The 57671-nt window shown below is 34.3% G+C and carries 51 protein-coding genes and 5 pseudogenes (2 of these 56 running past the window's edge); 24 read left to right on the top strand and 32 right to left on the bottom strand.

The genetic code is table 11. From position 1 onward, the window contains the following. Window positions 1-397, bottom strand: the 5' portion of a protein-coding gene (locus B9T31_RS05400; RefSeq protein ID WP_086180934.1) for a GNAT family N-acetyltransferase. Its footprint begins 167 nt before the window's first position; only the first 397 of its 564 coding nucleotides appear in the window; it begins with the start codon at window positions 395-397; its stop codon lies off the left edge, out of view. A gap of 309 nt (window positions 398-706) precedes the next feature. On the opposite strand from B9T31_RS05400, the pseudogene B9T31_RS17980 reads away from it, so the two are divergent. Beyond that, window positions 707-1222: pseudogene (locus tag B9T31_RS17980) on the top strand (transposase); the annotation flags it as partial. Here the strand turns inward: B9T31_RS17980 and B9T31_RS18165 are convergent. The 4 genes and pseudogenes from B9T31_RS18165 to B9T31_RS05375 all read right to left on the bottom strand — a co-directional run. Continuing rightward, a pseudogene (locus tag B9T31_RS18165) lies at window positions 1210-1653 on the bottom strand (site-specific integrase); the annotation flags it as partial. The pseudogenes B9T31_RS17980 and B9T31_RS18165 sit on opposite strands and share 13 nt — an antisense overlap. A gap of 218 nt (window positions 1654-1871) precedes the next feature. Next, the gene (locus tag B9T31_RS05385; RefSeq protein WP_322853497.1) at window positions 1872-3026 is read right to left on the bottom strand and encodes a DcaP family trimeric outer membrane transporter; all 1155 of its coding nucleotides are present in this window, start codon (window positions 3024-3026) and stop codon (window positions 1872-1874) included. Between the two features lie 245 nt (window positions 3027-3271). Next, on the bottom strand, window positions 3272-4645 hold the full coding sequence (locus tag B9T31_RS05380; protein ID WP_086180931.1) for an MFS transporter: 1374 nt from the start codon (window positions 4643-4645) through the stop codon (window positions 3272-3274). Between the two features lie 184 nt (window positions 4646-4829). Further along, window positions 4830-5744, bottom strand: a complete 915-nt coding sequence (locus B9T31_RS05375; RefSeq protein WP_086180930.1) for a LysR family transcriptional regulator — start codon at window positions 5742-5744, stop codon at window positions 4830-4832. A gap of 284 nt (window positions 5745-6028) precedes the next feature. On the opposite strand from B9T31_RS05375, the gene catC reads away from it, so the two are divergent. The 6 genes from catC (at window position 6029) to benE (ending at window position 11588) form a co-directional block, all read left to right on the top strand. Then, window positions 6029-6319 carry a muconolactone Delta-isomerase gene (catC, locus tag B9T31_RS05370; protein ID WP_086180929.1) on the top strand — a complete coding sequence of 97 codons (291 nt, stop codon included), beginning with the start codon at window positions 6029-6031 and terminating at the stop codon, window positions 6317-6319. A gap of 178 nt (window positions 6320-6497) precedes the next feature. Continuing rightward, window positions 6498-7895, top strand: a complete 1398-nt coding sequence (benA, locus tag B9T31_RS05365; RefSeq protein WP_086180928.1) for a benzoate 1,2-dioxygenase large subunit — start codon at window positions 6498-6500, stop codon at window positions 7893-7895. After that, a complete protein-coding gene (gene benB, locus B9T31_RS05360; protein WP_086180927.1) occupies window positions 7892-8404 on the top strand; it encodes a benzoate 1,2-dioxygenase small subunit in 513 nt (170 codons plus the stop codon). Before benA ends, benB begins: the two co-directional genes overlap by 4 nt. 122 nt (window positions 8405-8526) lie before the next feature. Continuing rightward, a complete protein-coding gene (benC, locus tag B9T31_RS05355; RefSeq protein ID WP_086180926.1) occupies window positions 8527-9543 on the top strand; it encodes a benzoate 1,2-dioxygenase electron transfer component BenC in 1017 nt (338 codons plus the stop codon). Window positions 9544-9557: 14 nt separating this feature from the next. Further along, complete coding sequence (gene benD, locus B9T31_RS05350; protein ID WP_086180925.1) at window positions 9558-10343, top strand: benzoate diol dehydrogenase BenD; 786 nt, start codon at window positions 9558-9560, stop codon at window positions 10341-10343. 51 nt (window positions 10344-10394) lie between these two features. Then, window positions 10395-11588 carry a benzoate/H(+) symporter BenE gene (gene benE, locus B9T31_RS05345; RefSeq protein ID WP_086180924.1) on the top strand — a complete coding sequence of 398 codons (1194 nt, stop codon included), beginning with the start codon at window positions 10395-10397 and terminating at the stop codon, window positions 11586-11588. Between the two features lie 79 nt (window positions 11589-11667). Here the strand turns inward: benE and B9T31_RS05340 are convergent, their stop codons facing one another. From B9T31_RS05340 to B9T31_RS05310, 7 genes are all read right to left on the bottom strand, one after another. Further along, on the bottom strand, window positions 11668-12558 hold the full coding sequence (locus B9T31_RS05340) for a DMT family transporter (RefSeq protein ID WP_086180923.1): 891 nt from the start codon (window positions 12556-12558) through the stop codon (window positions 11668-11670). A gap of 134 nt (window positions 12559-12692) precedes the next feature. Continuing rightward, window positions 12693-13046, bottom strand: coding sequence for a hypothetical protein (locus B9T31_RS05335; RefSeq protein WP_086180922.1), 354 nt, complete (start codon window positions 13044-13046; stop codon window positions 12693-12695). Between the two features lie 92 nt (window positions 13047-13138). Beyond that, window positions 13139-13468 (bottom strand): pyrimidine/purine nucleoside phosphorylase, encoded by a 330-nt coding sequence (locus B9T31_RS05330; protein WP_086180921.1) that lies wholly within the window; start codon window positions 13466-13468, stop codon window positions 13139-13141. A 207-nt stretch (window positions 13469-13675) separates the two neighbouring features. After that, window positions 13676-14419 (bottom strand): SDR family oxidoreductase, encoded by a 744-nt coding sequence (locus tag B9T31_RS05325; RefSeq protein WP_086180920.1) that lies wholly within the window; start codon window positions 14417-14419, stop codon window positions 13676-13678. Window positions 14420-14447: 28 nt separating this feature from the next. Further along, on the bottom strand, window positions 14448-15146 hold the full coding sequence (locus B9T31_RS05320; RefSeq protein ID WP_086180919.1) for a histidine phosphatase family protein: 699 nt from the start codon (window positions 15144-15146) through the stop codon (window positions 14448-14450). A gap of 7 nt (window positions 15147-15153) precedes the next feature. Next, complete coding sequence (locus B9T31_RS05315) at window positions 15154-16278, bottom strand: phosphotransferase family protein (RefSeq protein ID WP_086180918.1); 1125 nt, start codon at window positions 16276-16278, stop codon at window positions 15154-15156. A gap of 78 nt (window positions 16279-16356) precedes the next feature. Beyond that, the gene (locus B9T31_RS05310) at window positions 16357-17613 is read right to left on the bottom strand and encodes an acyl-CoA dehydrogenase family protein (RefSeq protein WP_086180917.1); all 1257 of its coding nucleotides are present in this window, start codon (window positions 17611-17613) and stop codon (window positions 16357-16359) included. A gap of 90 nt (window positions 17614-17703) precedes the next feature. On the opposite strand from B9T31_RS05310, the gene B9T31_RS05305 reads away from it, so the two are divergent. The 5 genes from B9T31_RS05305 to B9T31_RS05285 all read left to right on the top strand — a co-directional run bounded on the left by B9T31_RS05305 (window position 17704) and on the right by B9T31_RS05285 (window position 23805). After that, the gene (locus B9T31_RS05305) at window positions 17704-18621 is read left to right on the top strand and encodes a LysR family transcriptional regulator (protein ID WP_086180916.1); all 918 of its coding nucleotides are present in this window, start codon (window positions 17704-17706) and stop codon (window positions 18619-18621) included. Between the two features lie 183 nt (window positions 18622-18804). Then, window positions 18805-19110: a hypothetical protein gene (locus B9T31_RS05300; RefSeq protein ID WP_086180915.1), complete on the top strand. Its 306-nt coding sequence runs from the start codon at window positions 18805-18807 to the stop codon at window positions 19108-19110. A 148-nt stretch (window positions 19111-19258) separates the two neighbouring features. Next, window positions 19259-20635, top strand: coding sequence for an ABC1 kinase family protein (locus B9T31_RS05295; protein WP_086180914.1), 1377 nt, complete (start codon window positions 19259-19261; stop codon window positions 20633-20635). Window positions 20636-20823: 188 nt separating this feature from the next. Further along, window positions 20824-21984 (top strand): cupin domain-containing protein, encoded by a 1161-nt coding sequence (locus tag B9T31_RS05290; protein WP_086180913.1) that lies wholly within the window; start codon window positions 20824-20826, stop codon window positions 21982-21984. A gap of 153 nt (window positions 21985-22137) precedes the next feature. Continuing rightward, window positions 22138-23805 carry an FMN-binding glutamate synthase family protein gene (locus B9T31_RS05285; RefSeq protein WP_086180912.1) on the top strand — a complete coding sequence of 556 codons (1668 nt, stop codon included), beginning with the start codon at window positions 22138-22140 and terminating at the stop codon, window positions 23803-23805. Between the two features lie 58 nt (window positions 23806-23863). Here B9T31_RS05285 and B9T31_RS05280 read toward each other — a convergent pair whose 3' ends face one another. From B9T31_RS05280 to B9T31_RS05255, 6 genes are all read right to left on the bottom strand, one after another. After that, window positions 23864-24916 (bottom strand): alpha/beta hydrolase, encoded by a 1053-nt coding sequence (locus B9T31_RS05280; protein ID WP_086180911.1) that lies wholly within the window; start codon window positions 24914-24916, stop codon window positions 23864-23866. Beyond that, window positions 24916-26037 carry a YdcF family protein gene (locus B9T31_RS05275; RefSeq protein WP_086180910.1) on the bottom strand — a complete coding sequence of 374 codons (1122 nt, stop codon included), beginning with the start codon at window positions 26035-26037 and terminating at the stop codon, window positions 24916-24918. Before B9T31_RS05275 ends, B9T31_RS05280 begins: the two co-directional genes overlap by 1 nt. Before the next feature lie 7 nt (window positions 26038-26044). Further along, the gene (gene murB, locus B9T31_RS05270; protein WP_086181081.1) at window positions 26045-27088 is read right to left on the bottom strand and encodes a UDP-N-acetylmuramate dehydrogenase; all 1044 of its coding nucleotides are present in this window, start codon (window positions 27086-27088) and stop codon (window positions 26045-26047) included. Window positions 27089-27105: 17 nt separating this feature from the next. Beyond that, a complete protein-coding gene (locus B9T31_RS05265) occupies window positions 27106-27612 on the bottom strand; it encodes a low molecular weight protein-tyrosine-phosphatase (RefSeq protein WP_086180909.1) in 507 nt (168 codons plus the stop codon). A gap of 168 nt (window positions 27613-27780) precedes the next feature. Beyond that, the gene (gene dnaX / locus B9T31_RS05260; RefSeq protein WP_086180908.1) at window positions 27781-29847 is read right to left on the bottom strand and encodes a DNA polymerase III subunit gamma/tau; all 2067 of its coding nucleotides are present in this window, start codon (window positions 29845-29847) and stop codon (window positions 27781-27783) included. A gap of 133 nt (window positions 29848-29980) precedes the next feature. Then, on the bottom strand, window positions 29981-30457 hold the full coding sequence (locus tag B9T31_RS05255; protein ID WP_086180907.1) for a copper resistance protein NlpE N-terminal domain-containing protein: 477 nt from the start codon (window positions 30455-30457) through the stop codon (window positions 29981-29983). Between the two features lie 200 nt (window positions 30458-30657). Between B9T31_RS05255 and B9T31_RS05250 the strand changes: the two genes are divergently transcribed. The 4 genes from B9T31_RS05250 (at window position 30658) to gcvH (ending at window position 34802) form a co-directional block, all read left to right on the top strand. Further along, the gene (locus B9T31_RS05250) at window positions 30658-31860 is read left to right on the top strand and encodes a mechanosensitive ion channel family protein (RefSeq protein ID WP_416202521.1); all 1203 of its coding nucleotides are present in this window, start codon (window positions 30658-30660) and stop codon (window positions 31858-31860) included. A gap of 143 nt (window positions 31861-32003) precedes the next feature. Further along, complete coding sequence (locus B9T31_RS05245) at window positions 32004-33827, top strand: ABC transporter ATP-binding protein (protein ID WP_086180906.1); 1824 nt, start codon at window positions 32004-32006, stop codon at window positions 33825-33827. Window positions 33828-33855: 28 nt separating this feature from the next. Continuing rightward, on the top strand, window positions 33856-34302 hold the full coding sequence (locus tag B9T31_RS05240) for a MaoC family dehydratase (RefSeq protein ID WP_086180905.1): 447 nt from the start codon (window positions 33856-33858) through the stop codon (window positions 34300-34302). Window positions 34303-34427: 125 nt separating this feature from the next. Further along, window positions 34428-34802, top strand: coding sequence for a glycine cleavage system protein GcvH (gene gcvH, locus B9T31_RS05235; RefSeq protein WP_086180904.1), 375 nt, complete (start codon window positions 34428-34430; stop codon window positions 34800-34802). 64 nt (window positions 34803-34866) lie between these two features. On the opposite strand, the gene B9T31_RS05230 is transcribed toward gcvH, so the two are convergent. Continuing rightward, complete coding sequence (locus B9T31_RS05230; protein ID WP_086180903.1) at window positions 34867-35922, bottom strand: 3-deoxy-7-phosphoheptulonate synthase; 1056 nt, start codon at window positions 35920-35922, stop codon at window positions 34867-34869. A gap of 661 nt (window positions 35923-36583) precedes the next feature. Between B9T31_RS05230 and B9T31_RS05225 the strand changes: the two genes are divergently transcribed. Next, window positions 36584-38059 (top strand): phospholipase D family protein, encoded by a 1476-nt coding sequence (locus tag B9T31_RS05225; RefSeq protein ID WP_086180902.1) that lies wholly within the window; start codon window positions 36584-36586, stop codon window positions 38057-38059. Between the two features lie 104 nt (window positions 38060-38163). Here the strand turns inward: B9T31_RS05225 and B9T31_RS05220 are convergent, their stop codons facing one another. The 6 genes from B9T31_RS05220 to B9T31_RS05195 form a co-directional block, all read right to left on the bottom strand. Further along, window positions 38164-38976, bottom strand: a complete 813-nt coding sequence (locus tag B9T31_RS05220) for a MetQ/NlpA family ABC transporter substrate-binding protein (RefSeq protein ID WP_086180901.1) — start codon at window positions 38974-38976, stop codon at window positions 38164-38166. 21 nt (window positions 38977-38997) lie between these two features. Next, window positions 38998-39678, bottom strand: coding sequence for a methionine ABC transporter permease (locus tag B9T31_RS05215; RefSeq protein WP_086180900.1), 681 nt, complete (start codon window positions 39676-39678; stop codon window positions 38998-39000). Then, the gene (locus B9T31_RS05210) at window positions 39679-40701 is read right to left on the bottom strand and encodes a methionine ABC transporter ATP-binding protein (protein WP_171264698.1); all 1023 of its coding nucleotides are present in this window, start codon (window positions 40699-40701) and stop codon (window positions 39679-39681) included. A gap of 339 nt (window positions 40702-41040) precedes the next feature. Continuing rightward, on the bottom strand, window positions 41041-42294 hold the full coding sequence (locus B9T31_RS05205; RefSeq protein ID WP_086180898.1) for an SfnB family sulfur acquisition oxidoreductase: 1254 nt from the start codon (window positions 42292-42294) through the stop codon (window positions 41041-41043). A gap of 146 nt (window positions 42295-42440) precedes the next feature. Next, complete coding sequence (locus B9T31_RS05200) at window positions 42441-43697, bottom strand: acyl-CoA dehydrogenase family protein (RefSeq protein ID WP_086181079.1); 1257 nt, start codon at window positions 43695-43697, stop codon at window positions 42441-42443. 15 nt (window positions 43698-43712) lie between these two features. Then, window positions 43713-44963 (bottom strand): SfnB family sulfur acquisition oxidoreductase, encoded by a 1251-nt coding sequence (locus B9T31_RS05195; RefSeq protein ID WP_086180897.1) that lies wholly within the window; start codon window positions 44961-44963, stop codon window positions 43713-43715. Between the two features lie 499 nt (window positions 44964-45462). On the opposite strand from B9T31_RS05195, the gene B9T31_RS05190 reads away from it, so the two are divergent. The 4 genes from B9T31_RS05190 (at window position 45463) to B9T31_RS05175 (ending at window position 51150) form a co-directional block, all read left to right on the top strand. Beyond that, entirely contained in the window at window positions 45463-46869 is a 1407-nt protein-coding gene (locus B9T31_RS05190; RefSeq protein WP_086180896.1) for an LLM class flavin-dependent oxidoreductase, read from the top strand. 496 nt (window positions 46870-47365) lie between these two features. Beyond that, window positions 47366-48694: an MFS transporter gene (locus B9T31_RS05185; RefSeq protein WP_086180895.1), complete on the top strand. Its 1329-nt coding sequence runs from the start codon at window positions 47366-47368 to the stop codon at window positions 48692-48694. Between the two features lie 4 nt (window positions 48695-48698). Continuing rightward, window positions 48699-50168, top strand: a complete 1470-nt coding sequence (locus tag B9T31_RS05180; protein WP_086180894.1) for an aldehyde dehydrogenase family protein — start codon at window positions 48699-48701, stop codon at window positions 50166-50168. A 193-nt stretch (window positions 50169-50361) separates the two neighbouring features. Continuing rightward, window positions 50362-51150: a hypothetical protein gene (locus B9T31_RS05175; RefSeq protein WP_086180893.1), complete on the top strand. Its 789-nt coding sequence runs from the start codon at window positions 50362-50364 to the stop codon at window positions 51148-51150. 131 nt (window positions 51151-51281) lie between these two features. On the opposite strand, the gene B9T31_RS17760 is transcribed toward B9T31_RS05175, so the two are convergent. From B9T31_RS17760 to B9T31_RS17975, 3 genes and pseudogenes are all read right to left on the bottom strand, one after another. After that, window positions 51282-51458 (bottom strand): hypothetical protein, encoded by a 177-nt coding sequence (locus B9T31_RS17760; protein ID WP_171264697.1) that lies wholly within the window; start codon window positions 51456-51458, stop codon window positions 51282-51284. Window positions 51459-51642: 184 nt separating this feature from the next. Beyond that, window positions 51643-52014, bottom strand: a complete 372-nt coding sequence (locus tag B9T31_RS05170) for an autotransporter outer membrane beta-barrel domain-containing protein (protein ID WP_086180892.1) — start codon at window positions 52012-52014, stop codon at window positions 51643-51645. An 836-nt stretch (window positions 52015-52850) separates the two neighbouring features. Then, a pseudogene (locus tag B9T31_RS17975) lies at window positions 52851-52995 on the bottom strand (IS982 family transposase); the annotation flags it as partial. Between the two features lie 335 nt (window positions 52996-53330). Here B9T31_RS17975 and B9T31_RS05160 point away from each other — a divergent pair. Both B9T31_RS05160 and B9T31_RS05155 read left to right on the top strand, forming a co-directional pair. Then, on the top strand, window positions 53331-54164 hold the full coding sequence (locus B9T31_RS05160) for a hypothetical protein (protein ID WP_213033222.1): 834 nt from the start codon (window positions 53331-53333) through the stop codon (window positions 54162-54164). 96 nt (window positions 54165-54260) lie between these two features. After that, window positions 54261-55469 (top strand): IS256-like element ISAba26 family transposase, encoded by a 1209-nt coding sequence (locus tag B9T31_RS05155; protein ID WP_086180889.1) that lies wholly within the window; start codon window positions 54261-54263, stop codon window positions 55467-55469. Between the two features lie 45 nt (window positions 55470-55514). Here the strand turns inward: B9T31_RS05155 and B9T31_RS05150 are convergent. From B9T31_RS05150 to B9T31_RS05130, 4 genes and pseudogenes are all read right to left on the bottom strand, one after another. Continuing rightward, window positions 55515-55641, bottom strand: a pseudogene (locus B9T31_RS05150) (IS256 family transposase); the annotation flags it as partial. Window positions 55642-55768: 127 nt separating this feature from the next. Further along, window positions 55769-56266: an Imm26 family immunity protein gene (locus B9T31_RS05145; protein WP_086180888.1), complete on the bottom strand. Its 498-nt coding sequence runs from the start codon at window positions 56264-56266 to the stop codon at window positions 55769-55771. A 52-nt stretch (window positions 56267-56318) separates the two neighbouring features. Beyond that, window positions 56319-56945, bottom strand: a pseudogene (locus B9T31_RS05140) (IS1 family transposase); the annotation flags it as partial. Between the two features lie 336 nt (window positions 56946-57281). Beyond that, window positions 57282-57515, bottom strand: a complete 234-nt coding sequence (locus B9T31_RS05130; RefSeq protein ID WP_086180887.1) for a thiamine pyrophosphate-binding protein — start codon at window positions 57513-57515, stop codon at window positions 57282-57284. 85 nt (window positions 57516-57600) lie between these two features. Here B9T31_RS05130 and B9T31_RS18215 point away from each other — a divergent pair, with 85 nt between their 5' ends. Next, window positions 57601-57671, top strand: the 5' portion of a protein-coding gene (locus B9T31_RS18215) for a LysR family transcriptional regulator (RefSeq protein WP_086180886.1). The gene runs 67 nt beyond the window's last position; 71 of the gene's 138 nt are visible here — the first part of the coding sequence; its start codon is at window positions 57601-57603; the stop codon falls past the right edge of the window.

Here is a 57671-nt window from a genome sequence, read left to right as displayed (position 1 = left end):
CTAAAGTTAGTAATTCAATATCTTTACAAAGACAATAAGATGCAATTTGATTTAAGGTTGTTTTTAAAAGAGATGAACCTCTATAATGAGGATCAATAATCCCTTTTTGCAAATCAGCAATATGCTTTGTAGTATTCTGGAGGGAGGTCTTAATCTGGCAGGTAGAAATGATTTTTTCTTCATCATTTCGGTCTATACCAACTACAATAACTAAAGTTTTATTTTTTAAATTCTGTCGTAAAGCTTCTAAGTAAGCTTCAATTTGGTTATTTTTCTCAAAATTTTCATCAAATCCTAAAATTGATTCATCTCCTATACTTTTACTTAAAAGACTAATCAGACGACTTTCATAAAGTTTAAACTTTTCTATATCTTCTATAAAATCAAAAGAATACATGTGATTTTCCGTGAATTTCTTACCTTTAAATTTTAAATTTTAAATTTTAAATTTTAGTCAAAAAAAAGACATACTTTGCATTGAAAAAAGACATTTAAACATCTTTTTATTGTTAATTGACCTAGTCATTGCATGTTCGAGAAAGAACATCAAATGGCATATGAATTGTGATTACACAATTTTTGAATGCATTTTTAATAATATAATTATTGAATGAAGACGCCAACACCTAGAATCTATCGCACAGCTGGACTGCCACCACTCTCCTAGACAAATTTCGTCTATTCTTTTTGCATAGGAGAGAACATTATGAGTGGACAACGATATACCCCAGAATTTAAAGATGAAGCTGTTAAATTGATTACCGAGCGTGGATATTCTGTCACAGATGTTGCAGAACGTTTAGGCGTATCACAACACAGCATTTATAAATGGCTAAAGGCCGTACAGCCTTTACGCAACAACCCTGATGAACATGAATTGCTTGAGGCAAAGAAAGAAATCCTTCGCCTTAAAAGTCAGCTCAAACAAATTGAAGAGGAACGGGATATTCTAAAAAAGGCCGCAAGGTACTTTGCCAGTTTGCCCGAGTGAAGTATCAGTTTATCCTAGAATACAGCCATCAATTTAAGATTAACGATGTGCCGGGTTCTTAAGATTGCTCGTGCTGGCTACTATGCTTGGTTGCATGAACCCGAATCAGGCAGGACTATTGAAGATAAGCGGTTATTACAGCTCATCCGTTCTTCTTATGATGCTAGTTATGGCATCTATGGCTATCGCCGCATTACGCTGGATCTTAAGGAGTTAGGTGAAAGTTGTGGCTGTGTTTGGATCGTCAAATAATCTTCTAATAAAAAATTATAAAACTTAAAAAATGCTCTAATTTTATTACTTATAGTTTGATAATCAATATTACTATTATTTCTTAACATTATAATATTATTAAGTTCATTGTTGTTTTCTAAGTAAATTAGAAAATTATCAATTTCATTTTGGATAATTTCAAAATTATAAGATGAAGAATAGAAAGACTCACAAAAAGAGGTTGAATATTTATCAAACCAAAACTTGTACCAGGATTTCAGTGCAGTCAAATCAGAGTACTGAGTAGATGGACTCTGAAAGCGTAATACTTTCATTGTATACAAGAGTGGATACAAGCATGGACAGCATGAGTCTGTATCAAACAATAAAATTATTTCTTTCTCATTAGAAACCTTTTTAGTTAATGAGATAGTCTTTAAAGCAAACATAGTAAAGTTTATGAAGTATTCTTAAGGTCAACATATCATATTTTATCGTTGAAATAGAAATTAGTTAAGTTATTGAATTATAGCTTAAGAAAGAAGGATATGAACTTATTGTTAGGTGTATCGTATTTAACATAATATACATTATACGAAATAAATTATACTGAATAAAATGAGACTTAATTATTTAAATTAAACCTCATTCTTATATAGATTAAATATTAGAAGTTATAAATCGCAATCACATTAAAGCGATTATCTATACCAGTATGGCTGCCTTGTGCATCTGCACCATATGCTTCTCGCTTACCATACACATATTCCAATCCAAAACTAATTGGTTTCACTGGTGTGTAAAATACATTTGCCCAAGCTTGCCATAAATCTTTATTAACTTGCGTTAAATTCTTCGAATAATCAATATATCGATTATTCTTTTCTGCTTTCATATAACCATAACCTACAGTACTTCTAATTTTTGAATTAAACTGCTGTGTAATGCCCACAGTAATTGAATTAAATTGATTGGTTGCGACAATATCTTGATCTGTGTTAACTAAAAATCCTGCATTTGTCCAAGATACAAAACTACTATCACCCTTAACATGATAATAATCGGCCTTTAAAACAGTATTTTCTAAAAGATCATATTTGGCCCCTAAACCAATACCCCATGCCGTTTCATGATCATTATTTGTACGTTTCTCATCAACCATACCACGCAAACTTATAGAAAAATCACTGGTAAATTGTTGATTTAAACGCATCGTCAAAGCAGGTAAACGCATTTTAGAGGATGTATCTTTGGGATCTTCCAGTGCTACAACAACACTCGATTGAGAGTTTATTTTTTTTGTATAACGTACTTGTGGATCTCTTTTTACAGATCCACCGACATAACCTAAAGCATCAATACTTTCAGGCATATAATCTGGTATTGCAAAGTTTGACCAAGTTTGTCCAATTAACCAATTATTATAAGTCAAATATGCATGACGTATTCTTAATGAATCATTTGCACCCAAAAAATCAACTTCTAATTTTCCACCTACACTTCCTGTACTAGTTGGGGTTTTAAAGTCTAAACCTAAGCGTGTTGCCGCAAGCGTTGATTTTAAAACATCAGATGCTGAAGATTCTCTAGAAAGTGGTACCGTACTAATTTGATTATACATTCGAGCTAAGCTGCCACCTTCGATTTGATATGTACCATCTAAACGTACATTTCCATAGAAGTTAAATTCGGCTCCACCTTTGGTTATTCCTAATGTGTTTTTTACATCTTTCGGAGCAGATATTAAATTTTTTTGAAATGTTTGAACTTTTTCTAAACTTTCCGATTGATTCTGTTGTTGAGCATTCATTTGCTGAACCAATTGTTTTAATGCTTGAAGTTCATGCTTTAGCTGTTCAATTTCAGTTTACGTTTCAGCAAATGTAGGTGTGCTCATGACGAGAGCTGCCATCCATATAAGTGGTTTTAACTTCGATTTTAAAACAGTTTTATGAGTATTCATCCTGACCTCATTTTCTCATTGCAGTACATTGTCATTACAATGTAAGTTTAAAATACAGTTCACCTTAAAATATTTTCAAGGTGAATTCTGAACAAAATTAATAATTAATGTGATGTACTATTGAGCCTATTCAAGCTTGAATTATCTTTTGCTTGAGCTTTTGATCCTTCAACTGAAGTTTTAAGATTAACCAAGAAAACGGCAAATGCTGCAATGAAACCAGGAACAGCAATTGCTAAGAAATTCATTTGATGTGGTAAATCAAATCCTAATAACGCGCCTGTTAATACAGGTCCTACAATTGCACCAATACGACCTATGCCAGATGCCCATCCCATTCCCGTTGAACGTACGGTAGTTGGATAATACTGTGCAACAAATGTATAGAGTAAGATTTGTGAGCCAATGGTCGCTGCACCAGCCACTGCAATTAATGTATATAGAACAAAAGATGGACTGTTAAATCCTAAAAGAATGAGTGCAACAGCGCCTACCGTAAACATAATACTTAAGACAGGTTTTAAATGGAATTTATCAGCCAAAACGCCACCACCAATTGCACCCACCATTCCTCCAATATTTAAAGCAAAGAGGAAGATCATACTTGCACCAAGAGAGTATCCGGCTTGGATCATTAGTTTTGGTAACCAGCTTCCAAGTGCATAAACCATTAATAAACACATGAAAAATGCAATCCAAAACATGAATGTACTGCCCATTCTGCCTTGTTGAAACAATGCTTTCAGTGGTGCTTCATCACCCACAGTTACTTCATTTAGAACAAAAGATGTATTTGCAGTAATGGTTTGTTGCGGTGCAATTTTTACAACAATATGCTTAATTTTGGCAGTATCCCCTTTTTTGGTCAAAAACATTAAGGACTCTGGTAAATATTTCCAGATTAGTGGCAATAAAAGTAAAGGGAAACCTGCAATATAGAACATGATTTTCCAACCAAAATCTACCACAAGCCAAGCACCTAACAATGCCGAAGCCATACCGCCAATTGCATAACCACTAAACATAATTGCAACGAGCGTACTGCGTATACGTTTAGGTGCATATTCAGTCATTAATGCAACTACATTGGGCATTACACCTCCAATGCCAAGCCCTGCTAAAAAACGTAAAATACCAAACTCTACTGGAGAAGATGCAAATGCACCACAAAATGTAAATCCACTAAAAATAGCCACACAAATCATGATCGTTTTTTTACGACCTAATTTATCCGATAATGTGCCAAAACTCATTGCACCAAACATCATGCCAAATAGTGCAGTACTTGCAAGCATGCCTGCTTGTACCGTTGTTAATCCCCACTCTTGCATTAATAAAGGTAATGCAACACCATAGATTACTAAATCATAACCATCAAAAATAATAATGGATAAACACCACAATAAAACACCCCAATGAAAAGGCGTAAATGAAGTTTCATCTACCAACGTATTGACATTTATTTGATCTGTTTTCACCTTTCAGCCTCCTGCTTGTGAAATATGATCAGCACAATGCGGTAAATCACTTTTTTTGTCCAAAACCGATTAACTCTATATTTATACCTTTAAGGTTGTTTATTTAAATTTTTTTTAAATTCAATATACTAACGAGGTATATATGTTCTGAGTTAAAGTAAATAGTATTCGCTTAATTTTTTTATTAAATAATTGAACGGTCATAATAAATATTTTCTAAATCGTAGAGCTGATAAATACAATCAAATAATGAACGAATATCTTCACTTTCATCAAGATTGCGAACCGCCATAAAAATAGGACTCACAGCTGATTGGTCTAAAATTGGAATAAAATGTAGATATTTTAACTGAATACTTTGTGCACTTGCTGGCACAATACTAATTCCCTCTCCAGCGGCAACAAAGCCACAGGCTAAAGATAATTCTCGCACTTCTCGTACTTTTTGTAACTCCAGTCCATGTTCTGAAAAAAGTGAACGAACTTGGCTGGAAAAGTTAGGTTTATTATTTTTAGGATATAAAAAAACAGGATGATCAATTAACTCGGATAAATAAACGCCCTCATTTTTTTGCGCCATTGGATGACTACTATGTACAGCGACCATTAAGCGTTCTTCTCTTAACAGAACTCGTTTAATTGCTGGATCAGAAATACGTAATCGACCAAATCCAACATCAATTTTCCCCTCTTTTAATGCTTCAATTTGTTCAGTCGTCGCCATTTCAACCATTTCAATTTTGAGATGGGGTTGCTGTTGTTTAAAAAGATAAACAATATTTGAAAGTAAACCGAATAGAAGAGAGCCGACAAAGCCAAGCGTTATACAACGGTCTGTCATTCCAACACGTTGTGTCATTGATTTTATCTCTTCTGCATTAGACAAAAGTTTAAGTGCGTGTTGATAGAAAAATTGACCTGCTTCAGTTGTTTTAAGTGGGCGACTGCCTCGTTCAAATAATTGTACTCCTAGCTCCGCTTCAAGGTTCTGAATCTGGCGACTGAGAGGTGGCTGAGCAATAAAAAGTCGCTCAGCTGCTTTTGTGAAACTTTGTTCTTCCACTACAGCGGTGTAATACCGTAGGTGTCTTAATTCCATTTTAGGACTCCATACCTTTAAAATATAATAAAATGCAAATTTGGTCTTAGACAGCTAAAAGCCATTCCTTTAAGGTATACCAAATACAGTGGTTCTGGCAAGAACTTGTCGGTATTGTTCTAAGAGCTGATATATTAAAAAAGCTTGAAAGAACAATTACTTCAATTCATACCGTAGAACTAAGTGAAGTTTTTGACTTGTATCATATTGATTTTTAAATCTGAAATTGAACTTGTTGAAAGGAAAATTGATTAATTTCGCTTGAATTAAGCAAGGAGCTAAGCATGTTATTTCAAGTCAAGATGGATGTACAGATTCCGTTAGATATGCCAGCCAATACTGCCAACGAAATTAAAACGATTGAAAAAGCATATTCTCAAGATTTACAACGTCAAGGTAAATGGCGTCATATTTGGCGAATTACTGGTCAATATTCAAATATTAGTATTTTTGATGTTGAAAGTAATGAAGAACTTCATTCAATTTTACAAGGTCTTCCTCTTTACCCATACATGAATATTACAGTAACTGTACTGAATAAACATCCATCTTCAATTCGTGAAGATGATCATTAAATTACGACATTTCATTCATTGTCGTTGGTTTTAGCACAAAATATTGTTTTCGCGCGCTGAGTAAATCATCAAAGTCTCTTGAAGATTACAACGCTAGCATGAAGTTAATTTAATGGAACTGAAGTGTTTTTCCAACATTTCAGTGACTTACCCTAATTTGGAAAGTCGGAGAAAGGATATGCCACGTATTCCTGTAATCAACACTAGTCATCTTGATCGTATTGACGAATTACTTGTCGATAATTTTGAAACAGGTGAATTTAAACTACATCGTTCAGTATTTACTGATCAAGCCCTATTTGACCTTGAAATGAAGTATATCTTTGAAGGGAATTGGGTTTATTTGGCACATGAAAGCCAAATTCCAAATAATAATGACTACTACACGACGTATATTGGACGTCAACCGATTATTATCGCACGTAATCGTCAAGGTGAACTAAATGCAATGATTAATGCCTGTTCACATCGTGGTGCGCAGCTTTGTCGTTATAAACGTGGAAATAAAGCGACTTATACGTGTCCTTTCCATGGTTGGACATTCAATAATTCAGGCAAGCTTTTAAAAGTTAAAGATCCGAGTGATGCAGGTTATTCTGATTGCTTTAATCAAGATGGTTCACATGATCTTAAAAAAGTCGCACGGTTTGCCAACTACAAAGGGTTTTTATTTGGTAGTTTGAACCCTAATGTTCCGTCATTAGAAGAGTTTTTGGGCGAAACGACTAAGATTATTGACATGATTGTTGGTCAATCTGAACAGGGTCTAGAAGTTTTACGTGGTTCTTCTACCTACACTTATGAAGGTAACTGGAAATTAACAGCGGAAAATGGTGCGGATGGTTACCATGTATCCGCGGTACATTGGAATTATGCTGCAACCACACAACAACGTAAAGAAAAACAAGCGGCAGATAATATCCGTGCTATGAGTGCAGGTTCTTGGGGTAAACAAGGTGGTGGATCATATGGTTTTGATCATGGTCACATGTTGCTATGGACACAATGGTCAAATCCAGAAGATCGTCCAAACTTCCCTAAGGCTGATGAATATACCGAAAAATTCGGTGAAGCGATGTCTAAGTGGATGATTGAGCGTTCACGTAACTTATGTCTTTATCCAAATGTTTATTTAATGGATCAATTTGGTTCTCAAATTCGCGTGCTAAGACCTTTGGGTGTAAATAGAACAGAAGTAACCATTTATTGTATCGCACCTGTAGGTGAAGATGCTGAAGCGCGTACACGTCGTATTCGTCAATATGAAGATTTCTTTAATGCTTCAGGCATGGCAACGCCAGATGACTTAGAAGAATTCCGTGCATGTCAAGCTGGTTATGCAGGAATTGATCTTGAATGGAATGACATGTGCCGTGGTTCTAAGCATTGGATTCAAGGTCCAGATGATGCAGCAAATGAAATTGGTTTAAAACCTAAATTAAGTGGCATTAAAACTGAAGATGAAGGTTTGTATCTTGCACAACATCAACATTGGTTAGAAATGATGAAATTTGCAATTGCTGCAGAAAAGGAACTCGCAGCACAAGTAGCTGATACACAAGGAGAAACTGCATGAATGCGACAACACATTTAACAGATCAAGTGTCAATTGAAAGTATCAATCAATTTCTATATAAAGAAGCTCGTTTGCTTGATGATGAACAATGGGATGAATGGTTACAGTGCTATGCCCCTACAGCTGCGTTTTGGATGCCTGCTTGGGATGATGATGATCGTTTAACTGAAGACCCTCAATCTGAAATTTCTTTAATATATTATCCAGATCGTCAAGGTTTAGAAGACCGTGTTTTTCGTATAAAGACTGAACGTTCTTCTGCAACAATGCCAGACACAAGAACAAGTCATAATTTAAGTAATATTGAAGTGATTGAACGTCATGGCGATATTGTAACTGTACGTTTTAATTGGAACACTTTAAGTTTTAGATATAAAACCAATTATAGCTATTTTGGTATGTCACGATATGAGATTGATTTTTCAGGTGAACAACCAAAAATTTTAAATAAATATGTCGTACTTAAAAATGACTATATTAATCAAGTGATTGATGTTTACCATTTATAAAAAGTCAATTACGACTCTCCCATTTCTATGTAATTGCTTTTAAAAATGCCCTTTACGGTTAAACAATTTATTTGTTTCTTCGTAAAGGGTGAGATGAAAAGATTCAAAAAAGGATTTAGGCCATGTCAATTCACAATATTGCACTTCAATTCGAAGACGGTGTAACACGCTTTATTCATGTTAATTCGGGCGAAACATTATCTGATGCAGCCTATCGTCAAAAAATTAATATTCCTTTAGATTGCCGTGATGGTGCTTGTGGCACCTGCCGTGCCTTTTGTGAATCTGGCAGTTTTGATATGCCCGAAGAAATGTATATTGAAGATGCGCTCACACCTGAAGAGGCTGAACAAGGTTATATTCTTGCTTGTCAATGTAAACCAACTTCCGATGCAGTATTTCAAATTCAAGCATCTTCTGATGTATGTAAAACTGAAATTCATCAATTTCAAGGCACTCTTACAAGTGTAGAAAACTTATCTGATTCAACCATCACTTTTGATATTCAATTAGATGAAAATCAACCTGATATTCATTTCTTAGCTGGTCAATATGTTAATGTTGCATTGCCGGATAGTCATGAAACCCGTTCATATTCTTTTAGTTCTAAACCAGGTAATCGCTTAACTGGTTTTGTGGTGAGAAATGTTCCAAATGGAAAAATGAGTGAGTTCTTAAGTGTCAATGCGAAAACAGGCGACAAAATGACATTTACAGGACCTTTTGGAAGTTTTTACCTCCGAAATGTGATTCGACCAGTTGTTATGCTTGCGGGTGGTACTGGCATTGCTCCTTTTCTATCAATGTTACAAGTACTCGAAGAAAAAGGTTCTGATCATCCTGTTCGTTTGGTATTTGGTGTAACCAATGATTTTGATTTGGTTGCATTAGAAAAACTGGAAGAACTTAAAAATAAATTAGCATGGTTCGATTACCGTACAGTTGTTGCACATCCTGATTCAGCACATCCACGTAAGGGCTATGTAACTGCGCATATTGAAAATCAATGGTTAAATCGTGGTGACGTTGACATTTATTTATGTGGTCCGGTCCCGATGGTCGATGCTGTGCGTACTTGGTTAGACCAAGAAGGGATAAAACCTGCAAACTTCTTATTTGAAAAATTCTCTGCGAATTAACAGGAGAACTAAATATGTCTATCTCTCCAAGATTTTCGAATAAAGTTGTGATTGTCACGGGTGCAGCTCAAGGTATTGGTCGTGGTGTTGCTGCACAAATTGCTTTAGAAGGTGGTAAGGTCGTTCTTGTCGATCGTTCAGATATTGTTCAAGATGTTTATGATGAAATCACAAATCAGCAAGGTGAAGCGATCGTTGCACAAGCAGATTTAGAAACATTTTCAGGTGCTCAATCGGTTGTTAATACTGCATTACAGACTTTTGGAAAAATAGATATTCTTGTCAATAATGTCGGCGGTGCGATATGGATGAAGCCTTTTCAGGAATTTTCCGAAGATGAAATTATAAAAGAAGTCAATCGTTCTTTATTTCCAACCTTATGGTGCTGTCGAGCGGTACTTCCACAGATGATAGAACAGCAAAAAGGGACGATTGTAAATGTTTCTTCAATTGCAACACGTGGAATTAATCGAGTGCCTTACTCTGCCTCAAAAGGTGGTGTGAATGCATTAACAGCCTCTCTTGCCTTTGAACATGCACAAGATGGTATTCGTGTGAATGCTGTTGCAACAGGTGGGACGGAAGCACCGCCAAGAATTATTCCAAGGAATGCAAACCCATTATCTGAGCATGAAAAAACTTGGATGCAAGAAGTGGTAGATCAAACAATTGATCGAACTTTTTTAGGTCGTTATGGAACAATTCAAGAACAAGTCAATGCCATTTTATTTCTTGCATCTGATGAATCATCTTATATCACAGGCACAGTAATTCCTGTTGGTGGTGGAGATCAGGGTTAAACCCTGATTTGCCTATAAATATAAACAGGATCATGACTGCATGGAGGCTCAATGGCACACCTGTTCAAAACATTAAAAAATGACTGGTCAATTTCTGCGACAGTCGCAGGGTTTTTAGCTGTTCTTATTTCCTATTCAGGTCCCCTCATTATATTTTTCCAAGCTGCACAAAAAGCACATGTTTCAACTTCGATGATGGTGTCTTGGATTTGGGGGATTTCTTTAGGTGCAGCAGCCGCAGGAATTTATTTATCCATCCGTTATAAAACTCCTGTGATTACAGCTTGGTCTGCACCAGGTACCGCTTTACTAGTCACCTTATTTCCCAATATTTCACTTAATGAAGCGATTGCGGCTTATATCACCTCTGCGATTGTTATTTTTTTAGTAGGTATCACAGGTTATTTCGATAAACTTTTAAGATGGATTCCACAAGATATTGCCGCAGGAATGATGGCTGGACTTCTATTTCAATTTGGTTTAGGTTTATTTTTAGCTACTGATACCATGCCAATCATTGTATTTGGCATGCTTTTGGTTTTCTTATGTGCAAAACGCTATACCCCTCGTTATGCAATGGTCTGGGTGCTCATCTCTGGGATAATACTTAGCTTATTTCTTGGAAAATTTAATCCAGTTGAATTTAATTTTAGTTTTGCAGTTCCACAGTTTATTCACCCTGAATGGACTTGGAATTCAACTCTTAATTTAGCCATTCCTCTTATATTGGTCAGCTTAACTGGGCAATTTTTGCCAGGTATGGCAATTATGAAAATCAGTGGTTATGAGACACCTGCAAAACCCATTATTACCGCAACCAGTATTGCCTCTTTATGTGTCGCATGTGTTGGTGGAATTACCATTGTTTTAGCATCAATTACTGCGGCATTATGTATGGGAAAAGATGCGCATGAGTTAAAAGAAAAACGTTATATTGCAGGTATTGCAAACGGAATATTCTATATCTTAGGTGGACTTTTTGCGGGTAGCATTGTCATGCTATTTAGTCTTTTACCAAAAGAACTTGTTGCTGCGCTAGCAGGATTGGCTTTACTAGGTGCCATTGCAACCAATATTTCAGTTGCAATGAAAAATGAAGTACATCGTGAATCTGCTTTAATTACTTTTTTAGCAACGGCATCTGGAATGCAGTTCTTAGGTTTAAGTTCAGTATTTTGGGGAATTTGTATTGGGATTATTGCCCATCTATTTTTGACCAAAAAATCCAAAACGATCATGACGTAGTTTAGATCTAATCTTTAGATTTACTAATATTATCGATATAGGCATGAAAAAAAGGTAAATCTTTACCTTTTCTTTTAATTTAAGCCCAAATTACAATAATGGCAGCAACGATAATCCAAAATAATCCCCAATGATCCGTTCGGACTAATTTCTCTTTAAAGAAAAAAGCTGAAATCATTAAACTGAAAATCATTTCAACTTGCCCTAATGTGGTCACTAATGCAGCTGTTTGCATACTGGTTGCTGTAAACCACCCTAAAGATGCTAAACAACCAGATAAACTGATAATAAATACGAGCCCTTTTCGCTCATACATTTTGATAAGCGTTGCTCTTTTAAATAGACTTAAATAGGTGAGTAAAATCGTACTTTGTAAACCAATTACACTGACTAAAACCCATGCCGCGCGGTGTAACACAGGTAAATTATTTAATTCTAATGTTGCTTCTCGTACTAACAACAATGTAATGGCGAAAAATAATCCACTCAAAATACCGATAACAAAGGTATTCCAAGAAAACTTACTGTTTTGAACCCCTCCTTTGCTTAATAAATAAATTGCAAAGGCACCTAAAAGCACGCCAAACCATGCAAACGGACTCAAATATTGTCCAAAAAAGGTTACCCCTAAAATAGCGGCTAAAATGGCTTCGCTTTTTGCTAACCCAACTCCAATTGCATAATTTTTCTGATGAAATAATTTAATCATCATGAGTGTTGCAAATATTTGTGCAATGGCGGCACAAATGACATAGATCAAAAACCGAGAACTGAAATAGGTAATTTCAGTAGTAGGCTCAACTGTATATAACCACCATAAGTATAGAAGCGATAATGGAAATGCGAAAATAAAGCGAGATAAAGTAACACCAAAAGAATCTACAGTACTACTCAGTTGTTTTTGAAATGCATTCCTCCATGCTTGTGTGAATGCAGCAAAGAGCGTGAATAATACCCAAGAAAACATAATTTAGAATTCTAATTTTAAAGTTTAATTTGTATTATGAAGAAGATAATACAAATACGAAAGCTTTAAATGAAACAATAAAAAAGCCTTATATGAATAAGACTTTTTAAATTGATCATCTTATGATTGACGTCAAATTATGAACGTTTTCCCATTTCCGATTTAAATAAAACATCACATGTTCCTGGTATATTTTTCCCATTATATTTTACTGTAACAGCAGCCCCTTTTGCTTTTGCACTACACGCTTTTTGGACACTCGAATCACGATGAGCACCACGCTCTAAACTATTTGGATTATTTGCTTTAAATCCAAGTTGACAAGTGCCATTGATACTACGCCCATCGTGCGTTGCTGTAATTTTTGTATTTACTGCCTTACCTTGGCATAGCTTACTAAAATCGGGGCGATTTCCTTTACTCTCAGGCGCTGCATATACTGCTGTCGTTGCAAATAAACCTGCGAAAAGGAGGGAGGCGATTTTTTCCATGATAACCTTATATATGATATTAATAATCGTTTTCATATAGTAAATAATAATTATGGAGAAATACGTAAGAATAATAGAAAATACCGATGTAATTAAAGTTCTTTAATTAAATGGCACGTATAGTCTAATACAGAATTCGTCCGAATTTTGAATTGGCTATTGGCAGGAACTTCGAAACTTTCTCCTGACTTTAAAAATAAGTATTCTTCGTCTATTCCAATCCAGACCTCACATTCACCTGAAATAATTTCTATTAACTCAAGGACATATGTTTTAAATTTAAGTGGCTGATCTGTAGGCAAGATCACACCGATGGTTTTTTTCGTGCCATCAGAATATTCAATGACGCGACTAATTGATTTACCATCAAAATGTACATTCGTTTTTTTTTGAATAGAAACATCATCGAACTGTTCTGTCATATTTATTCCGATTAATATTTTTAAAATTTTACGATTATTAATTTTAGATCACATTGCCTAAAATATACACGTATAAAGAAAAAGACTCAATTCATCGCTGTTATTATTTTGGATTTATCATTTATTATTATTGATTATTCATACTCCATATTTAACTTAAATAAGCAATAAGCCCAATATTTAATCGAGCTTATCTATACTGTGAATTTAACCTAGTTTATTAACTAGTTTTAAGGGTAAAACTTTCATTGCAAAACTAATCGGTAACCATGGCCATTTAGGGACATAAGCTTTTATCGGTTCTTTCTCGATTTCTGTAACAAGTAATCGAGAACCTGTTTGCTCATCCACTTCAAAAGGTAGTTTTTTTGCACCCTCATTCAGTTCTGTTCGAATATAGCCTGGGAAAATTGTTGATACTTTAATTGCGGTATCTAATAATTCTGCTCGGATTCCTTCTGCTAATGCAGCCATCCCTGCTTTACTTGCACCATAGGCAGTTAGATGTTTTGGCATGCCACGAATCGCGCTCATAGAAGAAATCATTACCAAATGACCAAACTTTTGCTCACGAAAAATTTCAACAGCTGCTTCAGATTGCGCTAAAGCTGAAATGAAATTTGTTTCGACTGTCGCTTTGTTAATTGCAAAATGCCCTTTTCCAATTCTACGCCCATCGCCAACCCCTGCATTAACAATAATACGATCAATTGTGCCTAATTCAGTTTTAAACGCATGAAATACTGTAAAAACTTGGTCATAATTAGTCACATCCAGTACTTTTATATTGACTTCAATCTTATACTGAGTTTCCAATTCGAACTTTAATGCCTCTAAACGCTCTAAACGCCGTGCACAAACTGCTAAATTGTAACCTCTTTTAGCAAACTCACGCGCCATTCCAGCGCCAATACCAGAGCTTGCACCTGTAATTAAAATTGTCTTCGTCATTTAATTTCCCTTTCCCTATTCTTTTTATTTAAATCCAAGTAAGTAACTGCGGATCTTTTGCTTTTAAATAATGATGTTCATTCAAGCTGAGTAAGCGTGGTTGATGATCCACTAAACGTAAAGTCGTTAAGCTGGCATTTGCAATAGACCAAGTGAGTGAAAAGGTGTTTTTCACACTTAATTCTAGGACTTTTCCTGCTAAAACTGAAATGACACCACCAGAGGTATAAACAATTGCATATCTCGGTTTTTTCTCTGCCAATTCATTACAGAGTTGTTCTAATGCATGTTCAACACGATATTTAAATTGTAGCCATGTTTCATCATAGTCCTCAGCATGATCATTCTTAACCCAACGTTCTATTGCCTGATTGAATAAATCTCCTAAATATTCATAAGGGTCTTCTTGTTGCGTCACAATTTCTTTCAATACTTGAGGTTGACTAAATTTTTCATCATATTTTGCAAAAACTTGTTGATGATTAAACTCATTCCAAGCACTATTTGTATGAATTAAGGCATTAGGAAAGAATTCTTGTAATGAAATTTTTGCCGTCTGCTGATGACGTTGCATCGAACCAGAAACAATATAAGGTTCTTCTTTTAAAATTTGCTGTAAATATTGCCCAAGTACTTTCGCTTGTGACTCGCCTTGAGGTGAGAGTTGGTCATAACTTTCTGCACCAAAAGAAGCTTGCCCATGTCGAATAAAATAAATCGTTGTCATAACTTTATTAACTCTTCTGTGTTAACTCTTTAAACTTGGCCATATATTTTTGAGCTATTTCATTTGCTTCAAACTTACTTTTACCAATTAAGGATAAAGCACGAATATGCAAAGCGTGAATAATAATCCAAAAATCTTTAAATGCTAGATTATTGGTTTGTTTGTGGTAATAACGATAATAGATTTGCTGTGCAATCACCGCTAATCTGAAAATACCAAAGACTTCATAAAAGGTCCAATTTTCTGTTTTTAATCCAGTTTTTTCCAAATAATAATCGACGACCTCTTGACGTGTAAACATACCTTTTAAATGGGTTGGTTGACGTCGCGTTGCCTTAAAAATAGGATTGTCATTTTCCTCGACCCAATATGCCAAAGATGTCCCTAAATCCATCAGTGGATCACCCAAAGTTGCCATTTCCCAATCAAGTACGCCAATAATTTGAGTGGGATGATTCGGATTTAATATTAAGTTATCAAAGCGCCAGTCATTGTGAATTAAGCACGTTTTTGCATCAAGTGGTGTATTTTCTTTTAGCCATTTACGAACATATCTAAATGATGGAACATTCATTGTTTTAGCTTTTTCGTAACGATGATCCCATCCTTCAACCTGCCTATAGCAATAGCCATCACCTTTGCCAAATTTTTCAAGTTTTGTACCCAAATATGGCACTTGATGAAGTTCAATTAACTTATCAATCATATGAATACAAAGTTCATGAACTTGTTTTTCACTAAAATTTAACTCTTTGGGTAATTCTGCACGAGGAATAATACCTTCAATGCGTTTCATGATATAAAAATCACAACCAATAATAGATTCATCTTGGCACAATGCGACCATCTCAGGGACAACTGGATAATGGTTTTTTAAAGCATTTTGAATATGATATTCACGTGCCATATCATGTGCAGATTTTGCTTTAGTACCTGCAGGTGGACGACGTAAAATCAAATCTATATTTTGATATTTTAATCGATAAGTCCAGTTTGAAGCTCCCCCAGAATATTGTGTAATCTCTACAGGACCCACTAAATTTTGTCCTTGCTGACTTAACCAATTTTCCACTGCATTGCTATATAATTCTTCACCTGATCTTACTGAATGTCCTTTATCAATCATTGACATAATTTGTTCCTAATCACTATTTTTATAACTTTATTAAATGAAATTATCACATGGTAGAGAAAAGACCGCCGTGTCTATTCATACGGAAGGTTTCTGATTTTTTTCTCCGGAACGATAGCCTAGTTTTGCCAATTCTAACTTGGCAATCATTGATTTATGAACTTCATCAGGTCCATCCGCTAATCTTAAAGATCTAGCTTGTGCAAAAAAAGCAGTCAATGGTGTATCTTGTGACAAGCCAGCACCACCATAAAGTTGAATTGCCATATCGACAACATGTTCTAAAACACGTGGAGCAACAACTTTAATCGCTGAAATTTCAGTAAGAGCTGCCATATTGCCTAATGTATCCATTTTATACGCAGCATATAATGTGAGTAATCGAGCTTGATCAATTGCAACGCGCGCTTCGGCAACACGCTCTAAATTCCCTCCTAATTTTAGTAGCTCTTTCCCAAAGGCTTTTCGACTCATACCACGATGAATCATCAACTCTAATGCTTTTTCAGCAGCACCTATACAACGCATACAATGATGAATTCGCCCAGGCCCTAAACGACCTTGTGCAATTTCAAAACCTTGTCCTGCACCCCCAATAAAGTTTTCAAGTGGCACTCGAACATTATGAAAGCTCACTTCGCCATGACCATGTGGTGCATCATAGTCTCCAAATACAGGTAACATTCGTTCAATTTTTATACCAACTGTATCGATAGGAACTAAGACCATAGAATGTTGATGGTGACGATCTTTTGACGGATCTGGTGTATGAGCCATAAAAATGATGATTTTTGCGTGTGGATCGCCCAAACCAGAAGACCACCATTTTTGTCCATTTAAAATAATTTCATTTCCATCAATAACCGCAGTGGCCTGCATATTCGTTGCATCAGATGAAGCAACATCTGGCTCAGTCATACAAAATACGGAACGGATTTCTCCTGCTAACAATGGCATTAACCATTGTGCTTTTTGCTGTTCAGAACCATAACGCCATAACACTTCCATATTGCCACTATCTGGCGCATTACAATTAAAAATGATCGGAGCAATTAAACTTTGACCAGAAAGTTCAGCAATATGTGCATATTCTTGTACAGATAAACCTTGTCCTAATTCTGGACAAGGCAAAAACATATTCCATAAACCTGCTTGTTTTGCTTTTTGTTTTAATTCTTCCATTTGTTCAGGCCAATGCCATGACGTCCAATCGCCACCCACATTATTCGTATGTATTTCTTTGATCATTTGTTCTTCAACAGGCTCAACTTCATTTTTTATGAATTGTTGAGTCCGTTGTATAAAGTCTTGAGCACGAGTAGATTGTTCAAACATTTAATATTCCCTTAAATATTTTATTTGTGTCTTTACTTAACATAGCGTGAAAATTATTATGAATAAAATGATTTAATTAAATACATTGCTATGAATAAAATTCATGAAGAAAATATTTTAGAAATTGATTTATTTCATCGGATAGATATTAATTTATACCCTTTATTTATTTCTATATATGAACAGCAAAGTATTTCAAAAGCAGCTCAAATTTTACATATTAGCCAATCTGCTGTAAGTCATGCATTACAAAGATTACGTGAGCATTTAAAAGATGACTTATTTATAAGAGCAAATCGTAAAATGTATCCAACACCCTTTGCTGAACAAATATATCCCGATATTAAATCAGCATTGACTATGATCCAAAATATTTCGATACAACGAAAAGAATTTAAGATTAACAGCATTAAAACTTTAAAAATTGCAATTCATGATGAAATTGAATCGATTATTTTTCCAAAATTGGTCCAACATTTTCAGTCATTGAATCTCAATATTCAATTTTTAAGCAGTAAATTAGATCGCAAAACAATTACAGCTGATTTAGCTTCTCAACAAATTGACTTTGCCATTGATCTAGAAAGAAGTTTTGATCCTAAAATTAATTTTAGCCCATTAATTCAAGATTATTTTGTTATTTGCACTCAACTTAAAACAATGAATCAAAATATATATTTTTCTTCACCTCACATTGGGGTTTCTTCACGTCGAACTGGAATGCTGGTTGAAGATATTTTTTTAGCTAAAGTAAATCCGAGCCGTCAAATTTTTTTACGTTGTCAACATTATTCAACTGCACTGCAAGTTCTTGAACAATTTCCGCATGCAATTTTAACCATCCCTTTTTATCTGTTAAAAAGCTTACCAATAAGTGAATTAATTCATATATTTGAGGTACCAGTTGATTTACCTTTACTAAATATTGGGATGTATTGGCATAGTAATTTCTTATTTAATCAGAGGCATGAATTTTTAAAAACAGAAATTTTAAAAATATTCACTTAGGCTATTTTTAAAATAATAATTACAAATGCCATTGCGCATTTCATTATTTTAACAACCATTACGATTTTTGTTGATTTTAATTTTATTTATGAGTTCAAATAAATACGATGGTAAATTTTACATTTGAAGTTTTTTTTAATATCCTCATATGACAAATCTGTTTTGCTTTTAGTTGAATTTCATATGAGCTACAAACACAATAACTTAATGGCAATTCGCCAAAATTATTGGAATGACACCCTCTCTAGCAGTGTAAAAGATGAAAAAAAATTTCTTCAAGAATTGTTAAATGAGTTCAACATTTATACAGACGCTTCAGTTGATGATGCAAAGTATTTATTTTTTATTTTACCGAGTATTATCATTGTTAAAGGCTATTCTACTGGATTTCAAGATCCGATTGTCAAAGAAATGATTTTAACTTTTATTTTAAAAAATAAAGAGTCATTGCAGAGTAAATCTTTATCAAAAATTCAGTATCATCTTTAATTTTCACTATACTTAGGCTATTTATCAAAGATCATCAATATTCATTCCCTTTTTTCGGCAACTTAAACTTTTTTAATACGCTTATACCCTGTAATATCCTTTACAATTAATGTTTTCAGCAATTTACTTTTTTAAGGACTTTGTTTTCATGTCTGATCAGCACGACAAGCTCAAACAACTTAAAACGTCCTCTATGGATCGCCGTTTATCAATAGCAAAGGCATCCCTTCTCGCAGGAACACGTTGGGCTGCATCAAGTGCTACAACACTTTTTGCAAGTGACGATGAAAAAGAAAAAAAACGTAAGAAAGTCATGAGAGAACAGGCTGATTATCTGGTCTCAGAAATTGGAAAATTAAAAGGTTCAATTGTTAAAATTGGACAAATGATGGCGCTATATGGTGAACATTTTTTACCAGAAGAAATTACACAAGCATTAAATACGCTAAACAATCAGACCGTAGCTTTGGCATGGCCAGCAATTTATGCTCAATTAAAGATTCAACTTGGCTCTAAATTAGATGATCTCACCATTGATCATGAGCCAATAGGCACTGCTTCCCTTGCTCAGGTTCATCGTGCAACACGTAAATCAGATGGGGTAGAACTCGTTTTAAAAGTTCAATATCCTGGTGTTGCAGATGCAATAGATTCAGATATGAACTTATTTCGAAATATGCTAAAACTCACTCGAATGGTTCCTCAAACACGTGAATTTGATCAATGGTTTGATGAGGTTCGCGAGATGATGCACCGTGAAGTTAATTATCATATTGAAGCAGAAACAACTCGTCGATTTGCTCAACGTTTAGCAGAAGATCATCGTTATGTTGTCCCTCAAATTATTAATGAATATTCAACTCATCAAGTACTGTGTATGACATTTGAACGCGGTGTGCCAATTAACAGCCCTGTCATGTTGTCTTTGCCCCAAGAACGACGTAATAAGTTAGGTGAATCATCACTTGAAATTGCAGTTCGTGAAATTTTTGAATGGGGCGAAATGCAAACTGATCCAAACTTTGGTAATTACCTTGTTCGGTTAGGAAATGGTGCAGAAATTATTGATCAAATTGTATTATTAGATTTCGGTGCAATTCGCCAATTTGATCAACAACTTTTGTTGGTTGCACGTCAATTAATTGAAGCGGGTTATTACCATAATCTAGACATGATGGTTGATGCAATGACGGGTTATGAGTTTTTTGACTCCATTCCTCAAAGTATTAAACCTGATATGGCGAAAGTATTTCTCTTAGCGACAGAAGCCTTCAGTTGTCTTGCCAATAACCCCGATTTACCCGAAGGTGTTATGGATGAAAATAACCGTTATGACTGGAAAAAAAGCCAATTACATAATCGTGTCATGCAACGTGCTTCTAAATCCATGGCATCTCGATATTTCAGTGTTCCGCCTAAAGAGTTTATGTTTATTAGCCGCAAGTTTATAGGTGCCTATACATTTATGACTGTAATTGAAGCAAAAACCAATGTACGTTCAATGATTCTGCCATATTTACAATGATCCATTTTTTAACAGACAGACCATAGCATAAGACCGCTTATGCTATCAAAACACGTCGCATGAATATCTTTAAGCCTCAGCTTTTGACTGCCTTTTAAAGGTTTTATTCAGCATAGAGCGAAGTATAAACTTGCACCAGACATCGTCTAAAGCGACAATAGATAAAATTTACTGATCGTTTTTATATTATGTCGCAAAATCTAGATGTTTTAGGCGGAATTACAGCTGAGCAATTCCTCAGTGAATATTGGCAAAAAAAACCATTATTAGTTCGAAATGCACTACCTGAAATTATTCATATTTTAGAACCGAATGATGTAATGGAACTTGCGCTTGAAGAACATGTTAGTGCACGTCTCATTCGGCAAAAAGATCGAGACCCAAATCAATGGCATGTTAAATCATCGCCATTAATTAAAGGCGATTTTCAAAAGCTTCCGAAATTATGGACACTACTTGTACAGGCTGTAGATCATTATTCATTTGATTTAGCTGCATTATGGAAAAAATTTCCATTTATTCCACAGTGGCGCCGCGATGATATTATGGTTTCATACGCCCCTAAAGGTGGCTCAGTTGGAAAGCATTTCGACTTTTATGATGTATTTTTAGTACAAGGTTATGGACATCGCCGTTGGCAATTAGGTCAAATGTGTGATGCTGAAACAGAATATGTGGCTGGGCAACCACTCAAACTTCTTCCTGATATAAATATTCAATTTGACGAAATTTTAGCACCAGGGGACTTACTTTACGTTCCTCCAGGCTTATCGCATTATGGTGTAGCGGAAGATGATTGCTTAACATTTTCATTTGGTTTTCGCATGCCAAATATTGCCGATATGATGGATCGAGTAAGCGATAAATTTTCTGATAATCAGATTTTAAAAAATCCTTTGACAGATATTCTCAGAGAAAAAGTGGCAAATATTGGAGAAATTACAACGGATGAACTCGATTGTCTCAAAACAAAATTGCTCGCTCAACTAGAAAACTCAATGGTTTTAGATGATGCAATTATGAGTTTGATGTCTGAGGCAAAATATCCAGATAATATTCCTGAAGCTGAAGAAATTGGTGTAGGTGATTTAGAAAGTGCTTTAGAAGAAGGTTATAAGCTTATGCTCGAACCTGCTTCTCGGTTGCTTTATACAGATCAGGAAAATGAACTTTTATTCTGGGCAAATGGTGAAGCGCTTGGTATTTCTGAGCAATTTTCGCCTTACTTAAAGCAACTTGCCGATGGTCAAGTTGTTGAACTAAATCAATCTATTAATCAAAATGAATCATTAGAAGACATTTCCCAATTATTAAGTGATTCTATTTTAATGCTTGTGCCTAGTGAATAAAAAGTGGTAAATTTATAAATCACCTAAGTTTTTTAGGTGATTTATTTTCTAAATTTTCAAATATTTATATAATTATAGTGACAAATCAATACTTGAATCTTCACAATATAATTATCAATATTATTTTGATAACAGTTAATACGGAAACGATCAGTGCCTAGTCTATCTCAAAGCATCCGTCATCGCTTTTTAAACACTTTTTTTTCACGGCATTCTGTTTGGTTTGCAAGCATTTTTCTTGCCGTTAGTATTACATGGCTCATTTTTTCTTATGAACCTCACTACATTTATTACTTTATTTCAGATAAAGTACTCAACTCACTTTGGGTTATTGCTTGGGCACTCAGCCTGCTTGGGCTTTATGATGTTCTACAAAGCAAACATTCTATTTTAAGAAACTACCCAATTATGGGACATTTTAGATTTTTATTTGAAGATATTCGCCCTGAAATACGTCAATATTTTATTGAATCTGATCAAGACGCATTACCTTTCTCACGCATGCAACGTAGCCTCGTCTACCAACGCGCAAAGAATGAAAGTGCGGATAAACCCTTTGGTTCAATTATTAATGTATATCAGGATGATTATCGTTTTCTGATGCACTCCCTTACACCAAGTCAACTTGCAAATCCAAACTCATTTAGAATCATGATTGGTAATGAACAATGTTCACAGCCCTATCATGCATCAATTATGAATATTTCTGCAATGAGCTTTGGAAGCTTAAGTGCAAATGCAATACGTGCATTAAATAAAGGAGCACATTTAGGCAATTTTTATCATGATACAGGTGAAGGAAGTATTAGCCCTTATCACTTAGAGTTTGGAGGTGATATTGTTTGGGAAGTGGCGAGTGGCTATTTTGGTTGTCGAACTTTAGATGGAAAGTTTGATCCTGAAAAGTTTGCAAAACAAGCACAATTACCACAAATAAAAATGATTGAAATTAAACTATCTCAAGGCGCCAAACCAGGACATGGTGGAATATTGCCGAAAGATAAAATTTCAGAAGAAATTGCACAAATTCGCGGTGTGAGTCGTGATGAAGATTGTATCTCTCCGTCTAGTCATTCTGCATTTAGTACGCCTATTGAAATGATGTATTTTATTCAGCAATTACGTGAACTCTCTTTAGAAAAACCTGTAGGTTTTAAACTATGTATTGGGCAACCTTGGCAATTGATGGGTATTGTTAAAGCAATGCTGGAAACACAAATTTACCCAGATTTTATTGTCATTGATGGTTCTGAAGGTGGTACTGGTGCTGCACCTATTGAGTTAATTGATAATGTAGGAACACCATTACGCGAAGGCCTATTATTTGTTCATAACACCCTTGTCGGTGCAGGCATTCGTAACAAAGTTAAACTAGGCGCCAGTGGTAAAATTGTCAGTGCTTTTGATATTGCAAGTATCATGGCTTTAGGAGCGGATTGGGTTAATTCTGCTCGTGGATTTATGTTCGCAATTGGCTGTATTCAAGCACAAAGCTGTCACACCAATCAATGTCCTGTTGGTGTTGCAACACAAGATAAAGAACGTCAAAAAGCATTACATGTCCCCACAAAAGCAGACCGTGTGCATTATTTTCATAAAAATACCATGCATGCATTAGCTGAACTGTTGGCTGCTGCTGGTTTAAATCACCCAGAAGACATTAAAGCGCACCATTTAGCTCAAAGATTGAATGATCGAGAAATCAAAAATTATGCACAACTACATTTTTGGTTGAAAGATGGTGAGTTACTCTCTGACACTTTAGATCAACATAATTTTTATGCAAAAATGTGGAGTCTTGCCTCAGCCGAAAATTTTTAAATAATCAAAATAGTTACAGCATTAAAAAGAAGTAGAGATACTTCTTTTTAATGCATGTTTATTCATAATAATTTCGACTGGTTTGTGCATGTAAAAATGCAGGTATTAAACCTGTCAATGCTGCACGAATATCTTTACGTTCATTAATGAGTTGATGTGAACCCTCCTCCAAAATTAAGAGTGTTTGTAATCTAAATTTTGCTCTGACGAATTCAATATTATATTGCCAATCTACAGTTTGATCCAAAGCTCCCTGAGCGAGCCAAACAGGAATTCGACATGCTGGACGCGCATCCATTTCTTGCATCCATTTAGACATCGCTAAAATCCAATCCATACCCATCATCTTAGGTTGGAGTGGATCTCGTAACCGAATAAAACGTAAAAATTCTGGATTATGATTATTTCGCCTAAAGTGTCGCGGCACTTCTCTTTTAATACGACGAATAATACCTAAGCCAATTGAATTATGCCACCAAGCTGTTTTCGCAGGACGAATAAGCGGTGAAAGCAGCAGCATTCTCTCAATAAATGGATTTTCACGACGTTCTGCATATTCCAAGACATGATGCATCCAGATTGCAGCTCCTGTGCTTTGACCCACGCCAACCCAAGGCTTAGGCAATTGTGCAAAGTTTTTCACATATTGATAAACAACTTGTAATACATATTGGTAATCATCAAAATTTTTAATATTTGCTGATGCACCATCACTTAAACCATGACCTGGTAAATCAAAAGTTAAAACGCTAAAGCCCTGATCCAATAACTCTTTAATAATCGGTTGATAAATTCCACTATGCTCTAAATAACCATGCAGTAAAGCCACAGTACCTTGTATTGTTTTAAAATTGGTATTTTCTAAAATCGGTTTAAATACTTGTACATGAATTTTAAATAATGGCGTTTCAATATAACCTTGCCAATGATCACCATTCAAAAGATGTAAACCATATAATTTTCGATACGCCAAAATATCTACATTAGGATGATAAGGCTTATTTAAATTCAGTTTTTCTAGCCGATCAGCAGTGATTTCTCGTTGAGGAATAGGCAGGTCTTCTAACTTTAAATCTTTTGGATTTAGGAATGGGAGATTAGAATTTGGCATTATGGAACCTCTCGGCAAGCACCTAATCCAAAGAAAACATCACGTATTGTTGCTAATGCTTCATAATTTGCACGGCGACTATGATCATAATTTTTTAAACTTGGACGCCAAGTGGTTAACTCAGTTGGCATTGGCGCCTCTACAGGAATCGTTTCAATTCCATTTAATGCAAAAAGTCGACGTGTTCTTGGCATATGATATTGATCTGTAATTAATATAACGGTAGGTGCTCCTCCCTTTTTTTGTAAAAGTAGAGAACTGAAGCGTGTATTTTCACATGTATTCATACTTCTATCTTCAAGAAGCTTCGCATCCACATCATAATTTTTCAACCACTTTTGCATATAGGGTGCTTCAACACCACTCAAAACTATGGGTAAATGATATTGTTTTTCAACCTCAAGGGTTTTTTCTAAACGTGCTTTGGTATAATTATTGACAATAATATTTTTTCCACTTTGATCTAATGCCAATCCACCACCTAATACAACAATAGCATAAGGGTTCGACATTGGATGTGAATCGACTTTTACGCCCAAAGAAGTGAGATCTTGTTTATCTTCTACAGCAAAGACTTCAGATGAAATGAGATCATTTTTTTTATCATCTGGGATTAATAAAAAATCTTTATATTTATCCATCACTTCTTTATTCTCTGAGTGATTCAAGCTCAATAATTCTTTTAAATTTTTAACTGAATCTATAGAAACCTCCGAACTGGCTTGTTGCTCTAAACTCATTGGAACTTTAATTTCAAGTTGATCTTTTGTTTGAAGATTTTCTTCTTTAATTAAATCTGTTAATTCTTTATAACGTTTTTGTATTTGAATGATTTTTTTTGAGTGGTTTTTTTGAATATCCTCTTCTAATACTTTTAAATAAGCTTGTCTGGCAATCCATAAATTTGAACCTGGTTCTAAAGTTTCACTTTCGTTTAAGCTACCCAGCCTTTGGCTTTTAGCAGCAACTTCATTGACTTCAACAGGTACAAATTTATTTAATAAATAAATAATTGTTTTTGAATAAAACGGTGAATAAATAAAAAGCGTTAGACAGCCAATTAATACAAAAAGTCCTGAAACAATTTGTACTATTCGAACCATAGTATGCTTCTTTTGCATTAATTCGCTATTCCATAATCAAATGATGTAAAGTGATTAAGCCTTGTTCGTTCAATAAAACAGGTTCTGGCTCTAAGAGAATAGCAAATTTTTGAAATACATCGTGTTGCACTGCGTAATAAGTTTTCTGAACTTCTGTTAAATTGGCATCCGCATAATTCACCAAAACTAAAGCTTGTTTGTGAAACATACCAACATGTCCTAATTGTTTGCCTTTCCAACCTGCTTGCTCAATGAGCCAACCTGCTGCAATTTTTACTTGATCATTGGATTGTAAATAATGTGGGACATGAGGAAATTTATCTTGTAATGCTTCAAAATCTAATTTAGAAATTACAGGGTTTTTAAAGAAGCTTCCTACATTTGGAAATTCTTTAGGATCTGGTAATTTACTTTGACGAATCTTAATGACTTGGTTTTGTAAATTCAGTGCAGTTTTCTCATCACCAACGGCATTTTTAAGATCACCATATCCTAATTTTAAATCTGCATTTTTGAGTAATTTAAAATTAACATAAATAATTACAAACCGATTCGGATCTTGTTTAAAAATACTATGTCGATAAGAAAAATGGCAATCTGCTGCAAGAATACTTTTAAATCTTTTCTCAATACGATCATAAACATCAACAGAATCTATAAAATCACCAACTTCAACCCCATATGCACCAATATTTTGAACAGGAGATGCTCCAACTAGACCAGGTATTAATGCTAAATTTTGTAAGCCATATAAATTTTGTGTCGTCGTCCATAGAACAAAATCATGCCAGACTTGTCCTGCGCCAATTTTAAGCGTAATACTTTGATCATCTTCATCAAGCTGTTCAATACCTTGAATATTCATATGAATAATCAAAGCATTCACTTTTTCAGGTAAAAGCATATTACTTCCCCCTGATAGAATCAGTACATTTAAATGTTGTTCGTCTGCATATGTTAAAGCAAGGATGAGTGCTTCTATAGACTCAATTTTAATATAATCTGAAGCTACACTATTTAGACTTAATGTATTTAAAGACTTAAGTTGCACATGTTTTTCAATACTTATCACTTAAATCTTCAACCTTAAATGTTCATTGCTTTAAATATTTTAACCCAAGCCTGACTACTTGACTCACATTGATCAAGTACATGCTCAAAACCTGCACTTTCCCCATAATAAGGGTCTGGTACGTCTTGTTTGTGATAACGCTCATCATGCTCACTCATGAGCATAATCTTAGCCTTAAGCTGATTTGAACTATAGGTATGTGACGCTTTTTGTTTTAATTGAGTAATATTCTCTAGGTTTTCTAAATCCATAGCCAGAATTAAATCAAAATTGATAAAATCATCAATTGTTAATTGTCGCGCACGTAATGTAGATAAATCATAACCCCGCTGTAATGCATGTTCTTGACTTCGTAAATCTGGCGCCTTTCCTGGATGATAATTACTGGTACCTGCAGAATCAATTATAATATTTAATTGCTGTTCATCACAATAATGTTTAAGCACAACTTCTGCTGTGGGAGATCGACAAATATTCCCTAAACACACGCATAACACCTTATATGGCGCCTTCGATGACATAACAACCTCAAAACCTATCAATTTTTACCACCGAATATGGTAATTTATTTAAAATCCGAATCCTATATTCATGCAAGAATAATATAGAATTCTGTATAAGTTAAAACCATTCTCATGAAATGCTTTGCACGTTCATATATATTGTATTTAATAGAAAATATAATTCAATTATTTCAATTGGATATCCTGTAGCTCACCTTCAAAAGTAGCTAAAAGATTTTTTACAACAGGCTCTTCTTGCAACAATTCAGTTGCACGTTGAAATGCTTTCTGTTTACGATCATTTAATAAATAATACGGCGTAACTTGGTTAGATAAATCTGTATAGTTCACTTGAAATAGCGTATCTTCCCATTGAGATTTTAATGCTTGCTCTAAATGATCCTGCAACTGATTCAGCAATTGTTGATATTTCTCTGGAATATTAAAAATAGACTCGCCATCAATAAAACCAGTCATTACTCCATGTTGTGCCAACTCTTGTACTGCTGGTGATAGTTGACTGTTTCTAAACCAATACTCCCATTTAGAAATATTCCACTCACCCTCTAATACCTCTGGCTGAAGGCTTAATATTTCCTGTGGCATTAAAGATGTATTTTTTGCAGGCCCCACCTCTACCGCTAAGTCTATAATAACGTCATGTTCAATCGGCTTTGGATCTGTCCATAAATCTGGAAGTACTTCCTCAATAACGTGATTGCTTTCTTCTTCTACCCTCACTTCTAGATGTATACGTGAATCGCGGGTGTGTTCAGCTGTCTCAATTTTTTCTTGTTTGTTCGTTATTATCGGTGAAAAATCTTCAAACAATGAATCATCCTGACTTTCAGAAACAAAGGTGTTTTCTATTTCAACAGCGTCTAGACCAAACAGCTCAGTTTCATTGGTGGCATCAAAAATAATATGTGCGGAATCTGAGGTTGTTATCTGTTCGGTTAGATTACTTTTATCATGTGAATCATCAGTCAAAATTAATGCAGAGGTTTTCTCTAATTCAACTTCACTCACTATAGCTATACTATCGGCTTGAGTGATATCTTTTTCCGTACTTACAGAAACAATAGAAATATCTATATTCTCTTTTGGACTTTCCGTAATCTCCACTTTTTCAGATTCGGCTGTGGTAGTTAATATCACTTCATTTGGTTGAATGGGTTTAAATGCCAATAACCGTAATATACACATTTCAAAACCTTGCTCTTGTGTAACTGCCAATTGTAAATCTGCACGACCTTTACATGCTATTTGGTAATAAAGCTGAAGATCAGGTGCCGCGACCAACTGCGATAAATACATGATTTTTTTGTTAATTTCTGCACTATACTTCAGGCTTAAATCTGGTAAATATTGTAATAAAGCCAATTCATGCAACGTTGAAATCAATTGATCTAACACTAAAGAAACATCTAATGCTTGCTGTCTAAACTGTAATAACAACTCACTGACACGTGATTTTTGATTTTGATGAATCGATAAAATTAGGTCATAAATGATTGTACGATCAATTAAACCTAGCATCTCTTTAACATCTTGGTGATGAATCTTACCTTGACCATAAGCAATCGCCTGATCTGTTAACGATAATGCATCTCGTAAAGAACCTTGTGCTGATTCAGCAATTTGCCAAATTGCATCTTGATCTGACGGAATTGACTCTTTATTTAAAATGAGTGTTAAATGTTCCGTAATCTCATCAACTGCTAAAGGTCTTAATGTAAACTGTAAGCAACGTGAAATTACTGTAATTGGTAATTTTTGCGGATCTGTAGTAGCAAATAAAAATTTTACATGCTCAGGCGGTTCTTCTAAAGTTTTTAATAACGCATTAAATGAATGCGTAGATAACATATGTACTTCATCAATCAAGTAAACTTTAAATCGGCCTTGTGTCGGTGCATAGGGAACATTATCCAGAAGCTCACGCGTATCTTCCACTTTTGTTCTAGAGGCTGCATCAATTTCAATTAAATCGATAAACCGTCCTTCATTTACAGCTTTACATGTTGGACATACTTCACACGGCGTAGAAGTAATTCCTGTCTCACAGTTTAAACACTTCGCCAAAATTCTCGCAATCGTGGTTTTGCCTACCCCACGAGTTCCTGTAAATAAATAAGCATGATGCAGACGGCCACGTTCTAAAGCGCTTGTTAATGCGCGTGAAACATGATTTTGACCGACCAATTCATTAAAATTACGAGGACGATACTTTCGTGCAAGTACTTGATACATGTATGCTCCTTATGACCGCTATAAGCATACTGTTTTTTTCACAAAGAGTGAATGAGAAATGTGAGCGTTCATACTTAATTGTAGCTATTCACAGCATTCTTTCAAACTTCTTGTCCTTCAACCTCAAAATAAATTAACCACGTTGTACCCACTTAGTGAGTAAAAAATCATTGTATGCATCATATGATTTTGCAGTTGTATCTTGTTGGATTTCTAGTGATTGATCTGCAATATTTAAATGAAGTTGATTTCTATTTTTCACATTTAATAATTCTAGTTGTATTTGTTTTTTGTCTTTAAACATGAAAGCCCCTTCTTGTTTTTCAATCGCACTTTCATCACTTAAACTTTCACGTTGTAAAACATAAGTCATATTGTCCTTCAGTTCTAAATCTACAGCCATACCAGCACAGCCCTCGCAACGAGATGTACACCCCATACACGGTGTTGTTCCATGATAATGGCCAACCCACTGTGCAACCATTTTTTGATCAACAGCAACTTTTTTATCTTTATCACTAACGTCATTGATAGTCTTTTGTGAATCAGCGTTTTGACACCCTAGCAAAACTGATGTGGCAAATAATGGAATTAAAATGGGTTTATTCATCTTCTGACAACACAAAAAATTAAAATTAGCGTGAAATTTACCATAAAAATTAAAAATCACAATTAAGATATATATATTTGCAGAACGAGGGTCTAGTTTTAATACTTATCATAATTTGTACCAAATCTCATTTTTTATTACCGAACAAATCACTTAATATATAACAAACGACCATTATCAATATTATCTGAGGGAATATTTTGAAGCTATTAGAACGCCTAGATGAATTAAAACTTTGGATTGACCATTATCCTTGGTTGGATATGTTGACTTCCCTTTCAATTGTTATCATTACAGCAATATTAGCTAATTTTATAGCAAAACATATTATCGTTCGAGGTCTACACAAAGCAGTATCAAAAGTCAGCTTCTCCAATAAAAAAGTCTTTCTTACTCAAAAACTCATTAGTCGACTAGCAAATATTGTTCCTGCAATCATTATGATGCATGGTATTGTAACTGTACCTTACTTGTCGCCTGACATTGTCAGTGCTGTCAAAATGATAGCACAAGCAAGCATTTTTCTGAGTTTTGCCTTAGCAATATCTGAATTACTCAATATTTTTAATAATGCTTATCAACGTAACCCCAATTCTAAAAGCAAACCTATTAAGGGGTATTTACAACTCATTAAGCTGATTATTTTTCTGGTCTGCGCATTAATGATTGTAGGTACGTTCTTACAACGCGATGTATTTACACTGTTAGCCAGCTTCGGTGCAATGACGGCTATTTTAATGCTTGTTTTCCAAAATACTTTATTATCAATCGTTGCCTCTATTCAAATTTCATCCTATGACATGATCCGAATTGGTGATTGGATTACAATGCCATCTTTAAATGCCGATGGTGATGTTATTGATATGTCCTTACATACTATTACCATTCAGAACTTCGATAATACGTACTCCACAATTCCAACCAATAAAATTGTCACAGACTCTTTTATTAACTGGCGCGGTATGTCTGTTGCAGGCGTACGACGGATTAAACGCTCACTACAAATTGATCAATTCTCTGTTCATTTTGTTGATGATGAAATGCTCGATAAACTTAAAAACTTCCTACTCCTCAATCAATATTTAAATGCAAAAACGGAAGAGTTAGACAAGTTTAATCAGCATCTTTCCAATCATTCCGAGTTAAATCAAAGACGACTGTCTAATTTAGGAACTTTTCGCGCATATGTAGAATTTTATCTACAGCAACATCCCGGAATTTCTAAAGAAGCGACTTGTATGGTTCGTCAATTACAACCCACCAGTGAAGGTTTACCTTTAGAAATTTACGCCTTTGCAAATACAACAGTTTGGAAAGATTATGAAAATATTCAATCCGATATTTTCGATCATTTAATTTCTATATTACCGGAATTTGAACTTAAAATTTATCAGGAACCATAAATCTATTTTATCTATAACGTTTAATGCTTTAGGCGTTATAGATATTTCTTTCTTCAAATTATAGATAAAACCCCGTAACCTAATCACTGACCAATGGTACAATAAATCAAGCAATCTATATTATTTTAAAGATCAGGTAAATTATGTTGAAATGGCTTGAAAAGTTATTAGATCCCTACCCAAATGAGAATTTAAACCAGCCACTTCCAACACGATTTTTTCCTTTTGTTTGGCAAGCAACCCAAGGTGTTCGCCCATATTTAATCTTATTAATTATTTGTACCGCTGGTGCAGCAAGCTTCGAAGCACTACTCTATACACAAGTGGGTAGCTTAGTCACCTGGATTAGTAAAAGCCAACCCGATACTTTTTTACAACAACATCAAAGCAATCTCATTCTTTTAGCGTGCATACTTTTAGCCAATATCTTTTTTACTAATGCGCAGTCGGTCATTAAACATCAGTTTTTGTTTAGTACATTTCCAATGCGTTTACGTTGGCGCTTTCATAATTTAATGCTTCAACAAAGTTTAGATTTTTTCCATAATGATTTTGCTGGACGCTTATCATCAAAAGTCATGCAAACTGCACTTGCTGTACGTGAATTTTGTATGATTTTGGGAGATATCATTGCCTATGTCGTCATTTATTTTATTACTATTAGTATTGTCTTCAGTGCAATCTCTCCGTTATTACTGATTCCGCTTTTTATATGGTTAATTCTTTATATTGCTGCCGCACTTTATTTTATTCCTCGTTTTAGTAAAGTTTCGCATAAACAAGCAGATGCTAGAGCAGTAATGACAGGTCGTGTAACAGATGCGTATACCAATATTCAAACCGTAAAACTATTTGCACATGCTGGTAGAGAAAGTCAGTATGCTAAATCCTCTATGAAAGAGTTCATGGTCACTGTATATCAGCAAATGCGTTTAGGCACGTACTATGAGATTAGCATCAATTTACTCAGTATTGTCTTATATGGTGGTGTATTAGGGACTGCAATTTGGCTATGGACTGAAGGCAGAGCAGAACTTGGAATTATTGCTGCAGCAACTGCAATGATCTTAAAGTTAAACAGTATTGCTGAATTTATGATGTGGCAAACCTCTTCATTATTTGAAAACGTCGGAACAATTCAAGATGGCATGAAGACGTTAGGTCATAAAATTAATATTCAAGATAAGCCGAATGCCACTGAATTAAACGTTCCACACGGTCAAATTGAATTCCAAGATGTTTCTTTTTCTTATGGTCATAAAAATATTATTGACCACCTCAATTTAAAAATTGCACCTGGCGAAAAAATTGGTATTGTCGGCCGTTCTGGCGCAGGTAAATCTACACTGATTCAACTGTTATTGCATTTCTATAATCCTCAACATGGCGCAATTAAAATTGATGGACAAAATATTGCAGACGTTAAACAAGATAGTTTACGAAAAAATATTGCGTTGGTAACTCAAGATACGTCGTTATTACATCGTACAGTTTCTGAGAATATTAAATATGGACGTCCAGATGCCAGTGATGAAGAGATGTTCAAAGCCGTAGAAAAAGCTCAAGCAACTGATTTCATTCCTCATCTTACCGATCTTAGAGGTAAAAAAGGCTATGATGCTTACGTCGGCGAACGCGGTGTGAAATTGTCTGGTGGTCAACGACAACGTATTGCCATTGCCCGTGTATTTCTAAAAGATGCACCTATTCTTATTTTAGATGAAGCAACCAGCGCACTAGACTCCGAAGTAGAAGCCGCGATTCAAACTAGTCTGGATGATTTAATGCAAGGTAAAACGGTGATTGCCATTGCTCATCGGCTTTCAACCATTGCACAAATGGATCGCTTAATTGTCCTTGACCAAGGTCATATTATTGAACAAGGTACGCATGATGAACTCATTAAATTAGAAGGAATTTATGCACAGCTATGGAAAAGACAAACAGGTGGCTTTATCATTGAATAAAATAAGTGAATAATCAAGGATGTAAAATATGTTGTATTTAGAAGATCTTCATGTTGGTGATCGTTTTCAAAGTCGCGAATATGAAGTTAGTTTAGAAGAAATTTTACAATTTGCAGAAAAGTTCGATCCACAACCTTTTCATCTTGATGAAAATTTAGCTCGTGAACATCCTATTTTTCAAGGATTAGCAGCCAGTGGATGGCATACCAGTGCCATCGTGATGCGACTTTGGACAGAATGTGTTCCAATTGCTGGCGGTTTAATTGGGTCAGATTCACATGTACGTTGGCCTAGACCGACTCGTCCGAATGATAAAATTCGTATTGAAGCTGTCATAGATACCATTACTCCATCTCGCTCTAAAAATGATCGTGCAATTGTTTCATATACAACTAAAGCATTTAACCAAAATGATGAAATTGTCTTTACCTCAAATACCAATATTGTAGTATTTAAACGTGAAAGAATGGTTTAAGTTCAGCGCTAATACTGTAACTTCATTGAGTGTTTGTATTTTTCTAAATGATAGAACTTCATTTTTAGTGAAAAAGCCTGTATAAATCATCACAAAATAATTTGGTACGTTTAGGAGTGAATACCATGAATCATCCTTCTGACTTAAAATATGCACCTACCCATGAATGGGTTCGTATTGAAGGTGATCTTGTTGTGACTGGAATTTCGGATCATGCACAAGATGCTTTAGGTGACTTAGTGTATGTAGAAGCTCCTGAAGTCGGTCAGCAAATTACGGCAGGTCAACAAACAGGTGTTGTTGAATCTGTTAAAACAGCTTCAGATATTCATGCACCAATCTCTGGTGAAGTCGTCGAAATCAATACAGCGCTTGAAGATGATCCTGATTTTGTCAATGATGAACCCTATGGTAAAGGTTGGATCTACAAAATTAAACCGCATAATATTGCTGATATCGAGACATTGCTATCAAATAGTGAATACGAAGCTGGTCTATAAATGATTGAATAAAAAAATCAGCTTTAAAGCTGATTTTTTTTATTCTACTTATTTAATCATACAATTAAGCACTCAATTTTAATGCCTGTCGAGTAAGCTGTTCATAAACATCAACAAATAATTGCTGCGTTTTATCCCACCCTAGACATCCATCTGTCACAGACTGACCATAGGTCATATCCGCAGAAATTTTTTGATTACCATCGATCAAGTGACTCTCTAACATCACACCACGAACATTGCTCTGTGCTCGTTCACGAATAATGGTCTGTAATACTTCAGGCTGTAAGAGTGGATTTTTATGACTATTACCATGACTACAATCAATCACCAATGCAGGTACAAGCCCTTGCATTTTTTGTTTAATCTGCTCAATTTCTGCTAAAGCATAATTCGGACCCGTATTCGAACCTCGTAAAATTAAATGTGCTTTTGGATTACCCTGAGAATGAATCATGCAAGGCAATCCAGATTGACTCAATCCCAAAAATTGATGTGGACGTGATGCAGATTGAATAGCATCTAAAGCAATTTGAATTGAACCATCGGTTCCATTTTTAAAACCAATGCTATATGGCATATGACTTGAAATTTCACGATGTATTTGAGACTCGCTGGTTCTTGCACCAATTGCACCCCATGCCAATAAATCATCAAAATAAGCCGTTGCCATTGGGCTTAAAATTTCAGCTGCAATAGGCAATCCCATTTCTATAATTTTTAAATACAATGCACGTGACTGTTCAAGTCCAGATTGCATGTCTGCAGATCCATTTAGATGTGGATCATATAAAAAACCTTTCCATCCAACTGTGGTTCGAGGTTTTTCAATATATGCACGTATAACGAAAAAAATTTGATCTGACATTTTTTGCTGTAATTTTAATAATTTTTCTGCATATTCTAACGTTGCAATAGGATCATGAATTGAGCATGGCCCTGTAATGATCATTAGGCGACAATCATTTCCTTCTAGAATATTTTCAATGATTTGACGTTGATGACGTATTTGCGTTGCCAAATGTGCAGGCAATTGAATTTGATGTTTCAACTGATGGGGCAAACTTAAAATCGTTTCTGATACGACCGACTTTTCTAATGTATTCACTTTAGCATTCATTCTGTTTCTTCCTTTGGATTGCATTTGTGCAGCAACCCGATCTTTTATTTGAGCAAATTGGGTTCTTGGGCGAGTAATACATCGTTATAAAAGTTAAACCAATAAAAATTGCTAAAGTATGTAAAGTTAAAAGTTTTCATCTGTATGTCCTTAATAAAATATATAGTGCTCTAAATGTAAAAAAACCTGACCGGGTTGCCGATCAGGTTTATCTGTGGTGGGCAACCTATTTTTGCCCAAACGCATTCAGGCAATTACTTAAACTGCCAAAAATAATAATATGCGTGTAAATTGCTAGGTTGCTTTAACATCTTTAGAGATCTAATAAAATCTGGTAATAGAGATAAAATACGCATTATTATTGTATTTGACAAGTATATTTTTATATTTTTTGTATTGAACCAATAAAACACGATGAGCACCCCATTATATGTTTATTTAAATCCAATTTAGCGATAATAATTCAATGCCTTAAATGCATAACGATAATAAAATTCCCTCATTGAGAGTATAAGTATCCTTTTTTATAAAAAATTTAATTCACAATATCACATCACTAGTCACAAAATATGTTTAGCTTTATTTAAACTTTTACATAATAAAATGAGATATATTAATCAATATTATAAAATTAAATTGAACAAGAGGGTCTTTTTTATCTATGAAATCATCCTTTACCGACAATCAACAATCTCAAATTTCTCATTGGCTTCATAAAGCAGATTTTGATACAAAGATAGCACAAGGATTGACCGCCTACTTACCATTAAATGAAGCATTTTTAAGCATTGCTTCACGACGGCATATTATTAACTCAGCACAGTACTCTATTGATTTACAATATTATATTTGGAAAAATGACACTATTGGTCAATTTTTACTTGCCGACTTGTTACATGCAGCAAATAGAGGGGTAAAAATACGTCTTTTAATTGATGACCAGAACGGAACTCAACTCGATTCAACCCTCAAACAATTAATTCTCCACCCTCATTTTGAAATTAAGTTATTTAATCCATATCAATTTCGAAAGTTTAGATTGCTTGACTATATATTTAGATTTAAAAAAATAAATCATCGAATGCACAATAAATTAATCATTGGTGATCAAAACATTGCAGTAACAGGTGGACGGAATATCAGTCGTGAATATTTTGATGCTAGTGAAAATTTTCAATTCACTGATTTAGATATATTATTTTTCGGCACTGCGATTCAACAAGCAAATCAAATTTTTGATCTGTTTTGGAATGATGAATTAAGTGTTGATGTATCAAAACTTATTTCAAAAGGCAGTCATGTTGGTTTACAACAATTACAAAACCATTATGAATTAAGTGGATTAAGACAATCTGTACAACAAAAGCAAATTAAGGAAGCTGAACATTATATACACCATGCTTTAGAAACAGCGGCTGCTCAGTGGGTAACTGCACATTTCATTGGCGATTCTCCGAAAAAAATTCGTGTGCAAGCACGAGGACAAGAATTAATATCGGAACAAATCATCGCATTAATGGGGTCACCCAAACAGAACATTGAATTGGTTTCCGCATATTTCGTACCCACTCAAAAAGGGTTAAACTATTTTCAAGAGTTAACTCAAAAAAATGTAACGGTTCGAGTTCTAACCAACTCTTATTTGGCCAATGATGTTCCAATCGTCCATGCTTTTTATCAAAAATATAGAAAAGATTTATTAGCAACTGGCGTTAAGCTATACGAATTTAAACCCTATATTCAACGTAAAAAACGAACTTGGTATGAAATAATGACTGGAAATGTTATTCCCTCAAAAAGCAAAAATGCCTCACGACTACATGCTAAATTTTTTGATATTGATGGCAAGGTTTTTATTGGTTCATTTAATTTTGATCCAAGATCTGTACATCTCAATACAGAAGTTGGGCTTATTCTTGAATCAAATGAACTACAAAATGAAGTTTCAACATCATTAGATTGCCACTTATCTACTATTGCATATGAAGTTAAATTGAATGAACTCAATCAATTGGAATGGAGAGAATCACTTGAAAATGGCACAGTAATTTCACATACCATAGAACCAAACACGACAAAGTTTCAACGATTATCGATTAAAATCGTTTCATTTTTACCAATTGAATGGATGATGTAATGACAATGAAATTATATTTATATTCTTATTTTGAATATTATTACAATTTTTTATAAAAAAGCCCGAATTTTAATTCGGGCAAATCCATTATAAAAATAAAAGGATTAAAATGCTGTATAAATTTCACCTTTGAAACGTTGCTTAATAAACTGACGAGTAGAATCGCTATTCAGCGCTTTAGCTACTTTTTGTATTTCGGGTTTTTTCTCATCCCCTGGTCGTACGACTAAATACTCAGCCCATATATTTTTACCATCTTGCCCATTTTCAATATATAAAGATTTGCTGATATCAAGTTTAGCGTCTAATACGTAATTACTGTTCAATGCCGCAATATCAACTTGAGGTAATACACGTGGCAACATCGCAGAATCTAATTCTTTAATTTTTAAATTTTTTGGATTACTTGCAATATCACGTATTGTAGGTAACTTGTCTGTAGGAGTTGTTAACTGATTAAATCCTGGCTTTAATTTAATTAAATTTAATTTCGCCAACAGTAATAAACCTCGACCACCATTAACAGGGTCACTTGGAATCGCGACAGTTGCACCATCTTTAAGTTGCTTAATATCTTTAATTTTCACAGAATACAGTAAGAATGGTTCTACATGTACAGGTACAACAGGCACTAAATTAGCTTTTGTTTTCGCATTAAAATCATTTAAAAATGGACGATATTGAAAGTAATTGGCATCTAAATTTTTAGATACTAACTGAGCATTAGGTTGTACATAATCTGAATATACTTTTATTTTCAAATCAATTCCCTGCTTGGCCAGTTCAGGTTTAATATGCTCTAAGATGACTGCGTGCGGAGTTGCATTTGCACCTATCGTCACAGTTTGATTTGCAAATGCTGCTGCTGAAATTATTCCTGCACTCAGGAATAATGTAAGTTGCTTTAAAGTTTTCATAGTTTACCTATTTATAACCGATTAAGAATAATTTTTTGAGAAATAAATAACCGCTTTATTTCCAATGAATTGCATAATCTGCACAATGACAATTAGTAAAATAACGGTCACGAGCATAATTTCAGTTTCATAGCGTTGATAGCCATATCGAATTGCTAAATCACCTAATCCACCGCCCCCGATTACTCCAGATACAGCGGTATAATCAACCAATGCAATACTCGTAACCGTTGCCGCTGCAACAATCGATGCTCTCGCCTCTGGTAACAGCACACCTTTGACCATTTGCCAATATCCCACGCCCATTGACTGTGCTGCTTCAATTACACCACTATCGACTTCATTTAATGCGGTTTCTGTTAATCGAGCAAAGAATGCAATACCAGCCACTGTAATTGGTGGAATAACTCCAGCCACATCAATAGTGGTTCCTGTAATAATCGCTGTTAAAGGCATTAATAAAATCATTAAAATAATGAATGGAATAGATCGAATAATATTGATGAAGAAAGACAATATTTCATAAATGATTGGCTGCTTCTTAATCTTACTATTTGCAAAAGAATATATTGCAATGCCTAACGGTAATCCTAAAATGACAATAAATATTAATGATAAAAAGAGCATTAATAATGTTGCTTTCGTTGCATCCCAAAGTTCTAAGAAATCTAAACCTGCTAAATTTATCAATAATTCATGCATTTAAGCTGCCTCCGTAAGAGATTTCTCATGTGTACTCATTACGTCAACATATGCACCTATTTGTTGTAATTGCTGAATAAAGCCCCTGATGTTCATACCATGTAAAGCGAAAATTGTTTGACTATAAAGTGATGTTTTAGTGCGCTCTATTTTTGCATGTACAATTTGATAATCTGTTGCTGTATTCACGGCGATCAGCTCATATGGAGGACGTTTAGCTAATTCACCAATTGCTGTTACTCGAATAACAGTAGATTTTTCACGTAAATCAAGCTCATCAAGGTCTACTTTCTCTAAAATGAGTGAACGTGAAACAGAATGTTTAGGGTGTAAAAGTACTTGATCTACAGGACCTTTCTCCGCAATTGTACCTTTATCTAAAACCACAACGTCATCGCAAATTCGTCTAATAACATCAATTTCATGTGTGATTAATACAATTGTAATTCCTAAACTACGGTTAATTTTTAATAATAAGCTTAATATTTCATGCGTTGTAATAGGATCTAGCGCACTTGTGGCTTCATCACATAATAAAATTTTGGGTGAATTCGCAAGCGCTCTAGCAATCCCAACACGCTGTTTTTGACCGCCAGATAACTGTTTAGGATATTTATATAAATGCTCCGTTAATCCGACTTCTTGCGCTAATTTTTCAACTTTTAGTCGAATTTCATTTTTATTCAGTCCAGCATCTAAACGAAGTGGAAATGCAATATTCTCAAATACTGTTTTTGTTTTTAATAAATTAAAGTGTTGAAAAATCATAGAAATCTGTTTTCTTAAATTTTTCAACTGTAAAGAATTAGCACTTTCAATATTTTGCCCTAAAACCTCTACACTACCGCTATCAACTGTTTCCAAGCCATTCATTAAGCGAAGTAATGTTGACTTGCCTGCACCTGAATACCCAATAATGCCAATAATTTTAGAAGCTTCTATATTTAAACTAATATCATTTAATGCTAAGACTTGTTTATTCTTAACATTAAAATACTTATCAGCATTTACAATATTAATCATGTACATTATCTATAATGTTTGAATTCTTATTAATTTATATAACTTTACTAATTATAAATAACATTAAAAATTTATTTTTATATTCAAAAAAAAGAATTAGAATTAATTATGCTTAGAATTTAAAATAAGTTATTGATAAAAAACTAAATTACACAAATTCTATTTGTTGAAAATCAAAGCGTACAAAAAATATCAAAATATAAAAAAAATGTATTAAATAATCTATTAAAATTATATCATTATTTTTTATAATTCTTGATTATAAAAAAGTGAGCATAAAATTTTACGTTATGTAAAATATATTGCTCACTCTATTAATTTAATTATTCAGTAAAGTTATTAACTCCAAGGATGACGAGGTAAATGTTTTCCAGTTAAATAATATTCACCAATAAGTTTATACTTCCAACGTACTGGGTCGTGTAATGTATGTATACGTGCATTGCGCCAATGTCGATCCAAATTGAGTTCAGATAATGCTGAGCGCGTACCCGAAAGCTCAAATAGTTTATTACTGGCAAGAATCGCGATTTCTGCGCTTAATACTTTTGCTTCGGCAACCGCCAAAGTTGCTGCATTTGCTTTTTCTTCAGTTAAACTCTCTAATGCTCGATCAATAAAATCACCCGCTCGATCTAATAATGCCTCAGCGGCATGTAATTTTATTTTAAGCTCTGCAATCGCTGCTTGGGTAAATTGATCATCTACAGCCCGCTCTTGATCGGCATCTATCCAAGGACGTGTATATTTTTGAACAAATTCTATCGTATCTTCAATGGCTGCATGTGCAATACCAGCATCTATCGAAGAATGTATGAGCTGTGAAATTGTACCAACCAAGTTAATACTCGAACCACCTGCACCTGTCTTAATCACATATTCAGCATCGACTGGAATTTGGTCTAAAATGACTGTACCACTTGCTGTCGACCGCTGCCCAAAACCAGACCAATCATTAATAATACTTAAACCATCAGCATAATGAGGAATTAAAGCAGTTAATTCTTCACCATTTTCATCTAAACCAACGACATATACCCAGTGTGCTAAAATTGCACCTGTTGCATAAAACTTCTTCCCACTCACAATATAGTTTTTTTCATTCTTAATAATTCGAGTTGTCAAATCTGTAACCGTTCTACCTCCGCGCTCAGAAAGTGCATTACCTAAACGTTGTCCATTTAAAACTGCTTGATAAATGAGTTTCTTTTGCTCTTCTGTTGCATCTAGACGTACTTGTTCTAAAAATGACAAATGATTTTCGGAAATTTGTGTTAAAGCAGGATCTGCACTAGCTAAAGTCCGAATGACTTGAGATAACGTTCGGTGTTTTACTTGTGCTCCACCATATTGTTTTGGAATATTAATTCCCCACAAACCACTTTGAGAATATTCTACAATTTCCTCTAATGGCAATAAGCGGTTTTGATCACGATAAGATGCATTCTTTTTAAAACGCTCAACCAGTGTGTTAGCAACTTGAATAGCTTCTTCATCACTCTTGATTTGTCTTGCATTTTCATTTTGTAAAAATACAAATTCAGGGACATCTTGATTACTTTCGATTCGAATATCTTGAACTTTAGTATTCATCTTATTCACTTTTACTCACTACATTACATTTTATATTCCATACTTATTTTTCATTACGTCTTCGCTACAATTTTAAATAAGTATGGATGGATTGATATTGAACAGCCTTCAACACATCAATTTGGTTACATTTCACATGATAAAATTTAGATCGCAATTTCTGCTTGCTTCGCCGCTGGGCTATTGCCTATTTGCCATACATACGGTAATGGTGTTTGATTAACGATCCAATCACCGATTACTTTCTGTTTATAAATAACAGGATTATGAGATGAAATTACCCGTGCATTTCGCCAAAAGCGATCTAATTGTTTTTCACTAGTACTTGCTGACGCACCCAAGGCATTAAACAAATCTGTGGTTAAATTTAATACTGATTCAGAAATAACGACTTGACCTTGAGATGCCAATAATTCTGCATGATCATTGGCTTGTAATTCTTGATAAGAATCTTGTTTTACATGTAAAAAATAGGCTTGATCTAATGCTTCTGCAATGGTTAAGGTAATACTCTCTGCGGCAAAAGCTTGAGCAGATGCCTTGCCAATAATTTGTAAAATTTGTGCATCTTCACGAATTAATTCTGCATTTCCATGACTGTAAATACGTGTACGAGAACGAACTTCTTCTGTAAATCTTTCTACTGCACTTTGTGCAATACCCGTCAATGTTGCTAAATGTACAACTTGATAAAATGCTGTTTGATACTTAAATCGTTGTTCAAATGGAAAAATAAATTCGCGCGTAATTTCTACATTTTGAATCGTTAAGGTCCCACTTCCTGTAGTTTTTTGACCAAAACCGTTCCAATCATCTAAAACCTGTACCCCTTTAGAAACTGTTGAAACAGCTGCAATGACATGCTGATTTGTTGTTTCATCTAAAGCAAATAAATCAATCCAATCCGCATATATTGTACCAGTTGAGTAATATTTTCGGCCATTAACAAATAAGTTACCCGTATGTTCTTCTGCTGTTATACGTGTTTTAACATCACCAATTTCTACCTTTCCAATTTCTGTCCATGCATTACCAACAATATCGCCCTGTACAAAACGTTCAAACCATATTTGTTGAGACTCAGTCAAGTGTGCATTAAGACGATCTTCAACAAAAGCAAAGTGTCCTCTTAATGCTTGTACAACATTAGAATCTGCTGCTGCCAGTTCTATGAGCAATTTAAATAATTGTTTTTGAGATACACCGCCTCCACCAAATTCTCGCGGAACACGAACTGCACCAAAACCAGCCTTTTTTAACCATTTAATCGGATCATAAGGTAAAATACGACTCTTTTCACGCTCTAATGCGCCATCCGCAATTCGCTGAAAAATTGGTCTAAATTTACTTATAAGTTTGTCATACTCAGTATTTGACAAATATTCGATATCTTGTGTGCTCATTTTATTTTCTCCCACTTAATTCCATGCATGACGTGGTAATGGCACATCGTTTAAATAGTAATTTCCAACCAGATTAAATTTCCAACGAACCGGATCATGTAAAGTATGCGTTCGTGCATTACGCCAATGACGATCTAAATTTAATTCAGATAAAGTTGAACGCGTACCTGCTAATTCAAAAAGTTTATTTGCTGCCAATAATGCAATTTCAGTGGTCAGAACTTTAGATTCAGCTGTCAATAAGCTTGCCTCCGAGACAGTATGTTCTGACGGGGTTTTAATCGCTAAATCTATTGCACTACCAGCTAAATCCAATACAGCTTCTGCTGCCCGTAATTTAATTTTTAGTTCACCAATATTGGCAATAATATAAGGGTCTTGTGTCGCTTTCTCTAAACCTGAATCAATCCACGGTCGGGTATAATGACGAACATAATGAATTGTTTCTTCAATAGCCCCACGTGCAATACCCGCATCTACAGCAGATTGAATAAATTGTGAAATTGCACCTGCTGCCGTTGGTCTTTCAAATGCATGATAAATAGGAACAACATATTTTAAGTCAATCTGAACATGATCTAAGAATACTGAGCCACTGACTGTTGTTCGTTGACCAAATCCACTCCAATCATTGACAATATTCAGCCCTTGTGAATGTTGTGGGACAAATGCTGCAAAAGGCCTGCCTTCATGATCTACAGCAATCACAGGTACCCAATGAGCTAATAATGCACCCGTTGCAAAAAATTTCTGTCCATGAATAACAGCATGATCCTTTTGAAACTCAATTTTTGTTGTTAAATCTGCGACTGTTTTAGAGTCTTTTTCTGAAAATGCATTACCAAAGCGTTTTCCTTTTAATACCTGTGCAAAAAAGAATGCTTGCTGCTCTAAGCTCGCATCTAAACGAATATGTTCAACGAGTGACCAGTGATTTTGTGCAATTTGACCTAAAGATGGATCTGCACTTGATATAATTTTAACCACTTCCGCTAAAGTTTTATAACTAACTTCCGGCCCCCCGAATTGTTTTGGTACAGTAATTCCCCATAATCCTGATTGTGAATATTGTTCAACTTCTAATAAAGGTAAACTACGTTCATGATCTCGCTTCGATGCTTCTTTAATAAATGATTGTGCAAGGTTCTGTGCGATATCAATCGCTTCTTGATCTGACTGAATAATATGTGCTGGCACATGATCTAAATAAAAATCACGTGGAATATTTTCTGCATTTCTTAATTTTATTTCAATTTTTGATGTCATTATAAAAACTCGCTATAAATCAACATTTATCAAGCTAGCATTATTTTTTTATTTTCATTATATTTAAATTTGAATATTAATTAATATTATTTAATATAAGAAAATGGTTAAAAAAATTCCTATTCTTTTAATTAAGAAACCATAATATATTGAATTAAATAAGTTTTAATATAAATATATTCATCTTTAAATTTATAAATATGTTTGTAATATGATCTTTAAGAAATAATTTTAATCAGAAATTTCTTCTTTTTTTTATTTATCAAATAATGATATCTATTTCATACGTTAAAGAAACAAATTTTATGCATAAAATTTCACCAATTCTCATCATAGTAAGCAATATTTTCCAATTAAATTTAATCTCTTATTTGTATAAGTAAATACAAATTTATCATATAAAACTAATTTGCTATATATTGAGATTTTTATTATTAAAAGTCTCAATATGATTCATTTATGATGATTAAAGAATATTTCAAAACTATTGAAGAATTTTATGAGCAAACAAATTAGATTTAATGCATTCGAAATGAATTGTATTGCCCATCAATCTCCAGGTTTATGGCGTCACCCATTAGATCGTTCAACAGAATATAAAGATTTAGAATATTGGACTGATTTAGCAAAAATATTAGAACGTGGTAAATTTGATGGTATCTTCATCGCTGATGTATTAGGAATATATGATGTTTATCATGGTTCAGCAGAACATGCATTAACAGGCGCAGTTCAAGTTCCTGTGAATGACCCTCTCCAAATTGTTCCAGCCATGGCAGCCGTTACAAAACATTTAGGCTTTGGTGTTACAACGTCAATCTCTTTTGAACATCCTTATCCATTCGCACGCCGTATAAGTACTTTGGACCACTTAACCAAAGGACGCGCTGGCTGGAATATTGTAACTTCATATTTAGAAAGTGGTTCTAAAAACTTAGGTTTAAAAACACAAGTCAGTCATGATAATCGCTATGATATTGCAGATGAGTATTTAGAAGTCTTATATAAGCTTTGGGAAGGTTCTTGGGAGCAAGATGCCGTATTAAGAGATAAAGAAAAAGGCATTTATACCGACCATACAAAAGTTCACCCGATTCAACATGACGGGCAATACTTTTCTGTCCCTGGTATTCATATTTGTGAACCATCCCCTCAACGTACTCCTGTGCTTTATCAAGCAGGTGCCTCTTCACGTGGGCAAAAATTTGCAAGTCAAAATGCAGAATGTGTATTTATTTCAGCACCAACAAAATTAGCAGTCAAAAAACTCGTAGAAGGTATTCGTCAAAACTTAATTAAGGAAGGTAAAGATCCTTACTCTATTCTTATTTATACGATGTTATCTATTGTTGTAGATGAAACGGATGAAAAAGCTCAAGCTAAATTTAAAGAGTATCAACAATATGCAAGTTACGATGGTGGATTAACGCTTGCATCAGGTTGGTCTGGTGTAGATTTCTCACAATTTAGTCCTTCTGATCAAGTTGAGTATATTCAAACAAATGCTATTCAATCTATGCTTCAATCTTATGTAGAAGCAGATCCTGATAAAGTTTGGACAATCGAAGAAATTGCACATTGGACAAGTATTGGAGGTAATGGCCCAATCATTGTTGGCTCTGCGACAACTGTTGCAGATCGTTTACAAGAATGGGTTGAAGACACTGATATTGATGGGTTTAATTTAGCTTATATTTTGGCGCATCAAACTTTTGAAGATGTAGTGGAGTTTGTTGTTCCAGAGTTGCAACGTCGTGGTGTTTATCAAACGGAATATACACAAGGAACCTTACGTGAAAAACTCTTTGGAAATGGACCATTACTTCCTGAAAATCATCGAGGTGCAAGCTTCCGTTATAAACCGCATCAAGAAACTCAATATCAACAAATTACCGAAACTGCTTAAAATAAAAGCATTCATTTTAAAAAAATAATATCCAGATTAAAGAGAGTGATTAATCATCCTCTCTTTAGTTTGTTTCCTCCTTTTTCTTTAACTTTCTCAATTCATCAATTATTTATCCTTTATTCTTCAATACCATAATCTCAATATTCTTTCGCATCTAACATTGTTTTATTCGATATATAAATATCCTTCCTTAATACTTATGAATGTATTAGATTAATCCCTTTTTTTAAAGTGTATTTTTGACACATTTCAAACCTAAAATGTTACATCTGTGCCGTGAAATACATTCTTGTTTTCGCCATTTTTTCATCTATAAATAATCATGATTATAGATACATTGAATATTAGATAATATTTAATATTAATTTGATCAATACTATGAATGATTTTAATCTAAATGATAGGTTCTATGAAATTCAATTTTCAAGGATATACACAAGCTTTTTAAATCATTAAAAAACTTGCAGGAATAATTATTCAAAGGAAGGAATTGATGCAAAATGTCAATGCTGTAGAATTAATTGATCGGGCTTCATTAAATAAACATCACAAGATTTTAGTCTTTTGGTGCGCGGTGATTATGCTTTTTGATGGATATGATCTCGTCATTTATGGTTCCGTCTTACCACATTTAATGACCGAATGGCAATTGTCTCCTCAAACTGCGGGACTCTTAGGGGCTGCATCATTGATGGGAATGATGCTCGGGGCTGTTACATTGGGAATGGCTGCTGATAAGTTTGGGCGTAAAAACATTATTATTTTTTGTACAATATTATCGAGCGTTGCTGTCACAATGAATGGTTTCGCTCATGATACTGATACTTTTTTCATTTGCCGTTTATTAACAGGTGTTGGCTTAGGTGGTGCGGTTCCAAATTTAGTCACAATTATTAAAGAGATGGCACCTGGTAATTATCGAAATAGATTAATCAATTTTGTATTGGCATTCTATGGTGTTGGTGCAATTATTTCAGGTTTAGCTGGATTATTTCTTATTCCTACTTTTGGCTGGCAAGCAACTTTCTGGATTGCAGGAACTTGTATTTTCTTAATCCCACTAATGTATAAAACCTTCCCTGAATCTATTAGTTATTTGATTCAAAAAAATCGCCAAGATGATGTCGTTAAAACACTAGAAAAACTCAATCCAGCACATCAACATCAAACCAATATGATGTATGTCATAGAAACAACCAGTGCCAAACAAAAAATTCCAGTGGTTGGTTTATTTACCGAAGGAAAAGCATCAAAGACATTACTCATTTGGATTGGCTTTGCAATGGTGATGCTCATGGTATTTGGTTTAAATACTTGGCTACCTAAGCTTATGAATGTTGGTGGTTATTCATTAGGGTCAAGTATCACCTTCCTTGTTACATTAAATATTGGTTCAATATTAGGTACTTTAATTTTTGGTGTCATTGCGGACAAATGGGGAACAAAGAAAACTTTAATTTTCGGCTATCTTCTTGCTGCTGCATCAATTGGTTGTTTAGGTTTCCATCCTCCTGCATTTATTCTAAGCCTTTTATTGGTCATTGCAGGCGGTGCTACTGTCGGTTCAATGTCTGTTATTCATACCTTAGCTGCAGATTTTTACCCAGCAAATATACGATCAACAGGTGTCAGCTTCTCGGCAGCAATGGGTCGCTTTGGCGCAATTGCTGGTCCTTTATTTGGTGGTGTATTGTTAGCAATGAACCTCCCATTTGAACAAAACTTTATGGTCTTTGCATTGCCTGGCATTATTGGCGCACTTGTCATTGCTTTATTTAATCAACCTAAACCTACTCCAATTCCACGTGTCGTTAAAGGATAATACGATGAATACGCAAACCAATATTATTGAACAAGTATGGAAAGAACATATTTTTCAGGGTGATTGGATTCGAACAGATAATATCACTAAAGATATCAAAAATCCTGCAACTGGCGAAACGATTTCAAGCGTACAATTTGCATCCATTGACGATGTCAATCGCTCTGTAGAAATTGCCGTAGAAGCACAAAAAACTTGGAAAAATACGACATTTGAAGTACGAGCAAAAATACTGAGAAAAGCCGCACAACTTTTTGAAGAAAATATTCAAACCTTTATTGATTGGAATGTTCAAGAATGCGGTTCGACCCTGCTCAAAGCTGGGTGGGAAGCAAATGCATGTATTGAACAACTGTATATGGCTTCTTCTATGCCAATGTCTGCCTCTGGTGAAATCTTTCCATCCTCAATTCCAGGCAAAACAAATGTTTGGCAACGTGTTCCGCTTGGTGTCGTAGGTGTTATTTCCCCTTGGAACTTCCCTCTTTTACTCTCGATTCGATCAATCGCACCTGCATTGGCAATGGGCAATAGTGTGATTTTAAAACCATCTGAATTTAGCAATATTACAGGCGGTGCCCTACTGGCTTGGCTGTTCCATAATGCTGGCTTAGCAGCTGGAAATTTTCAAGTGTTAAGTGGCGAAAGTCAAATTGGAGAAGCTTTAGTCGGCCATCCTCAAGTCAATATGATTTCTTTCACAGGTTCTACTGGTGTTGGTAAAAAAATTGCTGAAACTTGTGCCAAACAGTTAAAGAAATGTGCTTTAGAACTCGGTGGCAATAATGCCATGATTATTTGTGAAGATGCAGATCTGGATATCGCTGTGAATAATGCAGTTTGGGGAACATTCCTGCATCAAGGTCAAATATGTATGCAAACGGGGCGTCACTTAGTACACCGCAGTGTTGCTGATGCATACATTCAAAAATTAAAAGATAAAGCAATAGCACTTAAAGTCGGAGATCCCTCCCATCCAGAAACTCAATTAGGCCCACTTATTAATGCAAGTCAGCATGAAAAAGTATGTCAGATCGTTGAAAATGCAGTGGCTCAAGGTGCTATTTTAGAATGTGGTGGTCGTGGAGAAAACCTATTTTTCCACCCTGCTGTAGTCACGCATATTCAGAAAGAAGATCCTATTTTCACCGATGAAATTTTTGGTCCAGTTGCACCTGTCCTCATTTTTGATGACATCTCCGAAGCCATTGAGATTGTGAATGCTTCTAAATATGGATTGGCTGTTGCAATTCATACTCAGCGCACAGCATGGGCCTTTGAATTAGCAAAAGAGATTAAAAGTGGAATGATTCATATTAATGACCAAACAGTTAATAATGAATATCATGTTCCATTTGGTGGTATGGGCGAGTCAGGTTATGGTGGTCGCTTTGGCGGTCCTGCAAACTTTGATGAATTCAGTCAACGACAGTGGGTCAGTATTTTAGATAAAGGAATTCAGTATCCTTTATAACGTTAAAAATTTCTACAAGATCAAAAAACTTAGCAACTGCTAGGTTTTTTGATGCACTATATAGTTGAAAAAAGATGTATTATTTTCATGATATTTCCTAAACATTCAATTATTTGACATAGCTTTACTAAACGTTATGTTAAATAAAGGAAATCTGACATAATATTTTGGATAATTCACTTTAAAAAATCTTATGACGACACTAAATATTGAAAATAAAGAAAATTCCCTTTTAACTGACGAGACTCAAGAATTGTTGTGTTTTGCAACAATCAATGAATCTAAATCATGGCAAGATATTCTGAATTTATACTTAGAAATTAAAGCAAAAAATACACCTAAAAAAGTGTTAATGCTTTTAGAAGATATAGGACAGTGCGAATATACGTCTATGCACGCTTCAATGGGAGACGGACTTTATTTTGATACATCTGAAGTCATTGAAGAATGCGAAGATGAAGATATCAGCCACTATAACACCTTACCTTTTCAGCTTAAGTATCATGTTGAACAATTATTAAAGCCTGAAAATCAAATTAAACTACATGATATATATGGGAAATTTAATTACAGCGATCAAGATTTATCTATTTTAATGCAGATTAATGAACATCCTGAAAAAATCCTAGATGATGTTATTCAGTTAAAGTTAGTGAATACTGAAACTGAGACTGAAAAATTTGCAGCACAGCTCAATGGATATTTTAGCTGTGATCTTTCTCCTTTTGAATCTTTCAGTTTAATTCAATATTTAGATCATAATTTTGACTTAGAATATGTTGGCTTAGGTGCAAGTTTATTATTTTTTATCAAAAAGCCAAATTTCACCTCAGATAAGCTGGATATGCTTTTTGAAGATTTAGAAAAAATTTATGCTTATAATCAAGAGACACGTATTAAATTAAAACAACACTTATCAGATCATAATTATATTATCTTACCTTATGTAGACTCTCTAGATGTTTTTGATTTAGAAGAATAATATTAAATACTACAGCGCATATGAAATCAAAATTTAGCCCCTAAATATAGGGGCTTTTTAATCTCAAACTGCTTATCCAAAACTAGCATCCATAAGGAATTATTCGCTCACAGTTATCGACTCATAAACTATTACTGCTTGATGCCAGAAAGACACAAAATCGTCACGCCTTGTGAATTAGGAAATTTAGCATCATTAATTTTAAGTGCGTTCTGTTGGCACTCTTGTAGTGATTTCTGAGGTATCTTTTCAATAGAAGAACCTGTATCACTAACAATAATAAGGAGTAAATAAAAGATAGTATTCATATATAACCTCGTATCAGTTTGTTTCGTTCGTTTAGAAAAGACGCATCATCTAAAATGATGAGCGTCATTAACAATTCCACCATTAAAATTCTTTATGACTTTTATTCATAAACAGAAATCAACATACTCTCAAGCCTTTTCATATCGGATATTTAGGTATGGTGCCTTCATTGAATGATCATCATTAGAAATTATACTTCCACCCTAAATTACCTAGATATTTTTGATTACTATGGCTCCCAGCAACATAAGAAGCACTGATCCAGAGTTGGTTCTTTTGTGTGATATGCCCTTCTATGCCCAACTTAATTTCACCCAAATTATTTGACCCTTGATCTGTATATTCAACATTATTAATATTAACGCTATATGGATTTGTATTATGAATATAATTTAAAGCTAGATATGGGCTATACGTTAAAATTGAACCTGCCTTAGATAGAATATCTAAATACGTTTTAAAACCTAAACGGGTTTGTAGGTTATCTGAACCATGATTAATTGCGACACCTTGAGTATCTTTAAAATTATCAGCATGGACACCTTGATAAATCAACTGGGTTTGATATCATTACGCGTCCCTAATAGTTCTATGACTGTACCGGAACCACCACTTCTACATGCATAAATAAGGAAAAAACTCGGTCCACAACCATATTTATCTGTTGCAGCAAAGACAGCATGTCCATGATTAAAATCACCTTTTTCTTTAGTTTCGATTGAGGTATTACCATGAATTTTTAATAAATGGACTAACCTATTTTGCTGTTCAATTCCTTCTCCAATACTCTCATCAGAATGAACTGATGGTGCTACTCGAATTCCATGTCCCTGCTCACTTAAAACATCTAATGTTCCTTTTACTTCTAAAACTGATTTTGTCGCATCACGACCTAAGTTGATACCATCTGAACTATATCCTGATACTTTAATGACAACATTTTCAAATGTATTTACAGGGTCCCAGTTATATTGATGTATTCCATCAGAATCGCTTCCTGATGTTGTTAGGTTTACATTTTAAAGTGTTCGCTATATGAATAAATTTCAAGAGCATTTCTCTTATTTTCCGTCGTTGATAATGTTACATTATCATATTCCCATATCAATTTATTATTATGATCACTTGCATTATAAACTGCATTTGGTGCACAGCTTAAATTATTGTTACTTACTGTACATCCATCCGCATAAATATACCCAGAACAAAAAATAGAGCTAACAATAATCGATAATTTACTTAACTTTTTTCTGTCCATATATTCTTCTCTCATTTGTATTTTTTATAAGTATCATCATGAATTAATTTGAATTATTATTAAAATTATATCGTGTTTTTTATGTAATTTTTATAATTATTATTAAGAGTAAAGAAACCTCATCATTTCTTTTAGCGTTGAAATTGCTGAAGTGAGAACACTTGTACCAAATGAAGGTAAAACTCATTTCTGAGATAATAAGTAATGAAGTTCAAACTTTTAGAACATGAAGATTTTGTTTAATAAATTCCTTCAAATTTGAGCAAAAAATCGTTAATTACGTAAAATTATTCGGTACTATTGAACATCAGAACGAGCACTTTAGATTTTGTGTGGTAACTCTACTGATGGCTTCTTCAACTTTCTTATTTTTCAAGTCAATTTCTTATCCGCGATTCGCGGTTAAACTTAACATTACGCAACCTTATACGCAGGGCTAAAAGATAGGAAAAAATAAAATGCTGGAACTAACATCATGCAGGTAAATCATAGTCATTTACCTCATTGGCAAACATTAAAATTAATATTGAGTTCTTTGATTGTTTTTAACTTCTATTTAAATATTAATTCAGATGTTAAATACAACTATTCAATTTTAATTGAAATATTTGATATGGTATTAATTCCCATGTTTGTCTTTCTAGCTGCATATACCAGTAAAGGAATATCATGGAATAACTGGCGTGCACATTTAGCCCCAGCATTTATAATTTATTTTACATTCCAAACAGTAAGTGCGATTACACTTTACTTTACAAATAATTTAAGCCTTAAGGAATATATACTATTCCCTCAAAATGGTGTTTGGTTTTTTCTAGCCGTACCAATATGGCAATCTATTTTTTTATTCATGCCTTCAATGATGAAAAATAAAGTTATTGGAATTCTCACGATCTTATTTTTTTCCATTGTTATGGCTTATATCTCTGTTGAATATTGGTCTGATATAACTGGATTTTCATCTATTATTCAATATTTTCCATTCTTTGTAATGGCTTATTTTTTTGATGACAAAAAAATCGTATGGATGAGACAAAAAGCCTTTTATCTTGTTCCAATTATTTCTATTTTGGTTGCAATGTACCTTGCTTTACAAGAAAAAATTAAACTAGAATTAATACAAGCACTTTATATCAATACATTCATTAGTTATCTTTTAATATATATTCTTTCATTTATAACGAGTGTGTTTATTTCTATCGCAATCATTTGTATTTCATCATCATCTGAACGATTTGTTAAAGTATCTAATAATGCTTTAGGCGTTTATTTGATTCACCCAACTATTTGCTTTTTACTACTCACAGGGCTCAATTGGTTAAAGCTGGAAATAGGACTGCCTCTCTTAATTTTATTAACATTTCTGACCATTTTCCTAGCACTATATCTTGCAAATAACCCCATTATTCATTGGTTTTTAAATCCCCAAATAAGATCAAAGAGATAAAAATAAATTAAGTATTCCAACGGGACTGTTCTAAATTTTGTGTAAGTACTTAATTTTCATTTATCCTTCTGAGGATAATTACAAAAGGTACTTCACATGGATGAAGCAACAATCAGAAGTATGGCTGCTGAATTGGCTAAAGGTCTAAAAACTCCAGAAGACTTAAACCAAATGACAGCAGTCTTTAAAAAGTTCATGATTGAAACTGCACTCAATACAGAACTTTCAGATCATCTTGGTTATGAAAAGCATCAACCTAAGAAAGGCTCAAATAGCCGCAATGGCTTTAGTTCTAAAACTGTTTCAACTCAAGATGGGCAATTGGCTCTAGATATTCCACGTGATCGTGATGGTTCATTTGAGCCACAAATTATCAAGAAGCACCAAACACGCATCACCAGTATGGATGACCAAATTCTCTCACTGTATGCAAAAGGAATGACCAATAGGGAAATTGTCGCATTCTTCAAAGAAATGTACGATGCCGATGTCTCAGCGTCACTCATAAGCAAAGTTACAGATGCTGTGATTGAACAAGTAACTGAGTGGCAAAATAGAGCATTGGACAGTCTTTACCCTGTAGTCTATCTCGACTGTATCGTTGTAAAAGTCCGTCAGCACTCCAATGTCATTAACAAGTCCGTATATCTTGCCTTAGGCATTAATATGGATGGGCAGAAAGAATTGCTGGGTATGTGGATTGCTCAAACAGAAGGTGCCAAATTCTGGCTGTCAGTCATGACGGAGCTCAAAAATCGAGGGGTACAGGATATTCTTGTTGCCTGTGTAGATGGGTTAAAAGGCTTTCCTGATGCCATCGCCTCTGTTTATCCGCATACCGATATTCAACTGTGTATCGTGCATGTTGTACGCAATAGCCTGCGCTTTGTGAGTTGGAAGGACTATAAGGCGGTTACGTCAGGTCTGAAGGCGATCTATCAAGCGAGTACAGAGGAAAATGCTTTAAAGTCTCTAGATATCTTCTGTGATCAGTGGAATCATCAATATCCAAAGATTGGAGAATCCTGGCGAGCTAATTGGGAAAATATCCGCACAATATTTAGCTATCCAGCTGAAATACGTCATGCGATTTATACAACAAATGCGATTGAATCGTTGAATAGCGTGATCCGCCATTCAACCAAGAAGCGAAAGATCTTCTCTTCTGATGATTCAGTAAAGAAAGTCATTTACTTAGCAACAACCAATGCTGCTAAGAAATGGACAATGCCAATTCAAAATTGGCGTTTAGCGATGAATTGGTTTACGATTCAGTTCGATGATCGATTAAAAGATCATTTATAAAAAATCGAACTTACACAAAATAATTTACAGGCTCCAAGTTACCCATTCTTGAGTTGAAATAGTTTTCGAACTAAAACCATCGGCTATTTGAGCCTTTCTTAGGTTGATGCTTTTCATATCTAAAATGATCGGAAAGTTCTGCTGTTTCAATCATGAACTTTTTAAAGATTGCTGCTTAGAATCTCCCAAGTGAAAGTCTCCTGTTATTTCTACACACATCACACATTATAATTATAATTTAAAAACCTATCTATTTTCATAAATAAAATAGATAGGCTAACTAACATCATTAAAAAAGACTAGCTCTTTAATAACTTAGGTTTTAATTGCTCTACCGATATATTTGGAACACCGTTAAAATAATCTCTCAATCGGTCCTCAATATGCTCGAAATCCCATACAGCAGCTCTTTCTAAATTCCTTATATCCTCATATGTTGCTGGTATTTCTATAACCTCATTTTTTTCTCTATCTTCATAATAAATATAAATTTGAGAATAATCAAAAAGATCTTGCTTAAAAAACAAAACCCTTTTTTTCATATCTTCACTAAGCTTAATATTTCCTAGAGAAAACCAGTTACCATTCTTGTATGAATATTTCATTATCCAAACTTTAAATAAAATATTCTTACACGAAATTATATCTACATCTTGAATCAATTCACATGTTTTTAAGTCAAAAAAACCTGTTATACCATCTTCCAGCACAATACAGTAACCAAAAGAATTACCGTCCAATTGAATTCCATAAATATCACCAACCTTCACTCTTCTACGCTTATTATTCACACTCATTCAATGTCATCTCCTACTAATCTAGGGTGGTGTTTCAAAAAATATGCTGCCCTTAAATGAAGCCATTATTGATATAAAAGAAGGTTAAATCGAAAGCTTTAAAATGGTTCTCAAGCTTTTTTGAAAAGTTACAACTTCGCCTAAATCCACTCCTAATTCGATGTATTACTCTGCGATTATTACCTTCTATACCAACAGTAAAGAACTTCCCAATTTTTTGCTTATATGTTTTAAAAGCAGTGACAAAACTATCCTAATGATCACTCGCAATCCGAGTGTAGCGCACACTAATTTTTTTAAGCGTAGCTTTAAGCCGTTGGACTGTTACTAAATCTCGCTTTCACCAAACATAAGCAACAATTTTCCCTGTTTCACGATGATATGCATAAATAAACCATTGTTTATTCGATTTATTTCCTACAAAAGTCCAAAACTCATCAACCTCAAGAGATTCATAATAATTCTGCTTGGGACAAATTTGCTAAGCAGATTTACTCAATGTTCGCAAAACCTTATCTATGCTGATACGTTCTGTTTCTGCAATATCTCTTACACCACCACCTCTAACCATCAAGTGTAGTATTTTGTTTGTTATACCAGAATGACAACCTCGGTAACTAAGAGCATGATCACCAATAAACTGACGCTTGCAGTTTTTGCATTGGTAGTTTTGCTTCCCATAAGGATTAATTAAATAAATTTCATTATCTTCATAAGTAATTGACTTTATCAATCCCTTATATATTAATATTTTTAAGCTCCCAACAATTGGTGCATAAATTATAAGAAAAAATACACAAATATAAACTGCAAATAATTCAAAAGTTTCTAGATTAAATTCATATACTAAATTAAAGGAACACCCAGAAATGAAAGTCATTTATTTGGCAACAACTAATGCTGCCAAGAAGTGGACAATGCCAATTCAAAATTGGCGTTTAGCTATGAATTGGTTTACGATTCAGTTTGATGATCAAAAGATAATTTATAAAAATTCGAACTTACACAAAATATTTTACAGGCTCGTACCTGTAGCTGAATGTAAATTAACTAAAACTGGTTTTCCAGTTGCTTGGCTATAACCATCAGCTATACCAAGAACAACACCTTCTTGCAGACCAAGAATGTCTTCAAAATCATTTGGAAATTTCTTTAAAAAAGGAAGTTCATTTGAACATGGATTTCCGAAAACTTCCGTAATTCCATTTTTTCTCAGAATTTTATATGTCATTTCATGTACTGTTAGCATTTTTAATAACCTATAATTTAAGTCAAATGATTATAGGTGCCTAAAAATCAACATTACCAATAAAGGTTTTAACTAGTTTCTATAAATGAGGTTTATAATGGATTTAAATCTAATTAGGGTATTTACAACGATTTATGAATGTAAAAGTATTTCAGA

The organism is Acinetobacter sp. ANC 4558, assembly GCF_002135375.1.
Taxonomy (GTDB): domain Bacteria; phylum Pseudomonadota; class Gammaproteobacteria; order Pseudomonadales; family Moraxellaceae; genus Acinetobacter.
The sequence above is the reverse complement of the archived record's forward strand: the minus strand, read 5'-3'. Positions and strand labels throughout refer to the sequence as shown.

Coding starts and splice junctions, on each gene's coding strand:
- B9T31_RS05375 (WP_086180930.1), bottom strand. CDS start 5,744: ATGGAATTAAGACACCTACGGTATTACACCGCTGTAGTGGAAGAACAA.
- catC (WP_086180929.1), top strand. CDS start 6,029: ATGTTATTTCAAGTCAAGATGGATGTACAGATTCCGTTAGATATGCCA.
- benA (WP_086180928.1), top strand. CDS start 6,498: ATGCCACGTATTCCTGTAATCAACACTAGTCATCTTGATCGTATTGAC.
- benB (WP_086180927.1), top strand. CDS start 7,892: ATGAATGCGACAACACATTTAACAGATCAAGTGTCAATTGAAAGTATC.
- benC (WP_086180926.1), top strand. CDS start 8,527: ATGTCAATTCACAATATTGCACTTCAATTCGAAGACGGTGTAACACGC.
- benD (WP_086180925.1), top strand. CDS start 9,558: ATGTCTATCTCTCCAAGATTTTCGAATAAAGTTGTGATTGTCACGGGT.
- benE (WP_086180924.1), top strand. CDS start 10,395: ATGGCACACCTGTTCAAAACATTAAAAAATGACTGGTCAATTTCTGCG.
- B9T31_RS05335 (WP_086180922.1), bottom strand. CDS start 13,046: ATGGAAAAAATCGCCTCCCTCCTTTTCGCAGGTTTATTTGCAACGACA.
- B9T31_RS05330 (WP_086180921.1), bottom strand. CDS start 13,468: ATGACAGAACAGTTCGATGATGTTTCTATTCAAAAAAAAACGAATGTA.
- B9T31_RS05325 (WP_086180920.1), bottom strand. CDS start 14,419: ATGACGAAGACAATTTTAATTACAGGTGCAAGCTCTGGTATTGGCGCT.
- B9T31_RS05320 (WP_086180919.1), bottom strand. CDS start 15,146: ATGACAACGATTTATTTTATTCGACATGGGCAAGCTTCTTTTGGTGCA.
- B9T31_RS05315 (WP_086180918.1), bottom strand. CDS start 16,278: ATGTCAATGATTGATAAAGGACATTCAGTAAGATCAGGTGAAGAATTA.
- B9T31_RS05310 (WP_086180917.1), bottom strand. CDS start 17,613: ATGTTTGAACAATCTACTCGTGCTCAAGACTTTATACAACGGACTCAA.
- B9T31_RS05305 (WP_086180916.1), top strand. CDS start 17,704: ATGAATAAAATTCATGAAGAAAATATTTTAGAAATTGATTTATTTCAT.
- B9T31_RS05300 (WP_086180915.1), top strand. CDS start 18,805: ATGAGCTACAAACACAATAACTTAATGGCAATTCGCCAAAATTATTGG.
- B9T31_RS05295 (WP_086180914.1), top strand. CDS start 19,259: ATGTCTGATCAGCACGACAAGCTCAAACAACTTAAAACGTCCTCTATG.
- B9T31_RS05290 (WP_086180913.1), top strand. CDS start 20,824: ATGTCGCAAAATCTAGATGTTTTAGGCGGAATTACAGCTGAGCAATTC.
- B9T31_RS05280 (WP_086180911.1), bottom strand. CDS start 24,916: ATGCCAAATTCTAATCTCCCATTCCTAAATCCAAAAGATTTAAAGTTA.
- B9T31_RS05275 (WP_086180910.1), bottom strand. CDS start 26,037: ATGCAAAAGAAGCATACTATGGTTCGAATAGTACAAATTGTTTCAGGA.
- B9T31_RS05265 (WP_086180909.1), bottom strand. CDS start 27,612: ATGTCATCGAAGGCGCCATATAAGGTGTTATGCGTGTGTTTAGGGAAT.
- dnaX (WP_086180908.1), bottom strand. CDS start 29,847: ATGTATCAAGTACTTGCACGAAAGTATCGTCCTCGTAATTTTAATGAA.
- B9T31_RS05255 (WP_086180907.1), bottom strand. CDS start 30,457: ATGAATAAACCCATTTTAATTCCATTATTTGCCACATCAGTTTTGCTA.
- B9T31_RS05245 (WP_086180906.1), top strand. CDS start 32,004: ATGTTGAAATGGCTTGAAAAGTTATTAGATCCCTACCCAAATGAGAAT.
- B9T31_RS05240 (WP_086180905.1), top strand. CDS start 33,856: ATGTTGTATTTAGAAGATCTTCATGTTGGTGATCGTTTTCAAAGTCGC.
- gcvH (WP_086180904.1), top strand. CDS start 34,428: ATGAATCATCCTTCTGACTTAAAATATGCACCTACCCATGAATGGGTT.
- B9T31_RS05230 (WP_086180903.1), bottom strand. CDS start 35,922: ATGAATGCTAAAGTGAATACATTAGAAAAGTCGGTCGTATCAGAAACG.
- B9T31_RS05225 (WP_086180902.1), top strand. CDS start 36,584: ATGAAATCATCCTTTACCGACAATCAACAATCTCAAATTTCTCATTGG.
- B9T31_RS05220 (WP_086180901.1), bottom strand. CDS start 38,976: ATGAAAACTTTAAAGCAACTTACATTATTCCTGAGTGCAGGAATAATT.
- B9T31_RS05215 (WP_086180900.1), bottom strand. CDS start 39,678: ATGCATGAATTATTGATAAATTTAGCAGGTTTAGATTTCTTAGAACTT.
- B9T31_RS05210 (WP_171264698.1), bottom strand. CDS start 40,701: ATGATTAATATTGTAAATGCTGATAAGTATTTTAATGTTAAGAATAAA.
- B9T31_RS05205 (WP_086180898.1), bottom strand. CDS start 42,294: ATGAATACTAAAGTTCAAGATATTCGAATCGAAAGTAATCAAGATGTC.
- B9T31_RS05200 (WP_086181079.1), bottom strand. CDS start 43,697: ATGAGCACACAAGATATCGAATATTTGTCAAATACTGAGTATGACAAA.
- B9T31_RS05195 (WP_086180897.1), bottom strand. CDS start 44,963: ATGACATCAAAAATTGAAATAAAATTAAGAAATGCAGAAAATATTCCA.
- B9T31_RS05190 (WP_086180896.1), top strand. CDS start 45,463: ATGAGCAAACAAATTAGATTTAATGCATTCGAAATGAATTGTATTGCC.
- B9T31_RS05185 (WP_086180895.1), top strand. CDS start 47,366: ATGCAAAATGTCAATGCTGTAGAATTAATTGATCGGGCTTCATTAAAT.
- B9T31_RS05180 (WP_086180894.1), top strand. CDS start 48,699: ATGAATACGCAAACCAATATTATTGAACAAGTATGGAAAGAACATATT.
- B9T31_RS05175 (WP_086180893.1), top strand. CDS start 50,362: ATGACGACACTAAATATTGAAAATAAAGAAAATTCCCTTTTAACTGAC.
- B9T31_RS17760 (WP_171264697.1), bottom strand. CDS start 51,458: ATGAATACTATCTTTTATTTACTCCTTATTATTGTTAGTGATACAGGT.
- B9T31_RS05160 (WP_213033222.1), top strand. CDS start 53,331: ATGGTATTAATTCCCATGTTTGTCTTTCTAGCTGCATATACCAGTAAA.
- B9T31_RS05155 (WP_086180889.1), top strand. CDS start 54,261: ATGGATGAAGCAACAATCAGAAGTATGGCTGCTGAATTGGCTAAAGGT.
- B9T31_RS05145 (WP_086180888.1), bottom strand. CDS start 56,266: ATGAGTGTGAATAATAAGCGTAGAAGAGTGAAGGTTGGTGATATTTAT.
- B9T31_RS05130 (WP_086180887.1), bottom strand. CDS start 57,515: ATGCTAACAGTACATGAAATGACATATAAAATTCTGAGAAAAAATGGA.